Source organism: Ramlibacter albus (genome assembly GCF_014297445.1).
GTDB classification, from domain to species: Bacteria; Pseudomonadota; Gammaproteobacteria; order Burkholderiales; family Burkholderiaceae_C; genus Ramlibacter; species Ramlibacter albus.
Map to the genome: position 1 here is coordinate 168,030 of NZ_JACORU010000011.1, position 46,481 is coordinate 214,510.

General features: G+C 62.9%; 44 protein-coding genes (1 of these 44 only partly in view). 39 read left to right on the plus strand and 5 right to left on the minus strand.

Annotation, left to right across the window (positions count from 1 at the left end; genetic code table 11):
• From H8R02_RS24300 to H8R02_RS24315, 4 genes are all read left to right on the plus strand, one after another.
• Positions 1–359, plus strand: partial view of a DUF3150 domain-containing protein gene (locus tag H8R02_RS24300; RefSeq protein WP_187084091.1) — the final stretch only. The gene continues 709 nt to the left of window position 1, outside the view; only the last 359 of its 1,068 coding nucleotides appear in the window; the start codon falls outside the window, past its left edge; its stop codon occupies positions 357–359.
• Between the two features lie 46 nt (positions 360–405).
• On the plus strand, positions 406–2,475 hold the full coding sequence (locus tag H8R02_RS24305) for a hypothetical protein (RefSeq protein ID WP_187084092.1): 2,070 nt from the start codon (positions 406–408) through the stop codon (positions 2,473–2,475).
• Between the two features lie 260 nt (positions 2,476–2,735).
• Positions 2,736–3,815 carry a DUF7146 domain-containing protein gene (locus H8R02_RS24310; protein WP_187084093.1) on the plus strand — a complete coding sequence of 360 codons (1,080 nt, stop codon included), beginning with the start codon at positions 2,736–2,738 and terminating at the stop codon, positions 3,813–3,815.
• A 179-nt stretch (positions 3,816–3,994) separates the two neighbouring features.
• Positions 3,995–4,366: a hypothetical protein gene (locus tag H8R02_RS24315; RefSeq protein WP_187084094.1), complete on the plus strand. Its 372-nt coding sequence runs from the start codon at positions 3,995–3,997 to the stop codon at positions 4,364–4,366.
• Between the two features lie 30 nt (positions 4,367–4,396).
• Here H8R02_RS24315 and H8R02_RS24320 read toward each other — a convergent pair whose 3' ends face one another.
• Positions 4,397–5,065, minus strand: coding sequence for an iron-containing redox enzyme family protein (locus tag H8R02_RS24320; protein ID WP_255429527.1), 669 nt, complete (start codon positions 5,063–5,065; stop codon positions 4,397–4,399).
• A 57-nt stretch (positions 5,066–5,122) separates the two neighbouring features.
• Entirely contained in the window at positions 5,123–5,986 is an 864-nt protein-coding gene (locus H8R02_RS24325; RefSeq protein WP_187084095.1) for a hypothetical protein, read from the minus strand.
• Positions 5,987–6,280: 294 nt separating this feature from the next.
• Between H8R02_RS24325 and H8R02_RS24330 the strand changes: the two genes are divergently transcribed.
• The 3 genes from H8R02_RS24330 to H8R02_RS24340 are packed head-to-tail and all read left to right on the plus strand — an operon-like array spanning position 6,281 to position 9,669.
• Positions 6,281–7,264: a response regulator gene (locus H8R02_RS24330; RefSeq protein WP_187084096.1), complete on the plus strand. Its 984-nt coding sequence runs from the start codon at positions 6,281–6,283 to the stop codon at positions 7,262–7,264.
• A 9-nt stretch (positions 7,265–7,273) separates the two neighbouring features.
• Positions 7,274–8,272, plus strand: a complete 999-nt coding sequence (locus H8R02_RS24335) for a helix-turn-helix transcriptional regulator (protein ID WP_187084097.1) — start codon at positions 7,274–7,276, stop codon at positions 8,270–8,272.
• 32 nt (positions 8,273–8,304) lie between these two features.
• Positions 8,305–9,669, plus strand: coding sequence for an ATP-binding protein (locus H8R02_RS24340; RefSeq protein ID WP_187084098.1), 1,365 nt, complete (start codon positions 8,305–8,307; stop codon positions 9,667–9,669).
• A gap of 206 nt (positions 9,670–9,875) precedes the next feature.
• Here H8R02_RS24340 and H8R02_RS24345 read toward each other — a convergent pair whose 3' ends face one another.
• Positions 9,876–10,631, minus strand: a complete 756-nt coding sequence (locus H8R02_RS24345) for a hypothetical protein (protein WP_187084099.1) — start codon at positions 10,629–10,631, stop codon at positions 9,876–9,878.
• A gap of 365 nt (positions 10,632–10,996) precedes the next feature.
• Between H8R02_RS24345 and H8R02_RS24350 the strand changes: the two genes are divergently transcribed.
• The 28 genes from H8R02_RS24350 to H8R02_RS24485 all read left to right on the plus strand — a co-directional run bounded on the left by H8R02_RS24350 (position 10,997) and on the right by H8R02_RS24485 (position 41,830).
• A complete protein-coding gene (locus H8R02_RS24350; RefSeq protein ID WP_187084100.1) occupies positions 10,997–11,512 on the plus strand; it encodes a hypothetical protein in 516 nt (171 codons plus the stop codon).
• Between the two features lie 20 nt (positions 11,513–11,532).
• A complete protein-coding gene (locus H8R02_RS24355) occupies positions 11,533–12,222 on the plus strand; it encodes a hypothetical protein (protein ID WP_187084101.1) in 690 nt (229 codons plus the stop codon).
• Between the two features lie 77 nt (positions 12,223–12,299).
• Positions 12,300–14,147, plus strand: a complete 1,848-nt coding sequence (locus H8R02_RS24360; protein ID WP_187084102.1) for a TraI domain-containing protein — start codon at positions 12,300–12,302, stop codon at positions 14,145–14,147.
• Positions 14,147–16,099: a conjugative transfer system coupling protein TraD gene (gene traD / locus H8R02_RS24365; RefSeq protein WP_187084103.1), complete on the plus strand. Its 1,953-nt coding sequence runs from the start codon at positions 14,147–14,149 to the stop codon at positions 16,097–16,099. The genes H8R02_RS24360 and traD overlap by 1 nt, the downstream gene beginning before the upstream one ends.
• Positions 16,096–16,722, plus strand: a complete 627-nt coding sequence (locus H8R02_RS24370; protein WP_187084104.1) for a hypothetical protein — start codon at positions 16,096–16,098, stop codon at positions 16,720–16,722. The genes traD and H8R02_RS24370 overlap by 4 nt, the downstream gene beginning before the upstream one ends.
• 2 nt (positions 16,723–16,724) lie before the next feature.
• On the plus strand, positions 16,725–17,363 hold the full coding sequence (locus H8R02_RS24375) for an IncC plasmid conjugative DNA transfer DtrJ family protein (protein ID WP_187084105.1): 639 nt from the start codon (positions 16,725–16,727) through the stop codon (positions 17,361–17,363).
• An 82-nt stretch (positions 17,364–17,445) separates the two neighbouring features.
• On the plus strand, positions 17,446–18,441 hold the full coding sequence (locus H8R02_RS24380; RefSeq protein WP_187084106.1) for a TadA family conjugal transfer-associated ATPase: 996 nt from the start codon (positions 17,446–17,448) through the stop codon (positions 18,439–18,441).
• 21 nt (positions 18,442–18,462) lie between these two features.
• Positions 18,463–18,834, plus strand: coding sequence for a TrbC/VirB2 family protein (locus tag H8R02_RS24385; protein ID WP_187084107.1), 372 nt, complete (start codon positions 18,463–18,465; stop codon positions 18,832–18,834).
• 3 nt (positions 18,835–18,837) lie between these two features.
• Positions 18,838–19,143 (plus strand): VirB3 family type IV secretion system protein, encoded by a 306-nt coding sequence (locus H8R02_RS24390; RefSeq protein WP_187084108.1) that lies wholly within the window; start codon positions 18,838–18,840, stop codon positions 19,141–19,143.
• A 12-nt stretch (positions 19,144–19,155) separates the two neighbouring features.
• Complete coding sequence (locus H8R02_RS24395) at positions 19,156–21,702, plus strand: VirB4 family type IV secretion system protein (protein WP_187084109.1); 2,547 nt, start codon at positions 19,156–19,158, stop codon at positions 21,700–21,702.
• On the plus strand, positions 21,689–22,453 hold the full coding sequence (locus tag H8R02_RS24400; RefSeq protein ID WP_187084110.1) for a hypothetical protein: 765 nt from the start codon (positions 21,689–21,691) through the stop codon (positions 22,451–22,453). The genes H8R02_RS24395 and H8R02_RS24400 overlap by 14 nt, the downstream gene beginning before the upstream one ends.
• Positions 22,454–22,494: 41 nt before the next feature.
• Positions 22,495–23,826 carry a type IV secretion system protein gene (locus H8R02_RS24405; RefSeq protein WP_187084111.1) on the plus strand — a complete coding sequence of 444 codons (1,332 nt, stop codon included), beginning with the start codon at positions 22,495–22,497 and terminating at the stop codon, positions 23,824–23,826.
• Between the two features lie 57 nt (positions 23,827–23,883).
• Positions 23,884–25,848 carry an AAA family ATPase gene (locus H8R02_RS24410; RefSeq protein WP_187084112.1) on the plus strand — a complete coding sequence of 655 codons (1,965 nt, stop codon included), beginning with the start codon at positions 23,884–23,886 and terminating at the stop codon, positions 25,846–25,848.
• Positions 25,845–26,462 (plus strand): lytic transglycosylase domain-containing protein, encoded by a 618-nt coding sequence (locus H8R02_RS24415; protein ID WP_187084113.1) that lies wholly within the window; start codon positions 25,845–25,847, stop codon positions 26,460–26,462. Before H8R02_RS24410 ends, H8R02_RS24415 begins: the two co-directional genes overlap by 4 nt.
• Before the next feature lie 8 nt (positions 26,463–26,470).
• Positions 26,471–26,905, plus strand: a complete 435-nt coding sequence (locus H8R02_RS24420) for a hypothetical protein (RefSeq protein WP_187084114.1) — start codon at positions 26,471–26,473, stop codon at positions 26,903–26,905.
• Between the two features lie 111 nt (positions 26,906–27,016).
• Entirely contained in the window at positions 27,017–27,772 is a 756-nt protein-coding gene (locus tag H8R02_RS24425; RefSeq protein WP_187084115.1) for a VirB8 family type IV secretion system protein, read from the plus strand.
• On the plus strand, positions 27,769–28,614 hold the full coding sequence (locus H8R02_RS24430; protein ID WP_187084116.1) for a TrbG/VirB9 family P-type conjugative transfer protein: 846 nt from the start codon (positions 27,769–27,771) through the stop codon (positions 28,612–28,614). The genes H8R02_RS24425 and H8R02_RS24430 overlap by 4 nt, the downstream gene beginning before the upstream one ends.
• Position 28,615: 1 nt before the next feature.
• The gene (locus H8R02_RS24435; protein ID WP_187084117.1) at positions 28,616–29,857 is read left to right on the plus strand and encodes a TrbI/VirB10 family protein; all 1,242 of its coding nucleotides are present in this window, start codon (positions 28,616–28,618) and stop codon (positions 29,855–29,857) included.
• Entirely contained in the window at positions 29,854–31,461 is a 1,608-nt protein-coding gene (locus H8R02_RS24440) for a TcpQ domain-containing protein (RefSeq protein WP_187084118.1), read from the plus strand. The genes H8R02_RS24435 and H8R02_RS24440 overlap by 4 nt, the downstream gene beginning before the upstream one ends.
• A 17-nt stretch (positions 31,462–31,478) precedes the next feature.
• Complete coding sequence (locus H8R02_RS24445; RefSeq protein ID WP_187084119.1) at positions 31,479–31,964, plus strand: TcpQ domain-containing protein; 486 nt, start codon at positions 31,479–31,481, stop codon at positions 31,962–31,964.
• Complete coding sequence (locus H8R02_RS24450) at positions 31,961–33,427, plus strand: hypothetical protein (RefSeq protein ID WP_187084120.1); 1,467 nt, start codon at positions 31,961–31,963, stop codon at positions 33,425–33,427. Before H8R02_RS24445 ends, H8R02_RS24450 begins: the two co-directional genes overlap by 4 nt.
• Before the next feature lie 8 nt (positions 33,428–33,435).
• Positions 33,436–33,918, plus strand: coding sequence for a hypothetical protein (locus H8R02_RS24455; RefSeq protein ID WP_187084121.1), 483 nt, complete (start codon positions 33,436–33,438; stop codon positions 33,916–33,918).
• Between the two features lie 11 nt (positions 33,919–33,929).
• Entirely contained in the window at positions 33,930–35,411 is a 1,482-nt protein-coding gene (locus tag H8R02_RS24460) for a type IV pilus inner membrane component PilO (RefSeq protein WP_187084122.1), read from the plus strand.
• A complete protein-coding gene (locus H8R02_RS24465) occupies positions 35,408–37,270 on the plus strand; it encodes a GspE/PulE family protein (RefSeq protein WP_187084123.1) in 1,863 nt (620 codons plus the stop codon). The genes H8R02_RS24460 and H8R02_RS24465 overlap by 4 nt, the downstream gene beginning before the upstream one ends.
• A 44-nt stretch (positions 37,271–37,314) precedes the next feature.
• Entirely contained in the window at positions 37,315–38,370 is a 1,056-nt protein-coding gene (locus H8R02_RS24470) for a hypothetical protein (RefSeq protein ID WP_187084124.1), read from the plus strand.
• A gap of 32 nt (positions 38,371–38,402) precedes the next feature.
• On the plus strand, positions 38,403–38,993 hold the full coding sequence (locus H8R02_RS24475; RefSeq protein WP_187084125.1) for a type II secretion system protein: 591 nt from the start codon (positions 38,403–38,405) through the stop codon (positions 38,991–38,993).
• Positions 38,994–38,997: 4 nt separating this feature from the next.
• The gene (locus tag H8R02_RS24480; RefSeq protein WP_187084126.1) at positions 38,998–40,242 is read left to right on the plus strand and encodes an ATPase, T2SS/T4P/T4SS family; all 1,245 of its coding nucleotides are present in this window, start codon (positions 38,998–39,000) and stop codon (positions 40,240–40,242) included.
• A gap of 22 nt (positions 40,243–40,264) precedes the next feature.
• Complete coding sequence (locus tag H8R02_RS24485; RefSeq protein WP_187084127.1) at positions 40,265–41,830, plus strand: type II secretion system protein; 1,566 nt, start codon at positions 40,265–40,267, stop codon at positions 41,828–41,830.
• A 611-nt stretch (positions 41,831–42,441) separates the two neighbouring features.
• Here the strand turns inward: H8R02_RS24485 and H8R02_RS24490 are convergent.
• On the minus strand, positions 42,442–42,606 hold the full coding sequence (locus H8R02_RS24490) for a hypothetical protein (protein WP_187084128.1): 165 nt from the start codon (positions 42,604–42,606) through the stop codon (positions 42,442–42,444).
• Positions 42,607–42,917: 311 nt separating this feature from the next.
• On the opposite strand from H8R02_RS24490, the gene H8R02_RS24495 reads away from it, so the two are divergent.
• From H8R02_RS24495 to H8R02_RS24510, 4 genes are all read left to right on the plus strand, one after another.
• Positions 42,918–43,748 (plus strand): phage integrase N-terminal domain-containing protein, encoded by an 831-nt coding sequence (locus H8R02_RS24495; RefSeq protein WP_187084129.1) that lies wholly within the window; start codon positions 42,918–42,920, stop codon positions 43,746–43,748.
• A gap of 57 nt (positions 43,749–43,805) precedes the next feature.
• On the plus strand, positions 43,806–44,849 hold the full coding sequence (locus H8R02_RS24500) for an Ig-like domain-containing protein (protein WP_187084130.1): 1,044 nt from the start codon (positions 43,806–43,808) through the stop codon (positions 44,847–44,849).
• 159 nt (positions 44,850–45,008) lie between these two features.
• Positions 45,009–45,185 carry a hypothetical protein gene (locus H8R02_RS24505; protein ID WP_187084131.1) on the plus strand — a complete coding sequence of 59 codons (177 nt, stop codon included), beginning with the start codon at positions 45,009–45,011 and terminating at the stop codon, positions 45,183–45,185.
• Positions 45,186–45,284: 99 nt separating this feature from the next.
• Positions 45,285–45,815, plus strand: coding sequence for a hypothetical protein (locus H8R02_RS24510; RefSeq protein WP_187084132.1), 531 nt, complete (start codon positions 45,285–45,287; stop codon positions 45,813–45,815).
• Between the two features lie 88 nt (positions 45,816–45,903).
• On the opposite strand, the gene H8R02_RS24515 is transcribed toward H8R02_RS24510, so the two are convergent.
• Positions 45,904–46,368, minus strand: a complete 465-nt coding sequence (locus tag H8R02_RS24515) for a hypothetical protein (protein WP_187084133.1) — start codon at positions 46,366–46,368, stop codon at positions 45,904–45,906.
• Positions 46,369–46,481: the final 113 nt, after the last annotated feature.

A 46,481-nucleotide genomic window follows, 5' to 3' on the forward strand; every position in this document is an offset into this window, starting at 1 on the left:
GCTTCAGCTTTCTGGACAGCTCCGTCGGACCGATGGCCGCGGTGGTCGAGCATCTGCTCGCACTGCTGCCGAAGGACGGTCCCATCGAGGGCGTGCACCTGGTCCACATCTGGGCGCTGGCACGCACACTGGCGAACGAGCGCGCTGCCGAGGAGGCGGCCGCAATCGCCCTCCAGATGGAGTCGCCCAGCCTGGCTTTCGAAAGCATGCTGTCGAAGGCCGGCGACACCGTGAACCCGCCAGCAGAACCTCTGCTGGCGCCGCGACCGCCTGCGCCCGCACCCACCTCGCAACCGCAAGGCGGAGGCGGACAGGCTGTCGTCGACGACGATGCACCCGCACTCGTCGGTCTCTTCTGAACCCGCACGGGTGGCCTTCGGGCCATCCGTGCATCAAGGAACCACCATGAACTCAAAAGCGCGTGAAGCGATGCGCTTCATTGAGGCATTCCTCTCGCTGCTGCTCGACAAGCGCGTCCCTGTGAACTGGGGCAGCCACGCCGGCATGTCCTGCGAGGGCTCCATCACGTTGCCTACGCCCGTAACCGGCGACGACGCGGAAGTGGCGTTGCTGACGCGGCTGGCCATGCACGAGGCAGGTCACGTCGAAGAAACAGAGCAGGGCTACAGCGACAGACTCACTGCCGAAGAAGTCGGCGTGTTCAACGTGCTGGAGGATCCTCGAATGGAGGCGGCGCGCTGCAACAAGTATCCCGGTGCCTCGATTCTGCTGAGTCGGGGACTCGGCGAGATGCTTCGAACGCTACGCGACAAGGTGCTGTCCAACGAAGGCAGCACTGTGGACGCGTGGCGGATCGATCTGCTGTTGCGCAGCTTTCTGGCTGTAGCGCCGCATGCACCGATCCGCGAACATGCCGGCGACATCCTGAACGGCCTGGCGCCGCACATCTCCGATGCCCAGCGTCACGCGATCGACGGTGCGCTACCGATCGTGGCTACGCTGAAGTCGAGCCGAGAGGCCGAGTCGCTCGCCACGTCGATCGTGAAGCAGCTGCGCGAGCCTGAGTCACCGCCTCCACCGCCTCCTCAGGGCGATAACGGCGGCGACGAGTCCGAAGACCAGGGCGAACGTGAGCCGAGTGCGTCAGACGGCGGCGAGCCAGGCGATGAACAGCAGTCCAACCCCGATCAGGAGCCAGAAGATGGAAACGATCAGGGAAATGAAGACGCCGACCGTGACAGTGGTACGGGGGCGGAACAGAAGGACGCTGAAGCACAGGGCTCCGAACAGGGAGGCGCGCAGGAGCCACCAAGCGATGCGGAAGAATCCTCTGATTCGCACAAAGGCAACGACGGGTCACAGGGTCAGGGATGGCCAGCTGAAAGCGATCCGCAGTCCAGCCGGCCCGCAGCGACCGAAGCGGACGCGGCACATCAGGAGTCGACCGCCCCGGACCAAGCCAGTTCTTCATCCGGGTCTACGATCGGCACGGAGTCGAACGAGGCACCTCAGGGGTTCGAACAAGAATCCGGTGTCCAGACCATCGACCTCGGCACATTGCTGCGCGAAGCCCTGGTGGAGCGCTACGGCGTAGCCCAGGAGAACGAAGCCCTCCAGCCGCTGCCGACCGATGATCGGGACGTGGAGCGGCTTGCTGCGGTTCTCGCGGCCGCGGACCCGACCGAGACGGCAGAACAGCTGCTCGAGCAGGCGCTCGTCGCCCTTCAGGGGACGGAGGACGCCGAAAAGGGCGAAGCTGGCCCTTCGGCCGGGATGTCGCTGGCACCGCAGGCGACGGGAGGCTTGGCAATCGACACACGCCTCCAGGGCATCCAGGCCAAACTGGCGACTGTGCTGCAGCGAGAGTTGCAGGAACGGCGACGCAGGCCTCGACGCCTCGCGTACAGCGGAGAGTCGATTGCCGCGGCGCGCTACTGGCGCCTCGAGCAGTTGGGCGACACCAGAGTGTTCATCAAGCGCAAGCCCGTCACGGGGATCGATTGCGCTGCGACGATCGTGATCGACTCGTCGATCAGCACGAAGCCGTTCTTGCACGTGTCGCTCGAAGTCGCCGTCGCGTTCAGCCTGGCGCTTCAGCGCCTCGGCGTCCGGACGAAAGTCGTGCGCTTCCCGGGCGTGGAGACGGTGACGGAGACGTTGCAACGCTTCGGTGAACCGGCCCGCGTCTGCGTCAAGCGAATCGCGGATGTGGGCGCCGGCGGAGGAACACCGATGGGCGCCGCAGCAGCGATGGAGCTACCGCTTCTGCTGGAGCAGCGCAAGCTGAAACATGTGATGGCGTTCATCACCGATGGACAGGCGCGGGATCACGAGCTGTTGCGTGGAACCTTGCGGTCGGCGGCAGACGCTGATGTCCTGGTGGTTGGCGTCGGCATCGGCTATGACGTCAGCGCGTATATCCCTCAGAGCGTACGCATTCAGAACGTCGCGGAACTGCCGGCCGCCCTGGAGCGGCTTTTCCGCGAGAGCATCGGCGCAGTTCTTGCCGCATGACTTACCTCACGCATGGGCCTACGGGTCCGTGCGTGCCCCCTCCGGGGGGCTTCTTCAGTTGCCTCGGGAACGATGCGCGGCGATTGAAGAAGCCTTCTGCACGTCCACCTGGACCTGATCGTTTGCCAGGGTTCGCAAGGCCTTTGACAATGGCATCGATTTCGCAATTGCGAACTCGCAGCCTGAAGTGGCTGCATCACCCACCCAAGGGGAGCACCGCCCCGAAGGGGACGGTTGTTGCCCGAGTCCGAAAGAGAGACATGAGCGACGACAAACAAGAGGCCCGCCGCCGAAAGGAGGAGGCCTCGCGACTGGCGGATGGCCGATGGCCGGCAATCTTGTCCGCCGCAGGCATGCCAGACCAGTTCTTCAGGAAGTCGCACGGGCCCTGCCCTTTCTGCGGCGGCAAGGATCGCTACCGCTGGAGCGAGAAGTACGGCGGCGTGTGGTACTGCAGCCATTGCACCGTCGATCGCTACGCGGACGGCTGGAGCATGCTGATGAAGCACATGGGTTTCCGCTTCTTCGGCGACGCAGTGGACCACGTGCTGGAGCACTTCAATGGCGCGTCCGGAAGGCGCGAACGGGCCTACCCAGCTGCATCGCAGACCGCGGATCCCAAAGCGCAACTGGAGCGAAACATCAACCGCATGAAGGCGATCTGGGACGCTGCGCGACCCGTGACCGCCGGAGACCCGGTGGACCGGTACATGCAGATGCGAGTCCCTGGCATGGCGATCGAGCACCAGATGCTCCGGTTCCACCCTGCGCTGGACTACTGGGCGCCTCCGCAGGAAGTTGATGGAAAGCCCGTGTTGCTGGGGAAGTTCCCTGCGATGGTGGCCAAGGCTTTCAATGTCGACGGAGAGTTCGTGCAGATCCACAAGACCTATCTGACGCCGGAAGGCTTCAAGGCGGAAGTGCCCGTCGTGAAGAAGATGGAGCGCGGGGTCGGCGCGAGCGCGTTCTTCGTGCCAATGATGGCCGTGACCGGCGACACGCTGGGCATCTGCGAAGGGCTGGAGACCGGCTGGGCGGCCGCGATGTTCAGGGGCATCCCGGTGTGGCCATGCCTCACCGGCGGGTCTATGGCGGGCTTCCAGCTTCCAGAGTCGCTGCTCGACACGGTCAGTCGCGTGGTGATCTTTGCCGACAACGACGAGCGCAAGCCCGTAGCTGCACAAGGAGGTACCAAGCTGCGCTGCGCCGGCAGCTTCTACGCTGAGCAAGCCGCGCAACGAGTTCGAGCGCAAGGCAAACGCGTCCTCATCGTGAAGGCGTTGCGCGTGGGCACGGACATGGCAAACCAGTGGGAGTCGCGAGCAGCGGTCCCGGCATAACGAAAAGTGGAGGGGGCACGCCGGAAGGCGGCCCCCTTTCGCTTTTTCGGCTGCCGCGACGAGCAAATTGGCAGGACCTCGCCTAAAGGCCAGTTACCACGGGCCAGCACGGTCCCTACAGTCCGTTTTCGCGAGAGCTCCATCGTCTCGCCCCCCGCACACTACCTGGTCCCGATCTCATGGAAGCGTTTGCCGAGCACGTATGTAGAAGCGCCCCAGCCAGTCGTCTCAGCGCGGCCCTTCGACGCGTGCGGCTAGCTTTTCCTACCGCGCGCGTCGAGGACATCGAAGGCGAGGAAACGGGTTTTCCCGGTGCGCGCGTCGTCATGCCTAACGGGATGGACGTCGTCGTCGGCGTCGATCTTGATCGCCCCGGAGACTTGTTCGAAGTGGTGAGGCTTTACGTGCGCGGAGAAAGGGCCAAATACGACTTCGAATTGACCTCTGCCAATGGGTTCGCGTCGACCGACAAGCTCACCGACGGCGCGTTGCTCAAGGTCTTGGGTTGGTACGCGGCGGCCGATATCGGCCTGATGGCCGCGGGCACATAGGCCTCCTGGCTTTTTTTCGCAGAAGGCGGATCACGTGCTCGGGAGAGGATGGCTCAACGCAACGTGCTCGATGATTTGTCCGGTAAGGAACAACGTGGTGCGAGCGACTGTCTTCACGAGTTGCTGCTGATCAGGCGTTTCAGCGAAGCGGGCAACAGCATCCGTCACCTGTTGCATGTGATCCTCGTCCGCCAGAGCGTGCGAGCCGAAGAACGTCATGTGCTTGGGCTCGAGCGAGAGATCTGCTTTCGCCTTGGCGAGCATCTCGCCGAAGTGCGCATAGGATCCTTCGGCCCAGAAACTGTAGCCCAGGCGCGGGACCGGGCCGTAGCGGAGCGACACGTAATACAGGTAGCCGATGAGCGCTTCGGTCGCTGGGTTGGGGGGCGGCAAAGCCTCGCCATCTCGCAATACCCCCAACGCGCGCAAGTCGTGGGTGACCATCCGTTCGTGCCCGAGCTCCTCCGCCGCATGCCGATAGACAAATTTCAGCAGTGCCTCGGGTGCTTCCACGAACGCAGTCACGGCCTGGTTCATGCTGTTGTGGCGGGTGTAGTGATAAACCTGCACGAGGAAGTCCCGGTACAGGTCCACGCTGACCGGTGCACCCATCACGCGGCGCGCGAAGTTGCCAGCCTTGATACGGGCCCACTCCTCGGCGACCAGTTCATGTAGTTCGTTGATGAAACCGGTATTCAATTTCGTTCCTTCGTGCTTTCTAGCCGTTCACGGCTCTGTGATTATCCCGAGCGCGACTCATGACCACTCGTGCCGGCGCTGTTGCGATGCAAGCCACGTGTCATAGGTCGATGCGGATTTGATGGATGCCGATTCGCATTGCAGTTCCCATGTCCAGACGCCAAAGTCACTGTCCCCGAGGGGCTGCCACGCTCGCTCTTGGACGTAGGTAACGCCTTCGGGCAGCCGAGCGTGCATGTGTCGTTCGGCAAAGGCGAGCCAGCGCACCCCGCCGTCACGCTGGAGGGTCAACGCACCGAATGGCTCCGCCAGAATGACGTAGTCCTGTCCCCAGCGACGCAGTCTCTCCTGCAGCGCGATAGTCACTTGTGGGAAGCTGAGTGTTTCGCGGAGGGCCGGTGGGAGCTCGCCCACCCAGCTCAATGCCAAGCGATGGTCGGCAACCGAAAGCGCGTCGATCAGCCGTGCGGGTAGGTGTGCCAGGTCATCGAGAGCGACGGTCGCGTCCACGTGCACGTCGTTGCGCGCAGCGCCATCCACCACAACCCGCGCGCCTTCCCATCCCTCTGTCCTGTCTTGAAGCCAGGAAATATCGGGTTCGTGGCCAGTTCCCGAGCCCACGATGCACGCCCGAGTCAATTCGAACCTTTCCGTGTACTTTGCCCAATACCTCAGGATCGCAGGCACGAGCTCTGCGCCGCGGGCGGCGTGAGCTACAAGTTCAGCCCTTGCGTGTTCGTGTGCAACGCGAAAGCTGTGTTCGAGGCGAAGCGCGCGCTGCGCGGTTTTTTCGTCTTGGGCGAAGGTGACTACCCATTCCGCCGGCAAGGCGTCAGAAATAGCCTGCCGGATGCCGGAATCCGGGTGGACCACGAGGATGACGCCGGGTTGGCCGACGAGCGGGATATCGGGAGGGTGCATTTGCAGGAGCGTGCCCCGGGGAGTGTCCGGCGGGCATAATTTGAGGGAAACTGGCAAAAAGGCTAGTTCCAGGCGAATTGATGACGGGGTAATGCCCTGGTCGCGACGTCATGAGAGGGAGAGGGGCTGAGCAAAGTCCCCGGCGCGCACGTATTTGCGGCATACCAAGTCACTGGTTTCGCCCGCGAACGCGCGTGCGATGCTCTGACAGAGTCGGGGCGGGCTGCCCGTCTCGCGTCGCCTGCCCGGGCAGGCCTACGACATCTCTCGATGGGGCGGACGGATCATCGTTTTATGAGCACATCGCATTTCCTCAAGCCGCTGCGGGTGGACTGCCGCTTCGTGTTTATCGACGACTCGATGGATTACTTGGACACCATCAAGATGGTGCTCAAGCGCGGCCCGACGGCGGCCGCAAGCTTTTACGACAGGCCGGACACTCTCGATCCTGTTTTGCACGAAAACGCCTTGCGCCTGGAGCGCGAGAGGTCCCTGCTGCACGGAATCGCAGTCGCACAGGATCCGGAGCAGGAAGGCGCTGCTGCAGTTCTCGCCTTGAAGTACTTCGCGAGCAAATGGCGTCGGGACATCATCGGCGTGCTCGTCGCCGACTTCGACATGCCGCTCGAGCGGGGCGACCTTTTCTGCAAGAGGCACAAGGCGATCGGTCTTCAGCGCGTCCTTTTGACCGGCAAGGCCGACCAGTCGCAGGCAATTAATGCGTTCAAGGACAGGCAAATCGAGGACTTCATCGCCAAGAACGAGCAGCGAACGACTGTCGATGCGAGTGGCAAGTCAGTGCCGGTGCCGTTCCTGGACATCCTGCGATCAGAGTTGGAGCGCCAACCAGCTTTGTCAGCGGAGCTTCGAGGCGAGCCGCTGATGCCGGTGCTGGACCGGATCGCCGCAGAAAACAAGGTGCTGCAGACCGCCGCCGCGGCGGACTCGCTGCGTCTGCTGCTCGATGAGTATCGGATTTCCGAGTACATGATGCTGGGGTTTCCTTTGGGGATTCTTGGGCTCAGCGCGGACGAGAAGGCCTATTGGTTCCAGATCGAGACCGCGGAGAGCAAGGTATCGCAGCTGGAGGTCTCCACGGGCGATGTTGCCGATCGCGTGAGTCGGGGCGAAACCGCGTTGAACTTCAGTTGGATGGCGCAACTAGGTCACGAGCCAACTGAGGTTCCTCTGCGTGCGCTCTCAACCGAGCCGTATCTGGCCGTGGGGGTGTGTTCGCTGGACAACCTTCCCCCAGATCTTCACCCTGCATTCAAGTAGTCCTTGTCCATGGACCTGCCCCGCCAGCATCGTCATCAGGTCGACCACAGAGGTGAGTCGTTCCTGGTGTGCTGCGAGCGCGCTGGGGCTGCAATTCGTGTCTGGGTCGAGCGGACGTCCGGCACTGATAGGGACCGGATAGTCTTGGCCGACGGACATACCCATGCTCCCGACAGCGCGGACGTTCGCAACGAGTTCGCAATCTTGGCGGACAACGCCCTCGGCGTTGCTGAAGAAGTTGCGATGTCGAGTGGCCTATTCCATCGAACCGGCCGCTCTGTGCAGGCTGGTGCTCGATTGCTCGCGGTCTGGGGGTTTAGCTCGTCGTCTCCGTTGCGGATTCGCGCACCTGGCGAGGCCGACACGCGACCCGTCAGGGATCCCTTCGGACTCGTCGGCAAAGACGTCCACGCCGTGATGAGGTTCTTCGAAGAGTCCGTACGCATTTTCGGTGTGAGCGGAATCGCCGTCACGGGGCCTGACGTGGCGTCGGATGATCCCGATCGGCGGACGCTGGTCGCTGCGTCGCCGCAGGCTCTTGGGGAGGTCGACCCGGCGTACCTTGTGACGAACGAGCGGCGTATGCACCCCGCAGCCGAATGGGGGCCGCTCGGCGACTGCCCCTACGTCGGAGCGCTGGCCCTTGCGCAGTTCGGATTCGAGGTGTGGATTTCGGTGCGCATTTCTCTCATGGACGGGCACTACTACGAGGTGATGATGTTTGGCTCAGCGACGCTCTCCGAGGGTGCGCACGCTCAACTCGCGGCGGCAACTGGATTCAACATGATCGCGCCGCTGCGGCGCGCTGCCGTTGCTTCGCTAAAAATCTCGTCGCGCGAGCTGGAGGTCCTCCGTCACGGTGCCATGGGCGTCAAGGAGACGGCGGAATTGCTCGGGCTGACGATCAGCACGGTCAAGTTTCACCGGGACAACATTCGCAGAAAGATCGGCGGTGAAACTACGTGGCAAACATACCTCCGCGCGCAAAAGCTCGGGGTGTTTGATTGAGCGGTCACGACGAATCTTTGATGGCGAGCAACATGCGCAAGCTGTTCCAGGGCTATGTCCGATACCACCAGAACGGACCCAACATGCTCCGGTACATGGGTTGGTTTGGGCTGCTGGCCTATCCCGCCTTGTACGCCCTGCGCTTTTACAAGTCGGAGCCGGTCTATGACGACCTCTGGTTGAGACTCGTCAACGGTGGGCTCTGCCTACTGCTGCTACAAAAGGGCTGGCCGGAGAGTCTGAAGCGCTACTACATGCATTTCTCGTATGTGGCGCTGATCATCATGTTGCCGTTCAGCATGGTGTTCGTGGGGCTACAGAACCAAGGCGGGACCGTCGCTGTCGCGAACGCGATGATGGCGATCTTTCTCGTCTTGCTGCTCACCGACTGGCGCAACACCATCGTGTCCGTGCTGATTGGTGCAGCGCTCGGCGTCGCAGCTTATCTCCTGCTCAACCCGAATCCGGTGCGGCCGCGCGACTACATCGAGCGTATTCCGGTCGTGGTTGTCATGTCGATCGCAGCCACGCTCATCAAACTCGCGTTGGAGAAAACAACGGCGGAGCGCACCACGCGCCTCGAGCGTCAACAACGCGAGGGTCGCGTTGCTGCTTTGCAGGAGACGGTGGGGTTTCTGGCGCACGAATTGAACACGCCTCTGTCGGAGGTTCGCCTGCTGGTCGGTGGTGTCCGCGACATGTATGTGAAAGGCCCTGACCCTGAAGGCGCTCGCGTGGATAGGTTCGAGGTAGATGAAGCGGGCGATGTGCTGAAAATGCTGGAGCGGATCGAGAAGCGTGCAAGCTATTCGCAGGATCTGGTCCAACGTCTGATGCGGTCGGCATACCATCACCGCTACGACGGTGGCCCGCAGGAGCTCACGGCGTCGAGCTTGGTGCAGTCCCTGCTTGAGAACTATCCTTTCCCGGACGACAGGGGCGCCGGTTTCGTCGATGTAGTGACGGTCACTGACTTTGTCTTGCAGGGATCCCGTGAGCTCCTGTACCTGGTTCTGTCCACACTCACACAGAATTCGCTGCTCGCTTTAAAGGGGCAGCCGTCGCCGCGCCTGGTCATCGAAATCATCGGCAATGGCGTCGGTCAGCCGGGCGGCATGATTCGCGTCACCGACAACGGGTGCGGTGTCCCACCTGATCTGATCTCGAAGCTCGCGAAAGAAGCCGTGCCAAGTGGCTGGAAGGAAGGACACCGTGGCGGAGGCATGGGGCTGATGTTCGCGCAGCGCGTGCTGGAGGCGAACGGCGGCAACGTCAGTGTCGAGTCGATGGCGGGTAAGGGCACCAGCGTCACTTTGACGTTCCGCGGTGGTGCTGGCGGCTCGGTTGGTGCCAACGTGCGCCAGTCGCATACACCGACCAACCAGTCGGAAGTCTGACAACGCCGGGACGCCCGGATTTTTCTTTCGAAACCTCGCCAAAAAGCCAGTTTTCGACGGTCAGTGCTACTCCTAAAGTTCAGCCAACTCAGGAGCGGTCGCCAATGTGACTCCTCCGCCTTTCAATCCAGCCCGGAGGCATGTCGATGATCGTCGTTGAATCGCGCTACCCCCGTGTCTCTCGCGCCAACACGGTGCCGAGGAGTTCACGCGCTTCGGTTGCGGCCGATTTCGCGTGCCAGGGTTTGGGCGAACTGAAGTCGCAGGAAAAGGGCGCGGATGTTCTGATTGCCGGCGCGCCCATGGAACACGACGTGGGGTACGTCACGTTCTTCATCATGCCGAAAGACGGCATGCCGATCAGTGCACTCCGTGCACTCCAGCAGGTCGAATCCAGCGTCGCCCTCGAACAAGTAAAGGCGTCCAAGGGTGACGTCGGTCGACTGCACCGGCGCGGAAACCACCAGGTAGTCACCGGCGGCGATTCCGAATCCCATGGGCACCTTGGCCACGTGGTACATCAAGCCCGCGAGCTCGCTGGCTGGGACATGCGCCTCAGAGGGGAATCGAATGGCAATGCTCTCGCCGGGGCCGATTGGCTTCACGACTACCGTGTCGGGCGGAAGTGCTTCCGCACGATGCTCGTCGAGGAAATAGCCCGGAGGTCTCCTGGTGATGTCGCACAGCGCCATCAACTGCTCATACGACGGCATGCAGTGGCCGCCGAGAAGCTGGGTTGCGGTTTCAATGTCGGTCGGAATCGAGATCGACATGTTCACAGAGAGCTGGCGTGCACGTTCCGTGCGCTGGACAGGGTACGTGATCGCGTCGAGAGCGACCGCAAGCCGCATTGCGAAGCGGCGCTGCAGACGCTGCATCCCCTCCAGCTTGCTGCTCAAAGCCATCATGTTGTTGTCATTCGCCCCAGGTCCGAAGACCGGCTTTCGGTCCGAGTCGATCATGAGCGCGTGCTGCCCGCTCGGGTGTTTCGGCAGCGGGTGAGTGTATCGGCATGCACGACTGGCCCGCGGCTCGTGAAGCGTCCTTGGGTTCGGGTGAACCCGATGCAGCTTCCAAGCCAACTCATGTCGTGAAATTTTGCGCACATGCTCGGTTAGGTCCAACTGCCACCTGCTAATTTTGACAGGTAGTAGTTTTGGGTAAGTGACAAGTTCCTGTAACGTGCGAGACAGCCGGTAGTTTGCGTCAAAACAGTAACAGGCCAATCTTTCAGAGGTTTTACGTGGAAGTCAGCTTCAAGTCGGACTCTCTCAGGCACTTACCCACCCCTTCTCGAGCGGTGCGGATGGAGAATAGCAGCGCCCTCATGCGGCGGTGGAACCTGCTCCAAAGTGGTGCGCTGGACGATCCGCGGGTGGTGAACCGCTGGTTTCCCGGTCAACGGGACATCCTTGAAATTCTCCAAGTCCTGACCCTCCCCGAAGTCGAGCGGATAGCGGATTGCGGCGTGCCCCTGTTCGGGTTGCAGCTGCGCTGCACGGACTTCGTCCTGGACGCTTATGCCGCGAGACAGGTGACCGATCCGATGGAGCAGGGCGCGGTGCAGGAGTCGTTCATCGCGTTGATGGCTCGACTGGACTGTGTCCGCACCTGCTTCCAGCAAGCGTGCCTCACGTTCAATCTCACGTACGCAGAGGCGGCCTGGCTCCAACGCTTTTGCGCCCACGAGCTGCAAGCGCTGGCGCACGATCCGTCCATGCAGTTGACCCCATTGGTCAGCACCGAATTTTTCGTCGCATCTGCAACCCGCACGTTCACGAGCGTCCAGCGCTCGGTGCTGGGGTGTGTCTCGCGGCGGGCGAGGCCGGCCCTCGCGCACTAGATAGCTTCAAGGACACTCTCATGAAACTTGGATTGCCTGCGCTGTCAGGAAGGGCGCTCGCCTCACGCACCAGCAGAGGAATATTTGAAGACGCTGCCTGGGAGGAGCGCTTCGAGACGCTGATTCGGCTCACGTCGCGCACGTCCCTCATCATCGAACTGACGGGCACGGACCTGACCGAGCGCACCATCAAGAACCTCGTCGACAAGCGTCTCGGGGAATGGGGCCAGACAGCCATTCGCCCACGGGGCAATGGACGCTGCCCAACGAGCTCGACTTTCCTGCCCACGAAGGTAGAACGCTTCGATGCCGCCTACCTCTCAGCGCTCTACTTTGGCAGGCGTGGCCCTGGAGAGTTCTCGGAAGTCGAGAGCAACCTCGGTCGCGCGTTGGATCGGTTGATCGAGGCGTTCCTGCGTTACCGCGCGGACCTGTATCCCGACCCGACGATCGAGCCTCGGTTGAACTTCGAGTCGTTCTGCTTGCTGATCAAGGGCATCCGCGCGAACGAGATCGAGCTTCGCAATTGCCCCGATTGCGGTTCTCGGCATCCGTGGCACAGCGGCTTGGCCGGCCACCCCGTATGCCCGGTTTGTGCGGTGCTGGACCTCCGAATGGGGGCTGCACAGCGGGAGATCGAGGCACGCATTCGCGAACATCGCAGCCAGAGCCGCACCCATTCGGCCGCTCGCGAGCTCGTCGCGCACTAGCGAATCGTCCTGCAACGCACGCGCGCGCGTGCGTTGGATGCCCCAGCCGCGCGGGGCGTCGGCCAGAAAATTCCTGAATGGATTTTCAGTGGCTGCGCCGGCTCATCGCTCCTCCTTCCGCTGCTCCGACGGAGGCCGTGACCTCGCAGCCTGCGAGAGCGGCCGGATCATCGGCGCGGCTGCAATACCCCCCTGCGGACACCGGCCTGCCGATCTTGGACGCTTCCGAGATTCTCTCCGCCAACCAGCAGTTGCTCACGCGCCTTCATTTGCACGCGGCTGTGGAAGAGGCGCAGTTTGAGCGCCGTTTCAGGGCCCCGCTTCGTCGCCTCGCCGAGCACATCAACACGCTACCAGCAACGGCGAGTGGACTATTCGCCGGAGAGATGGGGCTGTTTCGCGCATGCCTCGAACTCGCATTCTTCTCGTTCCAGAGCTCCGATGGTCGGATCTTCACCGGTGCCGAAGGCGTGGAGCGGCGCCACTCGCTGGAGGCTCGCTGGCGTTACCTGTGCTTTTTGGCAGGACTCTTTTTCCCACTGGGCCGCAGCCTTGACTTGATGGCAGTTGCCGCTAGCGACGGGGCTGTGTGGAAGCGTCACTTTGGAGGCGTCACGGACTGGGCGCGGGCCAGCGGTGTCGAGCGATTGTTCGTTTCGTGGGGCAGTGCAAGCGGCGATGCCGAAATTGGGCCAAGCCCCGCAGCCGTCGCCCTGGTGCCCACCGTGGTGGGCGCCGAGAACCTCCAGATGCTCCATGACGGTGAGGGCGAACTCGTCACCGCGCTCTACGCGCTGGCGGCGGGTGGAACAGGCCCATCGCGTCTAGCGTACCAAGTCGTCTCCGGAACCTGGGAGCGTGTCCAGCGCCGCGAGGACGCGCGGCGGCCGCAGGCGTTCGGGCGGTTGCTGGCCGGCTCCCACCAAGGCCCATATCTGATCGGTGCTGTGCGCGCGCTCATCGAGTCGGGCGCCTGGAAGGTCAACGAGTCCTGCCTTCGAGCGGACGCCAAGGGGCTTTACCTCCTGTGGCCAGATGCGGCGCCGAGCGTCATCGGATACGGTAAGGCGCGAGATTATGCGGGGTGGCCCGACGATGCGCCGACGCTCTCGGCGCTGATGCGCGCGGCCGGCATCCTTGACAGCGATGCGGGCGACATGGGGATGGTGGAGGTCGTTGATGAGCACGGCGAGATCAAGCCGGGCGTCAAATTCGCCAACCCTCTTGCGGTGCTCGAGGACTACGATCCCGACCAGTTCGCCCGCGCACCTGCGAGTTTGGACGAAGTTGTGCGCGCTGATCCGATCGCGCAGGCCGAGCAGCAACAGGCGGCCCCCCCAAAAGAGACTCGCTCGAAGAAGCGCGCCGCAGCGGAGAAGGTCGCCGCATCCGCGCCCACGACCGCGCCGGAGGCACAGGACGTAGAGGAAGCCGAGCAGCCTGCAGTTGACGCTGGCAAACCGAGCGCTGACCCAATCGAGCAGACGGGCGCTGGGTCGCAATCCGCCGCCACCGGAGTGCCCTCCTTGCAGGAGATGGCCAGGCAGCAGTCGAAGCCCGAACGCCTGGTCGAAGCCGCGGAGGTGCGCTACGCCGACCTCGTGCCCGAAGACCTCCGGACAGATATCGGTTCTGCGCTGCAGGTCGAGCGGCTCGGCAAGGTCATCAAGGCGTGGCGCGAGCGTCCGGAAAACTCGGATTCCATGCGCCGTATCGACAACGGCGCGGCGATCTCGTTCAAGTTCCTGTCCGAATTGATCCACGAGGTGCCTAACTGGTTGGAGGCGCTGGCCAGAACGGGATTGATCCACTCACCGCGTGCGACGCCGGGCATGCGCATCCAGAAGGTTTCGATTCCTGAGGGCCGCCCTGAAGTGCAAGCCGTGGTTCTCTCCAATCTCGCGTGCAAACGGCTCGGACTCTGATGGCTGAACGAAAAAGATTCGAGCAACTACTTCGGCCCGCCTACGAAGCGCGGGCCGGCGTCGTCTGGGCATTCGCGAGCGTGTGGATGTTCGGGATCACGATCGCGTTCAATGCTTCGAAGCCGGCGCTGCTTGGGTGCGCAATGCTCGCCCTGGTGATGGGCGCGCTGCGAATCTTTGCTGCGCGGCGGCTGCTGTTCTACAAGCTCGCCCTTTCTGGTAAGCCGGTAGTCGTGATGCCGGCAATTCGAATGCGCGACGCGATGAAGGACCTGCAGGACAACCTCTGGCTGGGCTGGGGCTACAGGTGGGAGCCGAGGCACACGCAACGCGCCTTCGAAGTCATGAAGCGCGACCTCAATGAAATTTATCCGCCGAGTTGGTGGCTGAAGTGGATCGGCCGCGACGATCCGCGGAAGGCAAAGGGATTGCCCTGGATCCACGGGCTCGACATGGGTGAGCGAGACGTGGTGCTGCCTTTCGACACCCTGAAGGGTCACTGTGCCGTGGTGGCCACCACAGGCGCGATCAAGACGCGTCTCGCGGCCCTCGTGATCTTCCAGTTGGCGATGCGGGGCTGCTGCGTCATCGTGATCGACCCGAAAGGCGACAAGGACCTGCGCGAGATCTGCCGGCAAGCAGCGGTCCTGTCCGGTGATCCCGGACGATTCCTGATGCTGCATCCTGCGTTCGCTAGCGAGAGCGTCAGGCTCGACCTGATCAAGAACTGGGATCGGGTTTCTCAAGTTGCCTCGCGTATCACGATGGTCCTGGACAGCCAGGAGGCCGACAACTTCAAGGAGTTTTGCTGGATGGCCGTGCATCGCATCACGAATGCGATGAAGTACGTCGGTCGGCGAGTGTCGGTGTACACGCTGAAGACGGCGATGGAGTCACGAAGTGCGGTTGAGCACCTCACGTCGCTCGCACTGAAGAAGTTCTTCGGCGAGGACTGCCCGCAGCTGCAGGATGCGCTCGAGCGCCAGGTCAACGCGTTGGCGGCACAGGCATCTGGCCGCAATCCGCCCAAGGGCATCGTAGAGACCGGCAGCATCGAGCTCACGGCAATGATCAAGGTCTTCCAGGAGATGGTCCCCGAGCACGAAGACGATGCGCGTCAACGTGGCTTGCCGGTCAAGCCCGAAGAGCTACGTGGTCTCGTCGCCATCTTGGAAGCGAACCGTGAATGGTTCGGAAAGATGATCATCTCGATCACGCCGCTCCTGACCAAGCTGACGACCGATGATCTTCGCGATCTGCTGTCGCCGGACTACGACGACATCGACGATCCGCGGCCGATCATGGACATGAAGCGGATCGTCGAGGGCAACCATATCTTCTACCTCGGGTCGGACACCATGGCCGACGAATCGGTGGGCCGCGCGATGGCGACCATGGTTCTGGCCGATGCTGCCTCAGTCGCTGCGGAGATCTACAACTACGAAGAGCCCGGGCACGCGCGTCGGCGCGAGATACACATTTTCAATGACGAGGCCGGGGACGGCTTGGGCAACCCCGCGATCCAGCTCGCGAACAAGGGGCGGGGCGCCGGCGTGTTCATGTGGTTCCTGTTTCAGACGTTCAGCGACATCGTTGACCGCTTCTCCGGCAATGTCCATCGCGCGAAGAAGCTCATCGGAAACGTGAACAACTTGATCGTCGCCGCGACCCAAGATCCGGACACGATGAACTTGATCATGGACAAGTTGGGTGAGACGAGCATCTTGATCCAAGGCCAGTCGACAGGAATTGGGTCAAAGACGGAGGACGTCGGGCTGGAATTCTCCGCAAACTCGAGCACGAACATCAGTGAGCGCGACAGGGAGATCTTTCCGCGCTCGTTGTTGCCAAGCTTGCCAGACCTCCACTACATCGGACTGTTCAATCGCGGGGAGCTGGTCAAAGGGCGGATTCCCGTACTCACCGCGCGAGGCCACGAACAAGAATCATGAACACCACTGTCATTTCCATTGGGCACAAACGCTCCCGGGGTTCCGAAACGCGCAACGCGATCGCGGAAGGTGAGGTCATCTGGCCGGTGAGCGACCTGCCCGATCAGAAGCAGACCGGGCAGTGGCTGAACGAGACGATCGCCGGCAAGCCTTATGAAGGAATCGCGCTCTCCTTGTGGACGCACCATCCGAACTTTCGGCTGGCGACGGAAAAGCTGGCGGGCTTCATCACGCCGAGGTGGCCCGCCGCGAATGGCGAGCCGCTGCTGGGCGTCGCAGTAGAGCGCGCCGCCCGAGCAGCGGAAGAAGCGATCGACCGCGCGCAATCGTTCGAAGGCCGCGTCGTGGGCGTGTACCTGTATGGCCTCGCGAGCATTGTGGAAGACGTGGCAAAGCTCTCGATCCGCGGGATCGACCGCGATGGTGCATCTCGCGGGTGGGAGTACTTCTCGGTTCCGCTCCTCCAATGGGCGCGCGGACATGGTATCGAGCAGCTGCTCGTGCGCCAGATTCCGGGGTCGCCCGCGTCCGTCTTGCTGCACGGACTGCGCAATAGCCTGATCGCGCATATCGCCAGCGCGACCGACGCGGGTTGTCTTGCCAAGTACGCCCCACACGGTTGACCATGAAGAACTCCCAGCATCTCGGATTCTGGTTGCTGCTTGCCGCGCTTGGATTCTTCATCGCGCCTATGCTGCGGACCACGGACGAAATGGACTCCTTCCTGCGTACGGAAGTTCAGCAAACGCGGCTTGCGATGGGCGACCGGCTGGGCGGTCTTGTGACGTCCGTTGCCAACGGCCTCTTTTCCAACACACCACTGGCAATGCTCGCGGGCGAACTGAAGGCGGCGCAGCACACGAAGGCCGAGCAGGAGTTGGGCGCGCGAGTGGCTGGCCCAGTGGGGGAGTTCGCGTCCCAGGTTCACAACGGCTATCTCAAGCGCATGGTGAAACAAGCCTACGTCGTAGCGATGCGCTTCGCCATCGTCGTTTTCTGGCTTGTCGCGCTGCTGCCCGTCTTTGTGGCGGCCGTCTATGACGGGCTCATGCTGCGCAGCGTGAAGCTCGCCGAATTCGGGTCCATGCGTCCTGCAACCTTCACCCTCGCCGGATTGATCGTTATCCCGGTCTTGGCTTTGCCGCTCCTGTATCTCACGCTACCGTTCCATATGTCACCACTGCTTGCGCCGGCGTGGGCCGCACTTGTGGCGCTCCCGCTGTCGTTGCTGGTATCCAACTCGCAGCCGCTCTTCGGCCGCTGATCGAGCTGCTCCCGCTCCAACGCACATCCAAGCGTGCGTTGGATGCGGATGCTGACGCGAATGTCCGCCACAGAATTTCAGGATGGACGCATCGACGACTTCAAACCGCTTGGCAACCGCGAGCACGCGTGTTGGGTACAAGTCGCAGATCCTTTCCCAGATCATGGACACCCTCGGGTCCATCCGCCAGGTCTTTGACGACCCGGACGTGAACGAGATCATGATCAACGCCCCGAACGAGGTGTTCATCGCCAAGAACGGCCGAAACGTCCGTTTTCCGGTCACGCTGTCCAGAGGCGAGATCGAAGCGGCTATCACCTTGATCGCCGCGCTCGTGACCAAGGAAGTCGGCGAGAAGTCGCGCTCGCGCATCTTGTCAGCGCGTCTCCCCGGTTTCCGGGTCGAGGCCATCCTTCCGCCGGTCGCCGTAAATGGGCCGTCCATGTGCATTCGACGGCACGCAGCGCGGGTCTTCACTTTGGAGGAGTACGTCACGCAAGGCGTCATTTCCGAGAAATACGCGCAGATCCTTGTGGACGGCGTCTCCAAGCGAGAGACGTTCCTGGTGGTAGGCGGCACGGCATCCGGAAAGACCACGTTCCTCAATACCGCGCTGTCCCTCATCCCGAAGGAAGAACGGCTGTTCGTGATCGAGTCCGTCCAGGAGCTCCAGATTCGGGCGGAGAACCACGTGCTGGTCGAGTGTGACGAGGAGCATGGTGTCACACCTCGGAAAGCGGTTCGGACAGCCATGCGGTACGCGCCAGGTCGAATCTTCATGGGTGAGCTGCGTGGCCCCGAGGCCTACGACTGGGCGGATGCGGCGAACACCGGCCATCCGGGTGGCGGCGCGACGATTCACGCGAACAGCGCCACGCGCTCGCTTCCACGGCTTGAGAACCTGATGCTGATGGCGAACATGGGCATTCCGTACGAGCCGCTGCGGGCACTGATCGCAGAGACCGTGCAGCTCGTGTTCTACATCCAGCGCGAAGGCAAGGTGCGGACGGTCTCCCAGGTGAGCCGTCTTCATGGGTACAACCGCGCGAGCGGCGAGTACGAGATCGAAACATTCTGATTTTCAACCCCGGAGAGTTCAATGCAAGCCAACCTGATCCAGATTCCCGCAGTGCCCGCGTTCGGCCGCGGAAGCGCCTTCTACCTCGCCGCGGTCGTGCTGATCGTTCTGGCGCTCATGTCGCCCGGCGGCGCGCATGCGGCTGCGTTCGACATCCCGTTCCTTCAGGAGTTCGGCTGTCCGATCATCCAATGGATGAAGGGGCCGCTCGCAGTCTTCATCTTCATCGCGGTGATCATCGCCGTGTGCGTGATGGGGATGATCATGAAGATGGACTGGAGCCGCATCATCTCCGTCGCCATCATCTTCGGCATCCTCACCGGCTTGGGCGGCTTCCTGGCGAACAACAGCTACATCCAGCGAGTGACCGGCCTGTCGGCCTGCCTGCAGTAAGACATGGCGTCGCGCAGCAGTCCGTTCCACGCAGCGCTGCATCGTCCGCGCCTCATCCTGGGCGTCGAGAAGGGGTTTTTCGCTGGGCTGGTGATCGCAGGAACGATGTTCCTCGGGCTCCACCTCTACTCGGGATTCTTCTTCTTGCCCCTCTTCTTCCTGATCGGGCGATGGCTCTCGAAACGCGACGACCAGTTCGTGGCGCTGCTGTTGCGGTACTTGCAGGAGGGGCATGTCTTCGACTCGACTCCCCGCACGACCGATAGGCAGGAAAGAGCGCGCGGCTGGGGTCGTGACCTTCCAACATGACGAGGATCTCAGGTGCTGACGTTTGAAGATTTGTTCACGAAGCCTCGGCGGGCGGCCCGGAGCTTCGCCGAGCTGCTGCCGTGGTTCGGGCTCGTGGCGCCTGGCCTAGTGCTTTGCAAGGATGGTTCACTGCTTGCCGGCTTCGAGTTCAGCGGCGACGACGTGGAGGGCAAGGAAGACTTCGCGGCCGATCAGCGCATCGAACTCCTGCAGAACGCGCTTCGCACGCTGACGGACCGCTGCACCTTGTGGACGTTCCAAGAGCGTCGCTTCACGAGCGGCTATCTCGACAACGAGTTTTCGAACCCGGTGGCGCGACTGATCGACAGGCAATGGGAGAAGGCCTGCGGGCAGCGCAGGAACGCTCGCCTGCGCCAAACCATGTACCTGGGCTACAACTTTCCCAACCGGTCGGAAGCGTTCTTCGAGGCCGTCGGCTCGGCGCTTCGGGAGTCGGATGGCCGCGTACTCCCTGCGTTCACGCAACTAGTGCGGCAGCGCCTGAGCGAACGTGGCGCACTCTCGCGCGTGAGAGGTCAGCTGGGTGACATGGCTCACGAGTTCGAGAAGATCATTTCGGACTTCAGTGGCGTGGTGGACCGGGCCATAGGCTTCCATCGGCTCATTGAAGGCGAGCTGCTGGGCGAACTGTACGGCCGGGCGAACCTCGCGTCTGCGGGTGGTCCAGTTGATCCGCCGGACCTCGACCAGCTTGCCTACCTGAACACGCTGTTGGCCACGGACGACGTCGATCGACAGCACGACCTGTTCCGATTCCGCGGCCCCAGCAAGACGGTATGGGTTGGCGCGCTTTCGACAACAGGCACGCCAAAAAGCGCTCACAGCAGCCAAGTCGACAACCTCATGGCCCTCGACTGCGAGTATGTGCTTTGCCAATGTTTCCGTGTCCTGGATCGGGTCCCGGCGGAGAAGGACATCCAGGATGCGGAAATGTTCTACCGGTCGGAGGTTAAGTCCGTCGTCACGCGCGTCGCCGAGCGACTGTTCGACGTCGTGAGCGACAAGGTGAATACCGGCAACCTGACTTTGGCAGACGATGCGCAGGAAGCCCTTGTGGAGTTGACCACCGGCGACGTCGCTTACGGCTACTACAACATGACCGTGCTCGCCTTGGGCGACACGCAGCGCCAAGCGGAAGCGGCGGTCGACCTCTTGAGCAGCACGCTGCGCGCCGGCGGCTATACGGTTCTGCGCGAGCGTCAAGGTTTGTTGTCCGCCATCCTGACCACCTTCGCGGGCAGCGCGAATGCGACGTTGCGGTGGAAGCTCACGTCGACGGCGAATATCGCTGACCTCGCGCCCATTCGGACGATCTCGACTGGCGAGAGCACACACCCGCTCTTCAGTCGCATTCTCAAGCGGGAGGTTCCTCCGCTTTGCCGTTTCGTCACACCCTATGGCGTGACGTACGATTTCAACCCGCATGAAGGCGACCTGGGCCACACGGCAGTGGTCGGCGGATCCGGAGCCGGCAAGACGACGCTGCTGACTCTTCTGATCGCGCAGTTCCAAAAGTACAACCCATCGCGTACTTTCATCTTCGATAAGGACTACTCGCTGATGGCGGCGACGGTCTTGCTCGGTGGGAAACACATCGACATGGGTCGCAAAGGTAAGCGCCGGAACATGAATCCGGTGCGCGTGATGATGGAAGGTGGCGACGACTCTCGCCTGAGGCAATGGCTCGAAGTCTTGATCGGCGCTGGCGGAAACACCGTTTCTGCGCAGGAAAGCACGAACCTGAACGCCGCTATCCAGCAGCTACGCAAGTCGCACAGCGTGCGTTGGAAGCTCAGTGGTCTGTACGCACTGGTCGCGGGACAGAACCAGGACCTGGCGTTGAAGCTCGCGCCCTACGTCGATCGCACAGAGGAAGAAGGCGACTACAACGCCGGTTCCCACGCGGCGTACTTCGACAACCAGGAGGACGACTTCGCGTTGACCAACATGGTCGGCATGGAGTGCGGCGGGCTGCTGGACGATCCGAAAGTGGCGAGCCCGTTCATGGACTATGCCTTCTACTGCATCGAGCGCGCGCTCGACGGGAACACGCCCAGCATGATCTACGTGGAAGAAGCGTGGTACATGCTTTCGAACCCGGCTTTCGTGAGCAAGATGGAAGACTGGCTTCGCACCTTCCGCAAGAAGCGGGCTTTCGTGATGTTCGCTACCCAGTCGCTGGACGAGCTCGCACGGCTTCCGAACCTCGGCTCTTTCGTGACCAACATCCCCTCGCAGATTCTCCTGCCTTCGATGAAGTCCAGCGTGCACGAGCAGGCCGACCAGTACAAGGCGATCTGGGGTACGACGGATGCGCAGATCGAACTGCTCGCGCAGGCGATTCCGAAGCGTGACTACCTGCTGGTACGCCCTAACACGACGCGCCTCGTGAATACCGATATGCCTGCGGTGCTGATCGCCATCAACGAAGCGACGACACAAGAACACAAGCGCTCCGCACTGCTCGACTACGCGCGGGAGGGTGGGCCGGACTGGGAACTGCGATACCTGAAGGAGGTGCTGAATGTCAAAGCTTGAAAAACTGAAAGCGTGGATTCTCGTTCTCTGCACCGTGGCGGCCGCGCCGGCACACGCTGGCGGCGGGTTCGCGGGTGCAACGGAGCCGACGCAGCTGATGAACAACGTCGAGCTCGTGAAAGTGGCGCTTGACAGCGCTAAGTCCGCGTCCACGCTGGTCCAGAAGTACATGCTGCAAATCCAGCAATACCAGGCCCAGTTGCAGAATCTCAAGCAGCTCTCAAATTTGCCGACCGGCCTTCCGAGCGACTTGACAGCGGCCTACAACACGTTGAGCAGTTATCGGAACGCGATCACCACGCTCGAAGGCAGCCTGGGCAACCAGGTGCAAGCGATCGAGACGCGGTTGACGGAGGCTCGGCTTAGCGGGATGAGCTGGAGCCAGTATGTGTCGACCGTTTCCAACGATGCGACCCGCCGTCAAAAGAGGGCGGTCGAGCGGCTCAAGTACGAAGAGGATCTGTTGAAGCAGGTTCAGTCCGACTACGAATTTGCGCGGCAGCTGCAGCCCACGATCAATACGACAGAGGGCGTCCAGCAGTCCATGGCGCTGCTCAACTCGCAGATGAATCGAGTGGTAACCCAGAATGCGAAGTTGCTCGAGGTGCTGAGCCAGACAGTGGGTGACCGCGCGGAGCGCGACGCAGCGAAGGCGGCCGACGATCAGCAGTCCGCCGCACAGCGTGAAGCGATGCGCAAGCGGCAAGAGGCGATCGAACAACGCCAGCGCAGCTTCGGGGGGTTCCAATGAGACGAGGGGCCGGGCACTCGCTCGTAGCGGATGCAGCAGGCATGCTTGCCGAACGGATTACTCTCGCGGCTCTGGGACTGCTTCAGCGTTACGCGGGCGGCGGGATCTATCGCCGACTGCGGCGGGCCCTGCTTGTGGTCGCTGTGTTGGCGTCCACGATCGCTTTCGGCGTCGAACCACCGCCGGCGCCGCCGACCGCACCAACCACTACCGCGACGCAATACCCATTCAGTCCCGAACAAATTACCGCAAAGTTGTCCACGTCGGTGGGTACCGAGCTCAATCGCCTAAAGAACAACACGCAGCTTCGATCTTTCGGCGACGCCGTGACGGCGTTCTTCCTCGTGACGTTGCTGATCTGGGCTGCGATCAAGAACATGGCAGGGGGCAAGGGCCTGGGCGAGATGATCGCGGACTGGGTTCCGGTCTTCGTGAGCTTTGGTGTCGTCTATGCGTTTCTCGACCGAACCGCCGGCGAGATCATCGAAAGGACGATGGATGGAATAGGTGCATCAATCGCCGGAGCAAACATTTCGACCTTGGACGGGGCGCTTAGGGCGGGGATGCTGCCGATCTTCAAGGCGATTGCCGCGATCGTCGACATGCCGCGCGTGACTGCCACCGGCACCGCAGGAGATTCGATCTTCAACGGTGTGGTGATGACGTTCCTCGCATCGGCAGGTTCCATGGTGATGGCTGCACTCGCCAAAGTCTTCACGGCATTCCTGCTTGTGCTGGCGGGCGTCGTCATGGCGGCGCACATCATCATGGGCTACGTCTCGGTCACACTCGTTCTGGCCTTGGCGCCCGTGATGGTCCCGTTCCTGATGTTCAAGCCGCTGGGCTGGATCTTCGAGTCGTGGCTCAAGTTCCTGCTCGGTGCGTGCATGCTGAAGATCGTGGCGCTGTTCCTTCTCAATGTCTCGGCTGGACTTCTGACGAGCGTGACGGACATCGCGACGTTCGCTGCAAATGAGGCGCGCGGAGCACTGGCGGTTGAAAGCTTCTTCGCTGACGTGTTGCTTTACGGAGTCCTCATCGCTTTCGCAACCCTCTCGGCTCTGCTTATGAGCCAAGCGCCGGGCATCGCTTCCGGGCTCTTGTCCGGTGGGACCGGGAGTATTGGTTTCTCGGGCGTGAAGGGGGTCGCGCAGAGCACCGCCGGGAAGACCCCCGCGATGGGAGGCGCAGCCGCTCGCCAGGCTGGAGGCCTTGTGCAGGCGCCGTTCTCTGCGTGGCGGGGCGCGGTGCAAGGTGCCAAGGGGCAGGCACGTGATCAGGTTCGACGCGGTGCAGCTGCGCGAGCAGCCTATACCGCTGGGCGTGGCGCTGGCCAAGCCGGCAGGTGGGCGGCCAACAAGGCTCGCGGGTAGGTGTTGACCAGAGGAAGTTCGCCTGTAAGCTAATCTGGCTCATGGGGGAAACGCACGATGGAAAAAAATCAACACGAAAGCTCTGAACTACTCGGGACGGCAATCTATTGGGGAAGCCTGATTTGGCTGTGTGCGCTGGGATACAAGAAGTACATCGGCGCGCCAATCCTCTATCAACTGCTGCCCGACATCAGCATCGAGGCGTTCTTCGCGCTTGGGATTGCTGCTCTGTTTCTCCTGGCACTACTGCTGGCCATCAGCAAGCGGATGGTGACAGGTACGTCTGGCGAGTCATTCGTCCTGGGGGCAATGGCGCCGGTTTACTGCGTCGTGCTTGTCGGCGCATGGGCCGCTTGGATTTGGCATGGAACTGCCAAGGGCGCAAACCATCTGCCAATGCTTGTCGCTGCGGCCGTGTCCGGCGTTTCGGCATATTTGTGGCGATTCGGCTTTCTTGCGAATTCTCGCCGCGAACACACCCGCCAGGAACTGCCCACCAGGGAGTCCGATGTCGCAGACGAACCTGCTCGCGTGGAGAAGCCGCGCAAGACGTTCGCGGACATTCACGGCAACGCTGAGACCAAGGCGCGTCTCAAGGCCGCAGCCGATGTGGTTGTCGCGAGGCGCGGAACCAACGGCGAGGCGCGCAACGGCATTTTGCTGCACGGTCTGCCGCGTAACGGGAAAACCGCGTTTGCCGAGGCGCTCGCGGGCGAATTGGGGCTGCCGCTTGTGAGATTGAGCTATGCCGACGTTGCCAGCGAATGGGTAGGCAAGAAAACTGCTGCAGTTCGGGCAGCCTTTGCGCAGGCCGTCAGGAGCCAACCTTGTGTGTTCTTCATCGATGAGGTCGACAGCTTCTTGGAAGCGCGCGATGCCGGAGGCGCTGGTGTCAAGGAAGACCGGGACCTGGTGAATGCGATGCTCACGTTGATGACGGACATCCGCAGGCATCGCGTGATCCTTGTCGCCGCGACGAATTTCATTGATCGTCTGGACGCAGCTTCGATCGGTGAAGGCCGATTCGACTTAAAAGTTGATATCCCACCCCCAGACTTGCCCGCCAGAATTGGGCTGCTCAAGCAGGGGCTCGACTCTAATGCACCCGGAATCGTTGTTTCGGAGGAAACCGTTCAGCGCGTAGCTGCTCGGTGGAATGGTTACTCAGTCAAGCGCATCCTGGCCGTCACGGAAGAACTCCGCGGCGTTCTGAACGGGAAGAGGAGGGCCGAGTTCTCCGACTTCATGGCCGCACTTCGCGTCGTTCAAGGCCAGCGTGGGTCTATCCCGGAAGACGTGAAGCCACTCTCCGATTTGGTGATGTCTGAACGGTCTCGCCGACTGATCGACGAAATCGTTGGGCGGATGGCCGACCCTGAACACACCGAGCGATACGGCGGCACCTTGCCCACTGGTGTTCTTTTCCACGGCGAACCCGGAACAGGTAAAACTGCCACCGCGAAAGCGATTGCGCGCGAGCTGGGTTGGGCATTCCTGCCGGCGACTGGGGCCGAGCTGGCACGAGATCCGCGCAAGCTCGACGCGCTCCACAACAAGGCGATGGAACTGCGGCCAGCGATCATCTTCGTGGATGAAGCGGATGAACTGCTCCGCGATCGCGCGTACTCGCCTGCCACGGATTCGACGAACAAGCTGCTCACGCTCATGGACGGCGTTCACGACCGAGTACGAGACGTCGTCTGGGTTGCCGCTACGAACAACCCCGATCAGATCGATGGCGCTCTGCTCCGTGGCGGGCGGTTTACCGAGAAGGTGTTGTTCGAGTTGCCAAGTGCCGACGCGTTGGCGCGTCATTTGGTGAAGTGGCTGGCGCAGCGTAACGTGCAACTAGAGGACGGCTTCACGGCGGGGCAATTCGCAGAGCATGTCTCTGGTCAGAGCATTGCGAACGCGGAGGCAATCGCGCAGGCAGCGCTCAACCGCGCCGTGTCGAGGCGGACGCTGCCGGTCGTCGTGACCGCGGTCGATGCGGACGAAGCTGTGAGGACGGTGCTGGGGTGAACTTCAAGCTGGGTTGGAAAACGCTGCCTTTTCTGCTGTTCGTGCTCGGCGGGCCGGCCTATGCCCAGACGGGTGGCGAGATCCAGGCCGGCGCGCAGCCCGTCCTCCCCGCGTTCTTGAACGACCGCACGCCATGCGTGCCAGATGCCGCGCGCTATCACGGTGTCAATCCATGGATTCTGAAGGCCATCCTGAACGTGGAGAGCGGATTCAATCCACAAGCGATCAACAGGAACGCGAACAAGTCGATCGATGTAGGGATGGCCCAGATCAACTCTATTCACTTCAAAGAGCTGGCTTCCTATGGCATCGCTCCCGCGCACCTGATGGACGGGTGCATTGCTACCTACATCGCTGCCTGGCACTTGGCGAAGCAGATGCGCCTACACGGCAACACCTGGTTCGGCATCGCGAGCTATCACAGCGCCACGCCATGCCTCAATTCGCGGTACGCGGGGCTGCTTTGGAACACGTTGGTGGGATGGTCCGTCATGGCCGGTCCACGCGTCCGGATTCCGCGTATGGACGAATGCGGGGGCGCAGGTGCATCGGCCAGTACACGTGGACAGATCCGCTCGAGCACGTCGGCTAGTGTCGCTTTCGACAGCGACTGAGAGTGAACATGGCCGCTACATCGCAACCTTCTCTTGGCGCTGTTCTCGACCAAGCCTTGCTGCTTCCTGCGCATGAACAACGTCAGCTCGCCGAGGCAATGGTGGCGCTCACTGGTGGGGCATTGGCTCACAAGGGCGGGCCGGAGCTAGCTGATGCTGCAGGGCTTGACGTGCACGCGTGGTTGCAGTCGATTCGCAGTTCATCGCCTTGGGCACAGCTGCAGGACATCGACGCATCGCTGGAAGACGTGCTGGCACCGGAGGACGAAGACGTGCTACGTGCAGCACGCGCAGCGCTGCTCGCCGAGCATCCGCAGATTGCTGCTCGCAACATCGTGACAAACCTTGTTGTGCAACAGCCCCTCGCCTTCGCTGCGGGTGGCGTCGGCCTGGTTCTCGCCGTTATCGCAGTCGGCCGCGGCCTCTTCCGCCTCGTTTTCTGATCCCCCGAGGGCACCCCGCCCTTATTTCCGCCTTCAACTGACGTAGCAGCGTGCGTTGCGAGGGGTCGCCTGAAGGACCTCCGCTTCTACAGTGACCGCAAGAGGTCACGCATGTCATTTTTTGGGAAATTTTCCAGAGCACGTTCGGTCGACGACGAGGCCGGAAGCGACGCCGCTTCGCATACCGAGTCTTACCTTCACGCCGGCGCCAACACCCCGCCTTCTCTCTACGACAAGGCGCGCGAACAGTTCGTCGAGATTTACGGATCGGCGCAAGTCTCCAGCGCTCGCATGTTCCTGATCTCGGTGGGTTGCATCGTTCTCGGCCTGGCAAGCGTCGCAACGCTCGCCTTCGTGCTGCCGTTGAAGACCGTCACTGGGTTCCTGGTTCCTGTCAACCCCGACGGCACGGTCAATCGGCCTGTGGAGGTCCAGCGGGTAGATCCGAACACTGCGGTGATCAAGGCCGAACTAGGCCGCTGGGCCGAGGCAGTCTACGCAATCGACCCGCTGCGCAGCAGCGAACTCTTGCGCTGGGCGAATGCTCGCACGGCCGATAAGGGGGTCACCCAGTTCGGTGAGTTCCGAGCGCGCGAGCGGATCTTCGAGCGCATGTCGCGTGAGCCAGACATGGTGCGGGAGGTCAAGGTGACCGCGGTTGACGTTTCTCAGAAAGGCACGGCGTTTGTCTTCCTGACCACGACCGAGCGCCTCGGTGCTGGTGCTCCCGCGCCCGACAAGGTGAAGAAGTTCCGCGTGACCCTGAATTACCGCCTGCTGCCCCCGACCCAGGAGAAGGACCTCCTGGCCAACCCGCTGGGGCTGTTCGTGACCCAGTTCTCCGACGTAGAGGAGCGCGCCCTGTGATCAAGTTCAACCTGTGGCGCGTTGCCGCCTGCGCCCTGCTTCTGGCGATCGCTGGCGTCCCCTCGGCTTTTGCCGAGGTCAAGGCCACCCCGCTGGCCGGCGACACACGGCTCGTCCAGTTTCAGTTCGACGCCGACCAGACATACCTGGTGCTTGCGAAGCCCAAGGCTGTCACGCACATCCAGTTCGGTGCCGACGAACTGATCCAGTCGGTGGCGGCCGGCGACACCGCCAACTGGGAGCTCACTCCGACAAAGAATCGGAAGAACCTCTTCGTCAAGCCCAAGTTCGAGGACCAGGAAACATCGCTGACGGTGATCACCGACCAGCGGACCTACCAGTTCGTCCTGCGCAGCACCGGCGAAGGCAAGAAGTGGCACCAGCGCATCAACTGGATCTACCCGCAAGAGGTGGTGCTGGATCTTGCCGGCGCCGACGCTCCTGCGACTGGCAAGACCCAAGCGGCCGCGATCACACTTGGCGCGACTGCCACGGACCCGGGCCTGCGCCTCGTCACGGAACCGACTGGCTTGAAGCCGGAAGCGCTTCGCTTCCGCTACGAGATCCAAGGTGACGCACCGTTCCGCCCCACGGTCGTTTTTGACGATGGTCGATTCACCTATTTCAAGATGCCGTCAGGCCTGCAGGAGCTGCCGGCCCTGTTCGCTGTGATCGACGGCAGCGACTACGCGCTGGTGAATTTCGAGGTGAAAGGAGATTACCTGGTCGCGCAGCGAGTGGTGGAGAAGGCCGTGTTGAAGCTCGGTCGGACCGAGGTGAAGATCAACGCGGCGCCGGTGCAGGCGAAGCGTAGTTTCCTTGGCCTCCAGCTCGGGAGCTGACGTGGGACTCTCCGACAAGTCAATCCTGGAGCCCGACGCGCCAAAGCCGGGTATCCCCGTCAAGAAGTCGACGCTCGCCGTTCTGGGCCTCATGGCACTGGTCGCAGCAGGTGTGGTGACAACGCTGTTGTCCTCCGGATCAGGCGCATCGGAGAAGACCGTCGTCGCAACCGACCCATCGGAGATACGCAGCGTGGGGACCGATGCGACTCTTCGCGAGGAAGAGGACGAAGTCAAACGCCGGCGCGCTGCCGTGCCTGCAATGGCTCCCGCGTCTGTTCCGCATCCGGTCGCATCCGCTCCGTCTGCTCCTGTGCCATTTCCAGTCGCGTCCGCGGCCACGGCCGCACCCGGGCGTTCCGCTGCTGAACTGGAGCAGGAAGCAGCAGTGCGGCTGTCGAAGTCGCTGGCGCACGACTTCGATGACACGTCCAGAGACGTACAGCGTCGTGATATTCAAGCCGCAGGCGCAGGGCGGGAAGACTTGGGAGCACTGCTCGGAAGAAACGCAGCCGCCGCCGTTCCGCCGAGTGCCACCGCCGACACCAGCCTTCAGAACGATCGCATCAAGCAGCTGCTGGGGCAGGCGCCGGCAACGCGGGACGAAGGGGCGTGGCTCAAAGAGTATGCAAAGGAGGCGGATGGCAAGCGAACCATCCGCGGCTACGCGGCCGCCGGCGGCTATGTGTTGCGGCAAGGAAAGATCATCCCCGCAATCCTGGGTCGCCAGGTCAATTCCGATCTGCCAGGACGGCTCACTGCGTACGTCAGCTCGAATGTCTACGACAGCAACAACAACTTGCTGATCCCGAAGGGCTCGACCCTGGTGGGAGCCTACGACTCGCAAGTCGCTGTTGGTCAAACAAGGCTGATGTTCGCGTTCACGCGACTGATATTGCCCAACGGCTACTCGTTCGATCTGCCTGCCGCTCAAGGTGTCGACATGGCGGGCGCGAGCGGCATGTCGGGCGACGTCAACAACCACTTTCTCAAGATGTTCGGCACCTCGTTGCTGATCGCCGTTCTCGCCGACAAAGGCAAGCAACCGAGCAGCGTGACGCAGGTTGGTGCCACTGGCCCCGCCACGGCTGCCGGCCAAGTGCTCTCCGATGTCAGCAAGACGATCCTCGAGCGCAATCGGGTGATCCCGCCAACGATCACTGTCGACCAAGGCACGCGCATCAATGTCGAAGTCGTCGCCGACATGGTGTTCCCAGAACCCTACCCGGTCCGTCACCCATGAAGTCCATCCAATTCCTGTCACCCCAGATGGCCCCTGTCGTACTGCGCCGCGTTGCTCGGTCAGCGATAGGTCTCGCGCTGCTCGCGCTTTTCCCGGCGATGGGTGCGGATTCGATCCGTGTTGGCAGCTTCGACTTCAACTACGCTGCCGCCGGCGACGTGCGGGCGAAGCCAGTGCAGGTTTTCGACAACGGACGCGAAACCTATTTCCAGTTCCGCGCGGGCGAGGCAGTGCCGGCGATCTTCAGCAACAAGGCGGACGTGCCCCAGTTGCTGCAGGTGACGCAGGAAGGCCCATACGTGAAGGTGCCGGAAGTCCACGGCCGATTCGTCCTGCAGGTCGGTCGCGCGCAAGCGAATGTGGTCTATTCCGGTCTTCCGCGGGAGAGCAGCCCGCCGATCAACTTGGTGGCCCCGTCGGGGGCAACAGCGCCCTTCAACGGAGTCTCGATCCCCGAGGGTGCTCGGATGGTGGCCACGTTGTCGGTACCCGGAGCCGGCGGAGCGCCCGACACGGCGATCTACCGCAACAGCTATGCGACACCCATCAAGGGCGACGCGGTGACCTGGGGAGAGACGACAAAGTCCGAGAGCCACGTCTGGTTCGCGCGGGGATCGGCTGCGCTGTCGCCGGAAGCGCGCCGCGAGCTCGTTGCCATTGCCCGTTCCATTGGGGACAGCAGCCGCGCGATCGTCACCGGCCGAGACGACGACACCCTCAAGGAAGGCCTGGATCGCGCGCGCGGAGACGCCATCGCCGACGCGTTGCGCAGGCTGGGCGTCGATTCGAGTCGCGTATCGGTTCGCTCAGGTGTTGCCGGAACCCCGAAGGGGAAGCAGTGGCCCAGCTCTATCACCGTCGAAACCGTCCGCCAAGTCGCTCAACCCCGTCCCAATGTGCGGGCGAACCTCGACGCGCTGGTGCAGGCAGGCGTGCTCAATCAGGAGCAGGCGAGTGCGATCGCATCCCAGCAGTCGGGCAGAGGAACCAACGATGGCACGCGCCCCATCGCGTTCACGTTGACAGCAGCTGATCGGACCATCCAGGGTTCACTGCGTCGCTGGGCTTCTCAAACCAACTACCAGCTCGTGTGGGACGCCCCTGCCGCACTGGATGCGCAGATCACCGGCGACGCCGTTATCGGCGGAGCGACGATCCAGGAAGCTCTTGAGCGCTTGCTCAACGGCCTGAAGGACCGTGGATACGTCCTGGATGCGACTTTTTACAGCAACCGTGTGATCCGCGTAGCGGTTCCTGGCGCAACTCCTCAGCGGCCAGCGACAGAAGCGCCATCTGCGCCAGAAACGGCAAGGCCACAGCCGACGCAGCGACCGCGAGGCGCATCAGCGCAGACCGCGGTGCAGTGGCAGATGCGTCATGGAGACACCAATGTGCAAACCATGCTGGCTCGCTGGGCGGATGACGCGCAGTGGAGGCTCGTCTGGAACGCGAGCGATCGCGTTCCCATCACCGGCGACGCCGTCATCACCGAGCCGACTTTCAAGGCGGCGGCCGAGGCAGTCATCGCACAAGCATCTGCTGTGGGCTACCGACTGCGCGCCTCCGCAACAAACGACCGCACCCTCGTGGTGAGCAGCTACTGATGAATCGAGAAAACTCCATGAAGATCTCCGTACTCCTCGCCAGCATCGTGGCCGCGATTTCGCTGCCCGCTGCGGCCCAATCCGTCCGCAACACCGCGGACGCGTTCCCCATCGCCCCCGCGGCACAGCGCCTTCCCGTGGCTCCGTTGCCCGTGGCGCCAGCAACAGTTGCCAGACCTGTCACGCAAGCGCCGGTCGCCCGTACCTATGCGCTGGAAGAGAAAGACAGGAACCTCCGCGCTGCATTCGCCCGCTGGGCTCGTGAGCGTGGCGCGTCGATGCAGTGGTTGCTGGTCGACGACGTTCCCATCGACGCGCCCGGACCGGTGCGCAACACGTACCCCGATCTGGACCCGCAGCAGTTCGCGTCGAGCAGCTATCCGGACCTGGTCGAAGCGATGACCGTCGTCGCGCACGCATTCAGCAAGTCGCGCTCGCCCTTCGTGGTCCGTGAGTTCGACAACACCATCGTCGTTCAACCCCGCCTGAGTGCCCGCAAATGAACCACTCGATTCTCGACACACTCCGTTCGTGGGCGCGCCTGCCGGCAGCGCTCATCTTGATCACGCTGGTCTCCGGTTGCGCAGTCGTGCAAGCCGAGAAAAAGACCGAAGACCTGGTGAAGGTCGGCACGGTGCGTACGACAGCGACGCAGGAGCAGCACGCCCAGCGCGCCGCCGATGAGGTTCCGCTGTTCCAGCGCATGCCGGGCTTGTGGGTCTCGGACCGGATCGTTCCGCGCAACGCTGCCCAGACGCTTCCGCCCGTCTTCGATCAGCCTTTTGCGTACCGCTCGATCGATCCCACCCCTCTGGGTCTGTTCGCGGCGGACCTTCAGCGTGCGACCGGTACGCCCGTGAAGTTACTCGGTGATTCGGCCAGCCGGTCCGTGATGCTCGACTTCGTCGGCACCGGCCGCCAGGCGATGGAAAGCCTTCCGTCGCGCTACGGCGTGACGTGGGAGTTCACCGACGGGGCCATCGTGATCATGCAGTCCGTCACCAAGATCTTCCGGATCGAGCGCAGCGGCGTGGACGTCGGCGGCATGGCTGGCAATCGAAAGGACCCGTGGATCGAACTCGAGGCGAACATCAAGGCCATCGCCCCGAATGCTCGCACCAGCATCTCGCGCAACAACAACACGATCACGGTTGTCGGCGCCCCGCTGGCGATGCCCGACATCGAGAAGCTGGTCAACCTCGATGCCCGCTCCGCCGCTCGCCGCGTCGTGCTGCGGTGGCAGCTCGTGAACTTCAAGGCGACTGAAGGCGGGGAAGCCGGCATTGCTCTCGACGTTCTGCTGCGCCGTGCCGGCGGAACTGCATCGCTGGTCGTTGGATCGCCTTCGCAGACTGCAGGCGCCGGAGTTCTCACCCTGACGAAGTCCGGCGGCTCCACCGACGGCAGTTCGTACGCTCTGTCGCTGTTGAACCAGAGCGGCAACACCGTCGTGGTTCGCGAGGGGTTTGTGCCGCTGCAGCAGAACGATACGCAGGAATTCGGCAACACGCGCACGATTTACTACGCCTCCAAGTCCAGCCTGGTGACCGTTCCGACCTCCTCGAGCGGCGGCTCCAACGTCGGCAATACCGCGGTCGTCACCGAGCAGTCCAGCATCAACGTCGGCCTGGACGGCAAGTTCGGAATCAGCGTCTTCGACAGCGAACTCGCCGAACTGAGCTACGAGCTGTCCGTGACAGTGCTCGACTCGCTGCGCAAACAGCAGTCTGCGATTCAGTACCAGGAATATCCGGAGACCAGCCAGCGACGGGCTCGTGGCCGCATTCGTGTTCAACACGGGCAGACCTACGTCATCAGCACGGATACAGCGGAAAGCGCGAGCTTCGACCGTCGCGGCCTGCTGCCCGGACAGGCAGCAGTGCTTGGCGGAAACGTCTCAGCCTCGCAGACCAACGACCAATGGCTGCTGCTCGTCACTCCGATCATCACCAACAGCGCCTTCTGAGGACTCACATGCGCAACTATGTCGTACTCATTGCAATCCTGGGGTGCCTCGGTGTCTCGGCCCATGCCCAGGACTCGATTGACGCCCGAGCGCAGGCACAACTCGCCCGCGACACTGCAGCGAAGCAGCCACCTGTTGCGGCGGACACGGTCAAGGCCGCAAAGGTCGCACCGCCGCCGGAGCGTCCCGCGCAGCTGGAGCTCGTGGCGCTCAAAGGTTTTGCCGGCCGGCTGGAGGCCGTCATCGCGGTGAACGGACGACGCTCCACGGTGACGATGCGCACGCCGATGCTTCCGGAGGGCTGGACTCTCACAAATATCGGGCCGGAGTGCGCCGAGGTGAGGAAGGCCGGGCCGAAGCCCGAGACGCGCGCGCTCTGCTTCATCGCGCCCGCGCCGCCGGCCGCATCCGCCCCCGCTGGGACCACCGCCGCCACCCCGTCGAATGGCGCGATGCCGCCCCTGCCGCCCGGCGTTCCGCTCACCCGGTAAGGCATAGGACCATGAAGCTATTCGCTCGAAGAGCCAAGGACGCTGGCGCGCCGGTCGCCGCGAGCGCCGAGCGGCGCCATCGCGTACCTCGCGTCGTGTGGGGCGCTACCTGGGTTCCCGTCGAGCCGACGGTCAGCAGCCCGTTGTTGAAGGTCGCCCGCGCTGAAGCGCGCAAGCGCGGCGCATCCGTGATCGCCGTTGCCTCCAATGGCCAGGACGCGGCCGTCGGCATGCCGGCGAAGGGCAAGGGCAGCCGAACCACTGGCCCGAGCGGGAAGGGGAACGGCTTCTTGGCAGCGCAGCTGCTCTCGACTGTTCGACTCGCCAAGGAAGTGTCGCTGCTTGGCGAGGATTCCGGGCCGCAGAACAACCCCTGGCACGGCACGGAACACGTCGCCTATCTCGGCGCGCTGGACGACGCGACATATGTTTTCGTCGCCACCGTGCACGGCGTGCCCTTGTTGGATATCTGTGGTGATGTCGAAACGATCTCGAAGGGCATCCAGGAATTCCGGGAGCACTTGGTCAGTGGTGCTGCGCTGCTGATCCAGGACAGCCGCCCTGTCGCGAAGGCGTTTTCCGCTCTTCCATCGGAGTTTCCGGCAATCGCAACGCCCGTGCATGGCCTGCCGTTCGCGGCTGGCGCTCTCGATGCTGCGGGCGGACTCCAGCCGCTTGGCATGCACCCCGTCGTCAAGGGCGCGATCGCGACAGCGGCCGTGGCCGGAGTCGGTGTTGGCCTTATGTGGGCCTATGACGCCTACGTGGGCCACGCATTGTCGGTGGAGCAGCTCACCCGAAAAGAGCAGCAGGCGAAGGTTCTTCGGCAGAAGTACCTGGCAGCGCAGCAAGACGTGCTCGCCAAGGAAAGCAGCGTCGTCGCCAGCGCGGCCGCAGAACCCGTGTGGGCATTTATCGCCAAGACGCGACTGTCCCGTGCGGGATTCAACCTCACAAAGGTCGTGTGCACCGGCAATACGTGCGATCTGCAGTATCGCCGTGACACCAAAGTGCCGACGTTCACCGACTTCGTCCGAACACACGGGCAGGGCGAGCTGCCACGCTTCGACATCGCGCAACTGGATGACGCAGTGACTGGACTCGAGGTTCCCGAGTACGACAAGATGCCGAAAGTCGACCTCGCGAACATCAAGTTCGACCCCGAGCTGCTTCTGAAGCTCGGTACCACTGCGCAGAAGGTGCTGCTCGCTGGCGTGAAGCTGGGCTTCACCACGCCCGCCGACATGGTTGCGATGACCGACGAATTCAAGACGATGCGGCCCGTCGAACTCGCGGCCAGCCGTCGCCTGTATGGGACGTGGACTCTCGAAGGGCCCACGGACACCTTCACGGCTGCGCTCAAGCGCCTACCCCCCACCGCAACGCTGAGCATGGTGGAAGTCCGCCTCTCCAGAAGCGAGAAGGACGGCCCAGATCTTGTCGTGGCAAAGGGCCGCTATTTCCTGACACCTGTCGAAAGGGTATTGCAGTGACCTTCTTCAAGCGCGCATTTCAGGATCAGTCGGCACCACAGGTCGCTGAGCGCGCTCCGGCGCTTCGCGTCGCATCGCGGCCGTCGCCGCGGGGCCCCGAGGCGGCCAACGCGGACGCATCCCAGTCAGGGCGGCATTCGCGAGACATCATCGACGAGATCCGCGAGCGCGCTCAAGGAAGTGGCGCCTTGCTGGTCGAGTCGCGCAGCCGACTTGGCGCTGGCTGGGAGCTGTCGCCCATGCCGGACGTGAGCACCAAGAGCTGGCTGCAACAGGCCGTTCTGCTCGAGCGCCGTGCAGAGCGGGGGACGCAGCACCTGATGCTGATTCGCCAAGACCGGTACATGACATCGGCCGGTGTCGGATTCCGGCGAGAGGCGAAGGAGAAGTTGCGGCTGGACTGCTACTTCTGCATGGCAACGGCCGCGGTTGTCTCCGAGCTGCTTGAGCGGCCCGTAGCGCAGGCGAACCAGGTCGCCCAGCAATCGAACGTGAGCAATCCCGAGCAACGGGGCTACGAGATCATCCTGCGCGCGATCGCCCTGGACGCCTCGGACATTCACATTGAAGTGGTGAAGGACGGCCGATTCGCGCCTCGATACCGGCTGCGCATGCGTGTCAACGGCAAGGTGCGAACGTGCGAGGAAGCGACCGACGCGGCTGGCGTTGCAGGGATCGAGAGCGTGATCACCGCGCTCTTCCAGAACCCGAAGATCGCCCATGAGTCCGAAAAGTCGCACTCGACGTTCAACCCCTTGGCTCGGTGCTACGCGAGCCTGAAGCCGCCGGTCAAGAAGGCCGAACTTCGGTTTGAATGCAACCCCACGGTCGATGGCTACAAGGTCGTGATGCGGCTGCTGTCCTACGACGGCAAGACGGCGGCGGGCAGCAGTCTGCACGCACTCGGTCTCAGCGAGCAGATGGAGCGACAGCTTCTCCGCGCGACGTTCGCCCCGTCGGGGTTGGTGCTGGTCGTGGGCGCTACGGGGTCGGGCAAGACGACGACGATTGCCACCGCGTTGGAAGCCGACCGCGGCTCCAACGAGAAGATCCGCGTGGGGATGGAGATTCCACCCGAAATTGGGATCAGCGAACTCGCGCAATACAAGGTCAACCTCGACACGTTGCCCCAAGTCGCCGTGGGCGTCGCGCGGTCGGACCCGGATGTGATCTATGCGGGCGAGATCAACAACCATGCCACAGCGTTGATGGCACAGGACTACGCGTTGACCGGCCACCTGACCCTGGCCACATTTCACGCGAACTCCGCGGCCGCGGCGCTCATGCGGCTCATGGGCGATGCGATCCAGATGGATCCTGCGATTCTCGGCATGGAGCGCTTTCTTCGCGCCGTCCTCTACCAGAGCCTGGTGCCGCTGCTCTGTCCGGACTGCAAACAGCCCGCAGCGGATCACCTCGAGGACGAGCAGCTGGATCTGCTCACCGGAAAGTTCGGCCTGAGCGTCGACGGCATGTACGTCAGGTATCGCCACACCGGCGACGGCGACCGATGTGACCGCTGCGCCGGCACCGGTGAGATCGGCCGCACGGCGATCGCTGAGCTGGTGGTGCCGGACCGCAAGTTCCTCGACTTCATCATGGACAGAAACGTCAACGCGGCGATGGACCACTTTCGCAGCCAGCGAGACACCGGCTTCGACTCGCCTGACACGCGGGGCAAGACCTTCGTGGAGCATGCGCTCTCCAAGGCAGCTGCAGGTGAAGTCTGCATCCTTGAAGTGTTCGACAACGTCGAAGACCTCTTCACCTATGAGATCCGGCCGACCGTTCGCCGGGATGTGCGCGAAGTAGTGCCTGGGGCAGTCGCGCATCGGACTGCGGCGGAGGCCTCTCGATGAGCGCTGCACAACTCGCTACCCGAGGGCAATCCCTGACGGAGCGCTTGGACGCATTCGAGCGCAGACGTGCCTTCAGCCAGCAACGCGTCGCGTTCTTGACCGACCTCGGCGAAATGATGCAGGAAGGGAAGGGCTCGATCAACCAGGTGCTCAACGCATCGGCGCGACGGACGCCGAATGCGGCGCTCTCCGCCGCATTCCGCGACGTGCGTGATCGGGTGAATGGCGGGATGCTGCTGCACCTCGCGCTTCAGCCCTATTTCCGGCCCATGGAAAACATGCTGATCGAGGCCGTCAGCGTGAACTCGAAGACGGATGCGGAGCGCGGGGAAGGCTTTGTCACCGCAGCCCGGATGATCGAGAACCTTGGCAGCACCGGTGCGGGAGTCGCACGGGTCCTCGTCGACCTGGTCATGACGCTCCTGTCGGTCGGCTTCATGTGGCTGGGCGTGGCCCACTTCGCCGCCGAGCAGTTTGCTCAGATTGCACCGCGGAGATACTGGCCCGAGCTCTCTCGCATCGTGATCGGCATCGGCGACTCGTTGGTCGACGTCTGGCCCGTCACTCTCGGCGTCATCGTCGTGGCTGTCGTCGCAATCGCATGGGCGCTTCCCAACTGGGTTGGGACTCGACGCCGTTGGGCGGACCAACGTCTCCCGGGTTTCCGGCTGTATCGGCTCGTTCGCTCGACGCCAATCATGATGGCGCTGGGAACCTTCCTAGCCGCGCGGATCGGCTTCGACCGGGCGATCAAGAACCTGCTCCAGCGCGCCAACCGATGGGAGGCGATGTACCTGGAGGAAATGCTGGCGAACTTCCAAGCGCGACATGAGCGCGGCGTCGACATCGTCGATGTAGGGATGTTCGACTGGCAGGCCATGGTCCGAGTCGAAGTGCGCTCGATGGGCGTCGACATCGACGAGGCGCTGCGGTACGTCGCGGTCGAGGCAGGACCGCGGCTGGCCGCGCTCATCAACACCCGAACAAAGCAGGCGAGCGCCGGCATCAAGGGCGTCCAACGCGTCCTGCTGCTGTTGGTCGCGGCTGCGATCGGATTCGTCTATCTCGCGGTCGTGCAGAACGCCGGTCGCAGCTTCTAACCCTTTTCCCCACCAACCACCAAGAGGTTCACATGCTTCGCTCCCAAACTCTCAAGCGCATCCCCCGCCGCCAGCGCGGCTTCACCCTCATCGAGCTGATTGTCGTCATCGCGATCGCGGCCGTTCTTGTCGTCGGCCTCGCGCTGTTCGGCGTCGGCATGTACAACAAGCAGAAGGGCGTCGAAGAGGGCAAGCGCGTCACCGCCGTCGTCAACTGCGGCGTGGACTACGCCCGAAGTATCGCGAGCCTCACGTCCGTGACACTGCCGGTCCTCGTGAACAGCGGATGCTTCGGCAACATGCCCGGCATCACCAACCGCGGCACCAATACCGCCAGCGCCACGTCTCCGCTCACCGGTGACACGTACACCGTCTCTGCGGTCAACCTGGTCGGGACGAACGACGGCCTCACGATGACCGGCACCACCCAGGCGAAGCATTGCACCGGCGTCGTCGAAGGGGCGGTCAGCTCTGGCGCTATCCGCGTGAACGTGACTCCCAGCGGGGGCTCGGCGGTTACCGTCAAGCCGCTGACCGGTGAATTGGATGTTGCGGCACTCGGCCTCTCGACGGCCTGCAACGGCGCCGAGCCGATCGCTGTCCAGATCGCAGTCGCGAAGTAAGACCATGGCAGGCATTGCTGACAAGCTCGACGCCGCGCTCGCCCTGCTGCGAGGTGGCATGGTGTTCAACGTGCTCGCTCGTGAAGGGCGCCAGATCGAGGTCGAAACCGTCATCGGCGGCGAGGTCAAGATCATGAGCGTTCGCGAGTTCTCGGAAGCAGTGCACATCGAGGCGGTCGAGCTGTCCATGCCTGCCGAAGACCTGGATGTGCAGCGTCGTGAGCAAGTTGAGACGCTGGATCAGAAACTGACTCGCGCGGACATGGCGCAATTCGCAGCCATGGTCGACCCGCGTTGGAAGGACCGCATTCGCGAGGGGGGCATCGACGGCGAGGTCCCTGAAGTAAGGGCCGCCGGCAACGGCGTGTCCATGCGCGCCAACGTCTACCTGTTCGGCGGTCGCGGTGACCTCGATCCCAACATCGAGCGCGCGGATGATCTGCCAGGACTCATAGGTGCCACGATCCGGGTCGTGTTGCCGGATGCGATTCCGCTCAAGGACCTCGGGCTCGCCAACGAGGTCGTAGCGATGGCCGACGAAACCCAGGGCCTCATCCTGATCGTTGGTCCGGCCGGCGCCGGCAAGTCAACCACTGCCGTGTCGTACATCGACCACCTCAACACGAATCGCGACGGGCACATTGTGACCGCAGAGGATCCTATCGAGTTCATCTTCCGCGAGAAGCGTGGCCGCGTCAGTCAACGTGAAGTTGGGTCGAATGCTGAATCGGTCGAGAGGGTGCTTCAGGATGCCATGCGGAACTTCGCGATGGCCGCATTCGTTGGCGAACTGCGCACGGCCGCGGACAAGCGTGCGGCGTTCGAGGCCGCGCAGCGCGGGTTGCTCGTCGTGGCCACCGGCTTTGCGAACAACGCCGTCGATGCGATCCGATCGTTGGTGAACGACCTTCCCGGGCGGCCGGAAGCTGTAGCTGCGTCGGTCGCTCGAACGCTGCTGGGTGTTACCTACCAGGTGAAGGCTCCCAGTCTCATGGACGGGCAATGGGTGTTCGTCCACGAGTCGGTCGCTGTGCGGCATCGTGGGGACATCCAGGAACTCATAGAGAGGTCGGAGTGGGACGCGCTACAGAAGCGCCTCACGGAAGGGGGCGCGAGCGGCGGTGTCCGCTCGCTCAATGAAGCCCTCATCCCCATCATCAAGGACAAGCGCCTCGACCAGCAGGCCGCCACGCGCTGTGCCTACGACCGCGCAGATCTCGCGCGAAAGCTCCGGGAGGTCTCTCTGTGACCACGAACAGCGAGGAGAAATGATGTCGTCCATGCGTCGAGCCGCGAAGACGCGGCGTGGCAACTCTGGATTCACGCTGATCGAAGTGATCATTTCCATCACGGTCTTGTCGGTCCTGATGGTGGGCATCTGGCACGGCGTCCAGCTCTATCGCGATTATCTGAAGGGAAAGGCGATCGCGACGGGCTTCAAACCGTACTACCAGGCTGCGATCGACTACACGCACAAGTACCGCGTGCCACTTACCACGACTGGGACAGTTACCGGTGTCGCCGATCCCTTGCGCCCGACGGTTGCGGAGCTGAAGGCGCTAAACATCCTTGGCGTGGCGTACACCGGTAGCGTTCCTGAAGCGACGGGTACCCCCACCTTCGAGCTCACCATGATTCCGGCGGGTTGCTCAGGTGCGGCCTGCGACATCGGCATGGCTACGAACTATCCGGGGCCTGTCATGTCCGCCAACTATCCGGCCTACCGTGCGTTGAACTTCGCGGCGCGGGAGTTTGGGAACGACGCGGGTTACAGCACGAACGCTACACCCGGAACGATCTCGAGCATGAACTGGAGTCGTGCCAATCCGCTTGGCTCCGTAGAGGGTGTGTTCGGAACCTACATCACGTACAGCGCGAGTGGCATGGCTCAGTACCTTGTCGTGAGCGATACGCGCGATCCGAACTTCATCAACAACGTGACCGTCGGCGGGTCGGTTTTCGTGACGAACACTGTGGGCTCGGGAACGGGCACTGGCTCGAGCGGTACCTGCCAGCTCGCGCAGTTGATGAATTCGGGCGGCGCCGGGCAAATCGTTGCCCGCGCTTCCGATTGCGTCGCTCGCATCTTCGCAGATGGTGCGACGGGCAACATAGAGACGCGCAGTTCGACCGGCTCTCCGCAGGTTCGCATTGGGGGTGACGGGTCGGTGACAAGCTACTCGTCTTCGGGCAGCACAAGCGCGGGCATTCGCTACACGGGAACCGTGAGCACGGTTTTCGCCGACAACCTCCAGAACAACACCAACACCGGCGGCATCACGGCAAGTGGTTCCGTGTACGGGACGACGGCAACATTCAGTGGGCTGACCACGATGAACTCGGGCGCGTCCGTGACGGGCACGGTGACCTTCGTCACGACGCAGATTGAGGGAACACCCTGCGGCGCTGCTGGCCAGTTCGCACGGCAGGCCGATGGGCAGCTTCTCGCCTGCATTTCGAACGTGTGGCGCATACAAGGTCTGACTCGAGCTGCCGAAGGCAGCAGCTGCACGGACGGTATTGCCCTGGACTCCACCACACCGACGAGCACGCTCTTTTGCCGCGGCGGTGTCTATGTGTCGCTCAACTCCGCGCTGGGACGTCTCGCGTGGCTGGACAGCATGACAGTGGTAAATGGAAGCGTGGTCCCTTCACCGACATGCGGAACGGGTTCGACGCCTCTGATCATGATCGTTCCGAGTCAGTTCCAGACGCCGGTCGCTGGCGGAGCTGTCCGTTACTCGTACACGGGTTCAGGACCGTGGACGGTTTCAATCACAGGTGCAGGCGGCGCTGAGGCAATCGCGTGGCGTGGTTGCCAGTACTCAGTACTTTGACGTTTGGACCTTTGAGCATCAGCAACACCGGGCTATACCTTAGACCCTCGAATAGGAGAAGTGCATCATGAAGAAACGCTCCGGACAGCTCGCTGCGATCCCGCTGGGCATCGCTGCGATGTTCGCCGCGGTGCATGCGCAGGCGCAGATCGCGCGTGACGGCGCAGGCGGTCGGCTCTACGACATGCCTCTGGCCACCGAACTTTCCACCGACGCGAACTGCGTGAGCAGCATCACTGACGCGAAAGCTCTCGCTCAGAACGCCTGGCAAGGCTTGGGCGAAGGCCAACGCCAACCAGTGCGCGTCGTTGAGTGCCAGGCGCAAAACAACGTGTCTGCCGCCTGGGGCGGCCAAGTCCAATACACCAAGGCAGGCGACGTGATGAGCGTGCAGCCGAACGGGCAGGTGTACTACGAGGGACGTGTAGGCACCCTGCAGCAGAAAGCTGGCGGAGGCGGCGGATCACCGCCGCCGCCTCCTCCTTCCGCGCCGCCGCCCCCTGCGTCTCCTCCGACGTGGGAGCCGCCTGCTCCGCCTCCTCCGCCTGCATCGCCTCCGATTTGGGAGCCGCCTGCTCCGGCCCCGACGCCGCCGGCAGAAGCACCGGCACCTACTCCGGTTTCGGGTGGGTGGCCGCCACCGCCGCCGCCGCCACCGCCACCGCCGCCACCGCCACCGCCACCGCCGCCACCGCCACCGCCACCGCCACCGCCACCGCCGCCCGCTCCGGCGCCAGTGACTGCATTCCCGTCGCCGCCGCCGCCTGCTCCTGCACCGATCGGATGCGTTTACACGAACAACTGCGGGGGCAGCGAGAACAACGCGGAAGAGTGGGGCACGAACTTCTGGACCAGCCAGAATCCGTCGCCTCCCGCACCCGCGCCGGCGCCGGCGATCGTCTACTGGTGGCAGACGGGCGAGGTCCCCTGAACGCCATTTCCCATTGAAAAAAGAAGGGGCCGCGCAAGCGGCCCCTTTGCATTTGCGAGCTTCAGGCGGCAAGTCACCGTCTGAGGTGTGTTGGCAGGGGATTCAAGGGGCTGCAACCACCCTCTAATCGACGCACCAGCCTGGAGCTCATCGAGCGTGCAGTCGTCATCAACCAACGCCATTGCAGTTTTTCCACGCGCGGCTCTCTCGAACCGCGCCGCGGAAGACGTGCTGTTGCCGGCGGGTCAAAACCTTGCAGATGACGTGCGGCGAATTTGGGCCAACGTCGCTCGACCTGCGAACAATGGTGATGACGGTGAAGCAGGACATCGGCGGCGGTCTCGCCATATCGTGCGGTTCTATCGCGAGCTCGCCGATCTCGGCCATCCGATCACGCGTGTCGAGCAGCTGGACGAGCGTCACGCCGTCGCGTTGCTAGACCACTGGCGCCGTAGCAAGAAGGCCCTGTCGACGATCCGTGGAGAGTGGTCGCTTCTGCGGGCGTGGGCCGCGGCGATCGGAAAGCCTGAGGTTGTTAGGCCGCTGACGCTGTACTGGAAGGAAAGCATCAAACGGCCGCCGCAGCCGGCCCCCGGACATTCAGCCAGGCACCAGGACATCACGCTGCTGAATGCGCTCCGCGCCGGGAGCGATGCGACTCACTACTGGGTCGAACGCGCGTGTGCGGTGCTGCACTTGACGGTAGCTGAAGCGATGACGCTCGATTGCCAGCCGATTCTCCGGTTTCTCGAAGGCCGGCGAAACGTCGATCTCAAGGCGCGGCTCTGCGCCGCGATCGCGACCCGACCCCATGAGGCTCGCGAAGTTGCGCAGTCAATTCTGGCTTTCTTGCAATCCGTGGGCCGAGAGGTGTTGCTCTGGCAATCCGTGGATCTGGCAAAGGCAGTCACTCGTCACGCGAATCATCTCGCGTATCAGCGACGCCAACTCAAAAAGAAGCAGGTCGTGTTCCGGCAGGCCACTTGACGGACCCGCCTTCCTTGCTAGCTTACTTTGAACATTCACCAAGAAGGAAATTCACCGATGAAGAAACGACAATTCATGTCTGTGGTCTTTGCCACCATTCTCAGCGCCGTCGCGTTCTTGACGGCCTGCGGGGGAGGAGGCGGTGGCGGGGGCGGAACGACAGATGTGACGACGAGTACTCCGACAACCACCACGCCCGTCCCGGCCACGCAGACGGGCCCTAAAGCGGCGATGTACCAATACATCGACAGCTTCCGAGCCAATGGCGGCTTCGGTTCACTTACCTCGGATGGGCGCGTGGAGAACGCCGCCCAGGCGCACTCGAACTACCTCACTACGAACTTCTACGCGAACGGCGTCCCCGACCCCATCCTCTTCACGCTGACATCTGCTGGTCTTCCCTTCGCGCACTACGAGGAAGCGACCCGACCGGGATTCACTGGCGCCGTGCCGGACGATCGTCTGCGCGCCGCCGGCTACGTGCCCACGCGATCGTCGGAGGTCAGTGGCTCGCAATTCGGGGCCGCGGCAGGCGCTGACCCCGATACGAAGGGATGTGTCGACCAGCTGATCGGGACCGTCTTCCACCGCGCGGCACTGCTGGACACCACCATGGACAGCATCGGCGTGGGGATCGGCTCGGCCGTCCGCGACGGCAATGGCTTTCTGCTGCGCAACTGCGTGATCAACCTGGCCTCTCAAAGCGCAGTGCGTGTGCTCCCGAGCGGGTGGATCGGCATCACGCCGTACGCGGGGCAAATCGGGATAGCAACGAAGATGTCGCCCGAGGTTCCCGATCCGACCCCAACGATCGCCGTCGAAGGCTATCCCATCAGCATTCAGATCGCGCCCGAGTTCAGCCTAGCTGTCGATACCTTCTCGGTCTCCGATGGCTCCGGCTCCCAGGTGCCCGGACTGGTGGTGACTCGCGCCCAAAGCACACTGTTGCGCGCCAACGAGGCGTACTTCGTGCCCAATGGTGCTCTGCGTCCGAACACCACGTATACAGTGTCCTTCGCGGGCCGCGCGTCCCCCGTTCAAGGTGCGGCCGGAGCATGGGTGCCGATCAAGACGTGGACTTTCACCACGGGGGCTCAATAGAGTCCACGCGCTACCCGCGCGCCACGGCTGCGATCGCTTGCCGCGTGCGCGCCTGACTGGTCCAATACACGAACGCAGGTCGTCGACCCGCTAGCTGCCTCAGGGCAAGCATTCACCCACACAGGGCCTTCCCTGTGCGGAGGTCCAAGGAGAACGTCCATGGGCCTCTGGCCTTACATCCTCATCGCGGTTGTTCTGGCGCTGGCTGCTTTCAGCGGTCGGTCCACTTCACCTCGGCATGTCGCCGGCGCTCCCGATGGAGGCGACTCGGACTTCCAACGCATCCAGCGTGAAGAAGCCGAGCTCCTCCTCAGGCAGCACGCAGACGACGAGTAACGCTCGCCGGCAATCGCCGGTGACGACAACCACCCCTGCAGGGCAAGTGCATTGCCCTGAGGGGCCATGCGTCCCTGCTTTCCCCCAGAAAGAGAACGTATGAAAAACATCATCCAGAGCTTCTGCGGCTTGCCGTGGGCGCAACGTGCCATCGTGATCGCAGAGGCGGTTGCGCTGGTGACATTGCTGCTCGTGGTGCCGGGACCGGCCAAGGCGCAATCAGGCGATGTGTACGCGCCTTCGCAGGCGCAAGTCTCGGGCCAGGTGTTCGAGGCAACTGTTGTGCAGGTCAGCCTGAAGGAAGTCGAGGCCAGTACGACGGCACGCCTGGCCGGAGGCGCTGTCGGTTCGACGGTCGCGATCGCGCTGGGCAGCCGCGCAAAGGGCGACAGCCGATTCGCCGTCCAAGCCGTGAGCGGAGTGCTTGGAGGGCTCCTTGGCGAGCGCGGCGCCCACATGGTGGCCGGAACCCATGCCCAAGAGGTCGTGGTGTTGATCGCTCAACCGGTTGGCGGACCGCGCCTTCAGGTGATCGTTCAGCCAGCCCCGTACCAGGCTGTGACGGCAGGCGAAGCGGTCTACGTCACGGTGATCAGCGGCACCTACCGCGTGATCAAGCGCACGTCGTAGGACGTCCCCAACGCAGTACTCGAAAGGCCCGGAAGCAGCAATGCACCGGGCCTTTCATTCTTGGGGGAGCGCTGTCGGAGAATCTGCTTTACGCGAGCGACAGTTGCGATGCAGATCCACCGGCAACATCGTAGAGTTCCAGGGACACGCGCTTTCGCGCCTGCTTCGCCGCCTGCAGGACATGATCGAACCGCTTCTCGCGCCGGCGCTCGAAGACTACAACCTGGTCACTGGCAGCGATCAGCTGGGTGGCAAGCGCACGACTCGCCCGGCCCGCCGGGCTTCCGACGTATTGCACCGGTACGAAGTGGCTGAGCGCCCAGTTGTGAACATTCCAAGCTGCTTGCCGGTGGCACGCGGTCACTAGGGTCCACGTTGGCGAAGGTGTCACCAGCTTTGCCAGCTTCACGCCAACCACATCACTGGGCGCGCCTTCGGCGCCGAAGACGCTCACACGTGAACCAGCCCTCCACACATCGAAGCGCTCAAGGCACGCATCCATGAATCGCTCGGGCAGACCCATGGCTGCAAGATTCCTCTTCACGGGGTCCATTTGATTTCAGTGCAGAAAGTGACGGTTCGTGCCTCCCCGCAGAGCGAGGATTGGCGCGGGGTCTGCTCCAGGGGCGAGCGTAAGTGCTTGTCACGCTTTGAGTTTCTGTTGGT

Excerpts from the sequence above, each read along its gene's own strand:
- H8R02_RS24305 (WP_187084092.1), top strand. The coding sequence starts at position 406 with ATGAACTCAAAAGCGCGTGAAGCGATGCGCTTCATTGAGGCATTCCTC.
- H8R02_RS24500 (WP_187084130.1), top strand. The coding sequence starts at position 43,806 with ATGAAGAAACGACAATTCATGTCTGTGGTCTTTGCCACCATTCTCAGC.
- H8R02_RS24425 (WP_187084115.1), top strand. The coding sequence starts at position 27,017 with ATGTCATTTTTTGGGAAATTTTCCAGAGCACGTTCGGTCGACGACGAG.
- H8R02_RS24460 (WP_187084122.1), top strand. The coding sequence starts at position 33,930 with ATGAAGCTATTCGCTCGAAGAGCCAAGGACGCTGGCGCGCCGGTCGCC.
- H8R02_RS24450 (WP_187084120.1), top strand. The coding sequence starts at position 31,961 with ATGAACCACTCGATTCTCGACACACTCCGTTCGTGGGCGCGCCTGCCG.
- H8R02_RS24325 (WP_187084095.1), bottom strand. The coding sequence starts at position 5,986 with ATGCACCCTCCCGATATCCCGCTCGTCGGCCAACCCGGCGTCATCCTC.
- H8R02_RS24345 (WP_187084099.1), bottom strand. The coding sequence starts at position 10,631 with ATGATCGACTCGGACCGAAAGCCGGTCTTCGGACCTGGGGCGAATGAC.
- H8R02_RS24385 (WP_187084107.1), top strand. The coding sequence starts at position 18,463 with ATGCAAGCCAACCTGATCCAGATTCCCGCAGTGCCCGCGTTCGGCCGC.
- H8R02_RS24455 (WP_187084121.1), top strand. The coding sequence starts at position 33,436 with ATGCGCAACTATGTCGTACTCATTGCAATCCTGGGGTGCCTCGGTGTC.
- H8R02_RS24310 (WP_187084093.1), top strand. The coding sequence starts at position 2,736 with ATGAGCGACGACAAACAAGAGGCCCGCCGCCGAAAGGAGGAGGCCTCG.
- H8R02_RS24410 (WP_187084112.1), top strand. The coding sequence starts at position 23,884 with ATGGAAAAAAATCAACACGAAAGCTCTGAACTACTCGGGACGGCAATC.
- H8R02_RS24370 (WP_187084104.1), top strand. The coding sequence starts at position 16,096 with ATGAACACCACTGTCATTTCCATTGGGCACAAACGCTCCCGGGGTTCC.
- H8R02_RS24475 (WP_187084125.1), top strand. The coding sequence starts at position 38,403 with ATGCTTCGCTCCCAAACTCTCAAGCGCATCCCCCGCCGCCAGCGCGGC.
- H8R02_RS24340 (WP_187084098.1), top strand. The coding sequence starts at position 8,305 with ATGCGCAAGCTGTTCCAGGGCTATGTCCGATACCACCAGAACGGACCC.
- H8R02_RS24440 (WP_187084118.1), top strand. The coding sequence starts at position 29,854 with ATGAAGTCCATCCAATTCCTGTCACCCCAGATGGCCCCTGTCGTACTG.
- H8R02_RS24420 (WP_187084114.1), top strand. The coding sequence starts at position 26,471 with ATGGCCGCTACATCGCAACCTTCTCTTGGCGCTGTTCTCGACCAAGCC.
- H8R02_RS24375 (WP_187084105.1), top strand. The coding sequence starts at position 16,725 with ATGAAGAACTCCCAGCATCTCGGATTCTGGTTGCTGCTTGCCGCGCTT.
- H8R02_RS24360 (WP_187084102.1), top strand. The coding sequence starts at position 12,300 with ATGGATTTTCAGTGGCTGCGCCGGCTCATCGCTCCTCCTTCCGCTGCT.
- H8R02_RS24350 (WP_187084100.1), top strand. The coding sequence starts at position 10,997 with ATGCGGCGGTGGAACCTGCTCCAAAGTGGTGCGCTGGACGATCCGCGG.
- H8R02_RS24510 (WP_187084132.1), top strand. The coding sequence starts at position 45,285 with ATGAAAAACATCATCCAGAGCTTCTGCGGCTTGCCGTGGGCGCAACGT.
- H8R02_RS24315 (WP_187084094.1), top strand. The coding sequence starts at position 3,995 with ATGGAAGCGTTTGCCGAGCACGTATGTAGAAGCGCCCCAGCCAGTCGT.
- H8R02_RS24405 (WP_187084111.1), top strand. The coding sequence starts at position 22,495 with ATGCTTGCCGAACGGATTACTCTCGCGGCTCTGGGACTGCTTCAGCGT.
- H8R02_RS24390 (WP_187084108.1), top strand. The coding sequence starts at position 18,838 with ATGGCGTCGCGCAGCAGTCCGTTCCACGCAGCGCTGCATCGTCCGCGC.
- H8R02_RS24480 (WP_187084126.1), top strand. The coding sequence starts at position 38,998 with ATGGCAGGCATTGCTGACAAGCTCGACGCCGCGCTCGCCCTGCTGCGA.
- H8R02_RS24515 (WP_187084133.1), bottom strand. The coding sequence starts at position 46,368 with ATGGACCCCGTGAAGAGGAATCTTGCAGCCATGGGTCTGCCCGAGCGA.
- H8R02_RS24445 (WP_187084119.1), top strand. The coding sequence starts at position 31,479 with ATGAAGATCTCCGTACTCCTCGCCAGCATCGTGGCCGCGATTTCGCTG.
- H8R02_RS24335 (WP_187084097.1), top strand. The coding sequence starts at position 7,274 with ATGGACCTGCCCCGCCAGCATCGTCATCAGGTCGACCACAGAGGTGAG.
- traD (WP_187084103.1), top strand. The coding sequence starts at position 14,147 with ATGGCTGAACGAAAAAGATTCGAGCAACTACTTCGGCCCGCCTACGAA.
- H8R02_RS24400 (WP_187084110.1), top strand. The coding sequence starts at position 21,689 with ATGTCAAAGCTTGAAAAACTGAAAGCGTGGATTCTCGTTCTCTGCACC.
- H8R02_RS24485 (WP_187084127.1), top strand. The coding sequence starts at position 40,265 with ATGTCGTCCATGCGTCGAGCCGCGAAGACGCGGCGTGGCAACTCTGGA.
- H8R02_RS24505 (WP_187084131.1), top strand. The coding sequence starts at position 45,009 with ATGGGCCTCTGGCCTTACATCCTCATCGCGGTTGTTCTGGCGCTGGCT.
- H8R02_RS24330 (WP_187084096.1), top strand. The coding sequence starts at position 6,281 with ATGAGCACATCGCATTTCCTCAAGCCGCTGCGGGTGGACTGCCGCTTC.
- H8R02_RS24380 (WP_187084106.1), top strand. The coding sequence starts at position 17,446 with ATGGACGCATCGACGACTTCAAACCGCTTGGCAACCGCGAGCACGCGT.
- H8R02_RS24355 (WP_187084101.1), top strand. The coding sequence starts at position 11,533 with ATGAAACTTGGATTGCCTGCGCTGTCAGGAAGGGCGCTCGCCTCACGC.